This window comes from Undibacterium sp. GrIS 1.2 (assembly GCF_040544435.1).
GTDB lineage: Bacteria > Pseudomonadota > Gammaproteobacteria > Burkholderiales > Burkholderiaceae_D > Undibacterium.
Window position 1 is genome coordinate 57,672 of sequence record NZ_JBEONP010000013.1, and the last position, 52,621, is coordinate 110,292.

Sequence of the window (52,621 nt, forward strand, 5' to 3'; positions counted from 1 at the left end):
TTGGGGATTATGCATGATCGATTGAGAAGCTAAGTTGTCCTGAATCTGCACGTCGCAGATTGACGGATGAAGAGGGTTCAAATTCAGCAGTGTGGGCCACGAAATCAGCGGCGATCGGTAGTTCGCGGCCACCGCGATCCAGTAAAGCAGCCAGCATGATTTTTGCAGGGCGACCGTAATCAAAAAGTTCGTTAATCGCTGCCCGCGTGGTGCGACCGGTATAGAGCACATCATCGACCAGGATAATGCTGGCACCGTTCACATCAAACGGAATTTGGGTCGGCTTGACCTCGGCGTGCAGACCTTTTTCGGCATAATCATCGCGATAAAACGAGACGTCGATAAATCCAGGTTTTATCTGCAGCCCTAAATCAGCGGTTAGTCGCTCGGCAAGCCACGCACCACCGGAATAAATACCAACAATCGCTAGATGATCATCGTTGGCAACACGCGCCTTAATTTGTGCCAGCAATTGCTGGTAGAGCGTCTCTGCGTCTGGTAACTGCTTCGTAGTGGTCATAGCAAGCTTCATTGATGGAATCAGTTATTAGGAAGTTAATGAATAAATTACTAGAGTCAATTCGTGGCATCAAAATATTGTTGCAATATGAGTGCCGCAGCTTGTGCATCAATACGCTCACCACGTTTAGCATGGATGACGGCGGAAGAATAGCGTTCATCAACCAACTCCACCTGCACGGAAAACCGGCCATGCAGTTGATTAGCAAACCGCCGGCAGCGCTGCGTCATTTCATGTTCGGCACCGTCGGGATGCATGGGTAAACCAATCACACATAAAATAGGTTGCCAGGATTTGATCAGCACAGCAATTTCATCAAACTTAGCATCATTGGTAGCAGCGCTGATGATAGAGAGCGCCTGCGACTGTCTGAGCACGGTATTACCAACAGCAACACCGATACGCTTCAAACCAAAATCAAATGCCAATATCGTGCCTGTAAGAGGAATAGAACCAGGAACAATAGCGGGGGCGGAAATGGGGGAAGTATTCGGTTCTGGAGCAGACATAGCGAGACTTGTCATCAGGCGTGTCCTGCCTCGGAGGCGAGCATCAGCGGATCAATGCCGAGTAATTTTATTGCTGCCAGAAATCGATCTTCTATCGGCAGGTCGAACAAAATTTTGGCATCTGCTGCTACCGTCAACCAGCCGTTGGCTAAAATTTCTTGTTCAAGCTGACCCGCACTCCATCCGGCATAACCAATACTGACCATGACTTGTTCCGGCCCATCGCCAGAAGCTACGGCTTCCAGCACATCGCGCGATGTGGTGAAAGCAATTTCGTCGGTTACTTTAAGTGAAGAGGAAAATTTACCAACTGGAGCATGCAATACAAAGCCCCTATCATCCTGCACGGGGCCGCCGAACATCACAGGCTTCTCACGCATAGGATGGGAATTAGGGATAATTTCTAACTTAAGATCAATCCGGTCAAACAGGCCTGCTACTGTCAAATCAGTCGGCTTGTTAATCACCAAACCCATCGCGCCGCGCTGATTATGTTCGCACAGGTAAATCACGGTTCTACCAAAAATCGGATCGAGCATGGATGGCATGGCGATCAAAAAATGATTGGTCAGATTTAATTCTGATGCAGATGGTGCTTGCGGTTGGTGTTGCGCTTCAGAGGAGTTTGGAGCAGATACGCCAGAAGACGCAGGAGACACTTGATCAGGCGCAATAGTAGCCTCGGGCTCTTGTTGCACTGGATTGTCAGACTTCGGGGGTTTAATTTGCTTCGCCATTTCGACATTTTAGCATTTTTGGCGTGCTTTTTCGATGTGTGCTAAGGTGCGCAAACGCTGGCATTACCACCTGAAAATCATGTCAATTAACTCATAAAATGATCTCTTCTTCCCTGACAACCCATCCTGCCTCCACCAATATTTTGCCCGTTTCTTTAGTCTGGTTCAGACGTGATTTACGTAGCTTTGACCATGCTGCCTTATATGCCGCGCTGAAACACAGCGCAGCGGTATATTGTGTTTTTATATTTGATGCCACGATTTTGCAAGGACTGCCTGCCAACGACAGACGCGTCTGGTTTATCTACGAAAGCATCAAAGAATTAGCGCAAGAGCTGAAAAAAATGGGCGGGAGTCTGATAGTCCTGCATGGCGATCCTGAAGATGAAATTCCCAGACTGGCAGCGGAGTTGCATGCCTCTGCAGTGTTCGTTAATCATGATTACGAACCACAGGCAATTGCACGGGACAACATTGTTAAAACTCGGCTCGCCAGTTTTAACTGTGCACTTCATACCCGTAAGGATCAGGTGATTTTTGAGAAAGACGAGGTCTTGTCCTTGGCTGGCACAACTTTTTCAGTATTTACGCCTTATAAAAACGCGTGGCTAAAAAAATTCTATGCAGAAGGCAGCGACTTTTATAGCAAACCTTATCCGGTTGAAACCTATGCTGATCGCTTAAGAGCGTTTCCGGATGAAAGCATACCAAGCTTGCAGGCAATGGGGTTCAGCGACACAAGCGACTCCCATATGAATATACCGGCAGGCATGTCCGGCGGAGCCAAATTGCTTGAGGATTTTTTACATCGAATTCATCGATATGATGTGGCGCGGGATTATCCAGCAGTTAAAGGTCCCTCGTATCTATCGGTACATTTACGGTTTGGGACTGTCTCAGTGCGCCATTTGGTCAGAGAGGCGATGGCTTGCGTGCGCACAGTGGCAGACCAATCGGGCGCACAAACCTGGTTGAATGAACTGATCTGGCGGGATTTTTATTTCATGATCCTGAATCACCATCCGCGCGTAGTTGGTCATGCTTTTAAACCTGATTATGACGCCATCCAGTGGGAAAGTGGCGCTCAAGCAGAATCCTTATTCGCGGCCTGGTGTGAGGGACGTACTGGCTATCCATTAGTCGACGCTGCCATGCTGCAACTGAATCAGACTGGCTATATGCACAACCGTTTACGGATGGTGACGGCCTGTTTTCTGATCAAAGACCTTGGGATAGACTGGCGCTGGGGTGAGCGTTATTTTGCGCAGCATTTAAATGATTTTGATTTGTCGGCAAATAATGGTGGCTGGCAGTGGGCGGCCTCTTCTGGCTGTGATGCGCAACCCTATTTCCGCATCTTTAATCCTGTAACACAATCAGAGAAATTTGATGCAGAAGCTAAGTTCATTCGCAAGTATTTACCCCAATTAAGCAAGCTCAGTAACAAGCAAATTCACGCGCCCTGGGCACAGACAACTGAGGTCTTGGAACTCGCAGGTGTCCGCTTAGGTAAGGATTATCCTGCGCCGGTGATTGCCCATGATCAGGCGCGTAAGGCGACACTGGCACGCTATGCCGTTGTGAAAAAACCGGACGAAAAAAATGCACCTGATTAAGGTGCATTTTTAAGACCCGTCAGAACATTTTTACTGAGAAGTTTAATCAAGAAGCTGATCTAAAATTAAACTTGTCAGGTGGAAAAAATTAAATGACAACGGCTTCTTTACCTACGAAGCGCACAATCGCTCCCAATAAATCGTCCTCGCGGTACGGCTTACCAAAATATTCATTTACACCTAATTCCTGCGCGTAATTGCGATGCTTATCCGCAGTACGTGAGGTAATCATGATGATAGGAATATGACTGGTACGTGCATCACTGCGTACGTTGCGCGTCAAATCGAAGCCATCCATGCGTGGCATTTCAATATCTACCAGCATGACATCGGGAGTAACCGACTGCAATTGTTCCAGCGCATCAATTCCATCTTTTGCCAACACAACCTGGTAGCCTTCACGCGTCAACAAGCGTTGTGTCACCCGGCGTACAGTCAACGAATCATCCACCACCATAATGGTGTGCTGAGTCCGCAAACCTTGTACTGGAACCGATTGGACTTTACTTGGCTCGGTATTGAGATTAGCGACGGCACCCATTTCTGGATTTTCTGGCGTTGGTGTTGCACTAGGATGGCGAGCATGTTCGTGCTCCATTCTATATGCCAAAGGCACAGGATTAAGGATTAAAACAATTTCGCCTGAACCCAACACCGTTGCGCCAGCAATACCTGCCATACGCGCTAATTGTGGTCCAATATTTTTAACCACAACCTCGCGGTTACCGACGATATCGTCAACATGAATTGCGACGCGCTCAGCACCACTCTTCATAATCAATAAAGGAGTGTATTGTTGAGAAGTCGGTGCAACTTCATTCTCACCAAGCAAGGTAGACAAATAATGCATGGCAACGCGATTGCCTTGCCACATGATTGCGCCGTCGTTATAGGCATTAGCTAATACAGCCGATTTCAGTTGCTGTACTTGCTCTACCAAGACGGACGGCACTGCAAATGTTTTTCCACCTGACTTCAAAATAACCACTTGAGTCACAGCCAAAGTGAGTGGTAAGTGAATAGTAAAGTGCGCACCTTTACCCTCGACAGAAGTTACCTCAACCCGACCGCCTAAGGATGCCGCTTCGGAGCGAACTACGTCCATGCCAACACCACGCCCGGCCAACTCAGTTACTTCGTTGGCAGTTGAGAAGCCAGGCTCAAAAATCATGTTGACGGCTTCAGCATCACTAGCGCTTTCGTCATAGCCAAGCAATCCTAACGTTTTGGCTTTTTCGCGGATACGTGCCAGATTCAAACCTTGGCCATCATCAGTAAAGTGGATCACCACTTCGTTACCTTCCTGACGAATTTCAACTAGCAACTCACCTGTTTCTTCTTTTCCATTTTGACGACGTGATTCGCGTGACTCAATGCCATGGACAATAGCGTTACGTAACAAATGTTCGAAAGGTCCAACCATTTTTTCCAACACGCTACGATCGATCTCAACTGAAGTGCCACGAATATCTAAATTGACGCGCTTATCAACCTCTTTTGAAGTCTGACGTGTCACACGATATAAACGCTCGGAGATACTAGCAAAAGGAATCATACGAACACGCATCAGATCCTGCTGCAAATCACGCGTCAGGCGCGCTTGCACATGCAAGTCATTGGATGCATTGTCAATCGTACGAGTCAAGTTATTTTGCACAGTAGATACGTCGCTGACGCTCTCTGCCATCATCCGTGTCAGTTCTTGCAAACGGGTAAACCGGTCGAATTCTAATGGATCAAATTCACGATCACCGGACATCGCCATACGCGATGTAATTTGCGTTTCTGCCTGAATTTCTACTTCACGCAATTGATCGCGCAAGCGATTTACGTTATCGGTCAATTCAGTTAACGAAGTACGTAAGGTGCTTACTTCATTTTCTAGTTTGGAGCGAGAGATAGAAACTTCACCGGCCTGATTGACCAGACGATCCAGAATATCTGCCCGTACCCGCACCAACGGCACCGGTGCTGCGGGTGTTGTAGCCGCTGGCACAGTGGTACGAGGCGTGGAACTGACCGCTTTATTAAATGACGGACTGGAAGACTGCAGCGGTAAAATCGAGGTCAGGCTTACCAATTCTCTTGGTGTTTGCACTACTTCAGCAACTGGCGGACTCAAAGTCTCTTGGAACTGATCTAGCTCTTGCGCTGCTGTAAGTGGTACTGCTGGCGCTTGTACTTCGACCGCATTTGGATTTTGCAAACGGTCAAACAATTGCATGCTGTAATCGTGTCGCATCAGCAGATCATCCATCAAGGATAATCGCGCCACCCCGCCAGCACCTGCGTGCATCAGGTTTTCAAGGCGAGTTTCCATGTCATGAGTATGCTGACCCAATTCCATCGCACCAGCCATCCGAGCACTACCCTTGATTGTATGCATCAAACGCAGAATAGATTGTGGTACAGCGATCTCTTCTGGTTGCTGCTTCCAAGTACGCAATAGCTGCCCAACCATAGGCAACAAATCGTGACCCTCTTCGATAAATACTGGCAGCAAATCAAGATCGAGATCATCTTTAATGCGTAGATCAGGATCTGAGCTCAATACCGCAGGTTCGTATGCGCTGGCAACGGTAGCGTCTGCCAATAAATCTGCAGGCGCTGGGGTCTCCAGCGGCTGCGCTATAACTTCTATGATTTGAACTTCCGGCTCTGGGTCTGGCTCGCTCAACTCTAGAACTGGAGGTGAAGCTAAGGTAGCTTGATGAGTATCCTCAACTACCGGCATCTCATCAACTTCTAACACGGGGTGCTCAGTAGCAACTAAGTCTTGATTGCCTAAAGATGCAGTTAATTCAGGGACATCATGCAGCGAAATATCAACAAGAGAAGTATCTGCATTTTCTCCATGTACTTCAGAGGCTTCAAATTCAGTGGTTTCAGCAGAAACATCCTCTGCAGTATCGATTGAATTTTCTACGAAAGAATCGGACTGAGCAGCTAAATCCTTAGTCTCAACAATATCAGGTGATTCGCTAAGATCGTTTAAATCAAGTTTTTCATTTGTGGATGTAATGAACTCATCATCGGCACCAGCATCTGACCGCCCGATAATTGCTTGCAGTAATTTCTCTAATTGGCGCACTTCAGTTGGGGCATGTTCAGCCATTTCTGATAAGGCAAACTTTTGCAGCATAGATTTAACCGCATCGACGCTGTGATCTACTACGTCATATTCAGCATTATCTAAAGTGACAGGGTGGCGTTCCAAGCGCTGCAAAACCATTTCTAAACCATGCGCTAATTCTTGCACCGCTTTCAATCCGACAGTAGCAGAACTACCGGCCAAAGAATGTGCTGCATGAACTGCGTGCTTAGATACTGCGCGATGTGGCTCGTGTCGCCATTCTGCAAAGTCCTGCGCCAAGAAACGAACAATTTCATCCGTCTCTGCCATGTAAATCGTGTGCAATGGCAAACTAATTTCGATATCGCCAATACGTTTAACATTATCATCTTGCGTTGATAAAGGCTTGGACAAATCAGGGAATTCAATAATTTGAGCACTGCTAGTGCTGATCAAATTATCAGTCAATGCAGTGGCATGAGCTGTATCTGCAGATTCGCTAACTTGATTAGTATCTAGAGTATCGGCGACCTGATCAGGAGCATCTAAATTCGTTACGTCTAGGTTGGCAGAATTTAAGCTTCTCAAATCTAACTTACTGTCGTCCAAGTGTGCGGCTAGTGGCAAAACAGGCAAAACATCGTCAACATTTAAATCAGGAAGATTGTCCGCATTCGGGGACGCAACCAGCAAATCATGTGAAGGCTCGTCTAATATTGGACTCTCCTGCTCTTGCAACTCAACATGTGCAGGTATTTCTGCCACAAAAGCGGCCAGATCAGCATGCTCAGTAAATGCCTCACTATGTAAATAGTCCGCCTCATCCTCGAGTGCGATCGCTTGGATTACTTCCTCTACTGACTCGTGTTCAGTCGCAGATATATTTTCCTCTGCAACCTGAGTAGCTACTATCTCAGAAACTTCAGGCTCAGCATCGATACTTGCGTGTAACACTGGCGTGCCAACTACTTCATTTGCTATTTCACTTAATGGCGTAGCTTGCTGCTCTTCTATATATAAATAATCTTGTCCCGCCTTCATCCTCTCAGCAGCGGCAATAACAGCATGGCCATTTCTCGTTGAGTAGCCAGATTGCTTTAAATCTTCTACCCATACAGTTAATTCATTCGCAGCTTTATCAAGCAATGCATATAAATTTTCATTACCGTTGCGCGACTCAGATAGCCACAGATTCATCACCTGTTCTATGCTCCAGGCGGCCTCACCAAAGACAGTCAGACCAACCATCCGCCCACTTCCTTTTAGAGTATGGAAAGAGCGACGCAAGCTAGTCAGGTCTTCTTGATTATTTGAATTGAGTCTGGAATGAGGCACAGTCTTGCGGACAAACTCTAATACTTCATCCGCTTCTGTCAGGAAAATTTCCAATAACTCGGCATCAATTGCCTCATCACCTTCAGGCAATTCAGGTACATAAGTTGGCGTAGATTCAGTGACTGTATGCGTCGTCGCTGCAACGATGTCGTTCAAAGAATCTTGCGACATCGTCGCATCTGCCTTGTCTAACAAATCTATCGCTGCTTTGGCCCTAGTATTGGCCTCTGCATCGTCTAGCAAAGTAGCAACTGAACGCTCTGACTCGAGCGAGTCTTTTAGTTGTGCTTGCAGTTCAGAATTACCCGGCTGCTCCACTAATGAAGCGACCAGCATATCGGATTGATGCTGCTGATTTAACAGCTCTTGTTCAGCGGTCACCACGGTATCAGTTGTATGACTTGCCGCATGACCAATATCGTTAGTGATATTGATGTCTGAATATGATGAAGACGCATTTAGCGAAGTCGGCAATAATTCTTTGTCTGAATTTTTGTCTAACAGCTTCGTACGAAGTAAGCCTGCCTCTGCATCAAAACTGAATTTTTTCTTTGCGGTATCTGGTTGCGATTGCAATATTTCGATAAAAAATGATAGCGCACCAATATTTTGCGCTACATTTTGGTACGAATTTTCGGCATGCTCAGTACCAGCAATGCTGGCGAACTGGCCTATCACTTTACGCGTATGCTCTACTGAAAGCATCACATCATCTTGATCTAAAATAGCTAGCGCACCGCCAATTTGATGCAGAATTGGATCGACCGGCGTCAGGACATCTAAACTATTAGGATCTCGGAAATATTCGTCCAAGATTTTTTCAACCTGGCGCAAACTTGACTGCATCTCTGCAACCAGAACCGACATCGTCTGTCTTTGCTGAGCTTCTCTGGAAATTTCCCCCATCCACGCAGCCTGATTCGGCGGTTCGTCACCAGACACTAGCGACAATAAGCGTGTTGTGATTTCATCAGCACGCTCAGAGAAATGTGCTGGCAGACGTGCAATTTGGTCTAGTGCATTCTCAACGAATAACAAACTAGTGGCCAACTCCATGCCAATCTTACTGTTATCCGAAGTATGTGCCGCGTGGCGCGAAATCCCACTCAATTCGCGCAGCAATTTGGACAGAGCCGGAGAGTTCAATTGAGAACCGCTCTCTGCCAGATCTTTCATTTTTTGCGAAAAACGATCCGCAACACTCATATCGCCGTTCGCAATCCTGCCCCACAAATTTTTTAAATTTGCGACTTGCTCTTTGGCAGTTACCAGAATATTAGCGGGAATTTTTCCATAATTCTTTTGATCATAATCGAGCGGAACTTGATTATCTAATTGGTAGGCACGACGAATTTGTGCAACAAATTCAGAAGGCTGATCAACCTGTGCAATGAAAAATAATGCATCGCGTAATAAGCGTTCCGGAATACTAGAGACACCATCAACCAGGCGACGTATCTGTAAATTAATGCGTCCAAAAATCTGCTTTACATACTGTTCATTTTTGATCGAACCTTTGGATACTGCTTCTGCAAAGCCACGCATCACTAACCAAAAGGCTTTTGTCTGCGCAGTAGTTTGTACCTGCTCGATCTCAGCGATTAAATCATGCATAGTCTGTACAGCTTGCAATTGCTGGGCATGATCTTTATTGGTCAATACCACCAGCAGAAGTTTCTCAAACCGCTGTCTGATATGAGTGTAATCAACCTTAACGATCTTAGAACTTAGTGTCAGTTCAGGAATATGTTCTTGAACCGACAGTGAAGGGAAAAACAAATCAGCAGGATGAATTCTTTCCGCGCCTTTAAGTTGCAATAAAGCACGATAATAAGGAAATAAACGGACAGGTTGATGCGCACTGCCAGACAATAAATCTTCCAGATAACGCAAAATGGCATGGAAAGCATCGTTGATCACGTCAACATGCAATTGGGACATTTCCAACTGTCCGGTTTGCAAGCGCTCGACCAGATCTTCAATTGTTTCTGTGACGATAGAGACGCCGTCAATATCAACAATCTGTAAAGCACCATGTGCTTGATGCAAATAGCTTTTTGAATGAAGCAACATAGTAGATTTGCTGTCGTCGTCTTGGGAAACTGCATCCGACAACAATTTTCCGGCACTGGTTATGGCTTCGCGAACTTCGCCCATGACCCAGGAGAGTGGGCCAATATCAAACTGCTCTTGGGAAGTTTCTTGCGAATTTGAAAAATCAGATGTCATGCGTACCCCGCAAACTCAAAGGGCGATAAACCTTCGCTTATCGCCGTGCATTTATGATTTGACTGCATATGCACATATACGCACATATTTATAAAACAGCCAGTAGCTGGATAATTTAGCTAACTAAATTAGCAAACTAAATTAGTTGCGTAACTAAGCAGCAACTCGGAAGCGAGATACCGAGTTTCTAAGTTCTTCAGCCAACATCGACAATTCACTAATGGAATGCGCAGTTTGTTGAGTACCGTTCTGAGTTTGTTCGGTGATCGTCAAAATATGCTGAATATTTTGTGCAACGCCGTTCGCAGAAGTCGCTTGCTGCTCCGTCGCCAAGGAAATACCTTGAATCAATTCCGCCAAACGATTAGAAACACTACGAATCTCAGACAACGCAGTACCAGCAGCATCGGACAGCTTTGCACCCTCAACCACACCCTGTGTTGATTTTTCCATCGCGGCAACCGCATCATGGGTATCTGTTTGAATCGTACGAACCAAGGCGCCAATCTGCTTGGTCGCTTCAGCCGAACGTTCCGCCAGTCGCTGAACCTCTTCCGCAACCACCGAGAAGCCTCGGCCTGCCTCACCCGCTGACGCCGCCTGAATCGCCGCATTCAACGCCAAAACGTTGGTTTGTTCGGTAATATCGGAAATCAGTTCCGTGATCTCACCAATTTCTTGTGAGGATTCACCCAGTCGTTTAATCCGTTTAGATGTTTCCTGAATTTGCTCGCGAATCTCGTTCATACCTTTGATCGCATTTTCCACCGCGTGAGAACCTTGCTCTGCCGCAGCAACTGATTGACGCGCAACTTCGGCGGACTCATTGGCTGAACGTGATACGTCAGTAATATCCTGCGCCATGGTCACAACGATTTGACCCGCATCAGAAATCTCACGTGATTGTTGCTGTGATGCTTCCAACAAATCGTTTGAAATGCCCTGCGCATGATTTGATGCTGAAGTAACTTGCGCAGCTGTTGACGTTACGCGACCAACCAGTCCACGCAACTCTTCCACCGTGTAGTTAACCGAGTCAGCGATCGCTCCAGTGATATCTTCGGATACCGTTGCTTGAATCGTTAAGTCACCATCCGCAACTTCTTGCAATTCATTCATCAGTCGCAAAATCGCAGCCTGATTTTGATCGTTTGCTGCTTTCGCTTCTTCCTCTTGCTTTTGCGCTTGTAACATTTGTGCGCCAGCCTCAACCCGTCGTTCATTCGCTTCTTTTGTACGGTTACGGCTATCTTGCAACAGTACTAACGCAATACCAGCGGCAGATAACAATGCGAATACGGCACTGATCAACATCAACAAGAAATAGATACTGGTTGAATCTTGCTGTGAAGTGTAAGTTTTTTGCAGCTTAGTCAGTTTTTGTTTTAAATCTTCGTTCTCATTAAACAGTAACTGCTCTGACTGTTTAGCAGCAATAAAATTTTGTAGGTTGCCGAGAATACTAGAAACCGATGCCTGATACTCTGCAAATGATTTTTGCAACTCTGTTAGCTTTTCACGAGTATCTGCATCTTTTGTGGCTGTTAGGCGTAAAACTTCACTACCGTTCAAGAAGCCATCTACAAGATCGCGGAAGGTATTGGTATCTTTACCCAACAAAAATGCTGTTTCAGGATTTACACCCTCTGAGGTCAAGAATTCATTCGCACTACGAGCCAGACGTTGCGTCAACATAACTAGCTGACCAGAAGCAGAAATTTCACGAGAAGTACCACCGCCCTGTACTTTTAATGTCGAAATTTGCTCAGTCAATTCCAGCAATCCACCAGACAAACCATTCAGTTTTTGTAGCGTCTGACCGAAACCAGTTAATTCTTTGCGCAGCTTCAAAATCGTATCTGCAGCTTTGTCAGAGTTCTTCCACGCTTTTTGCGTATCTTTCAATACTGGCTCAAGAGTTGAATCAGGCCTGCTCACGTCACGCCCCTGGTAAGAACCGCCATTCAACAGAATATTTAAGTCGTTATTCAGCTCCCTGCGGCTTTCATCCAGCTGTTTAAACGCAGCTGGATTACCTTGGATCGAGTTCGGTGCAGCTTTACCAATACGCTGGGAGTGCATTAGCGCCTCACCCGCAATTTGCGCCTGAGTAGAAATTAAGGTTGATTGTGTCGAATTTAAATACACGAAAAGCGCAACCGCTAGTAGGGATGCGATCATTAAAATCAACAGAACACGAATCTGACGTTGCAGAGGCAAACTACCGATTATAGGCAGTCTGATATCCCCACCTTTTTCAATAACGTCACCGATAAAAGTCGCATCTGCGTGTGCTACTGCTGGTCGCTCAACCGGTGCTTTAACAGGCTGCTCTACCTGCAGATTTTCAGACGAAGCTTCTGACGCTTCTGGTGAGAGCATTTTCACATTACTTGCCTCTTCAATCGAATCGGCAGCATCATTGAACTCCCGAACGCCTGATTCAGCTAAGTCAAGCTCATGGTCTTGTTTTTTCTTGGACAAGAACGGTAGTTTAAATGCCATTACTAGGTCTCCTAAACGATTGAGAAGCTGCCAGCTATATTATTTTGGATAGCTGACGAATTACAAAATTACGAACTTACGCGATTACAAACCTTAAAGACCAACTTGCAAAAAGTCTTGGTCTTGAATTAAAGCAGCGAGGCTTAATTCAACCCAGATATTTGCATCCCGATCACGATATTTTTTTATCATCCAAGGCTTGTAGCTATGCTCGTCAGTATTATCTGATACCAATTGCTCTTCCATATCAGCAGCGTTGCGCAAGCCCAACACTTGTGACACCAACAAACCACTATTGAAAGACAAGCTAGGTGCAAAAGCGACTACGCGGCAACTATTATCTACATTTGTGACATCACGACCTTCAAAACGCGCCAGATCGACAACACTAGTCAAGCTACCGCGTATGTTTGACAAACCAAGATACCAGTCTTTAGTCAGCGGCACCTTGGTCATCGATCCGGCGGACACGATTTCACCCGCCTCTCGCAGATCTAACAAATAACGCACTTGGCCTATCATCACACCGAGCTGACTAGCACTGAGGCGAGTACCAGTCTGCGCCGCTTGCATGCGCTCGACTAGCTGTGCCTGAAACTCCCGCAAACGGGTACGGCGTAAGGCCTTATCGGGTCTTACACCATCTAAGCGTGTCACCGCTGCAGGCGGGTCTATGTCGCGAGGAGTTTGATCCATAAATTTCTGAAGTGATTATCGGAAAAGTTCAATAACGTGAACGATTAACCAAGAGCGGCGATTTTCGCCAATAACTCTTGTGGGTCGATAGGTTTTACCAAATAGTCACGCGCGCCTTGGCGCAAACCCCAAATGCGATCGGTTTCTTGATTTTTACTAGTGCAAATGATTACAGGGACGTCTTGTGTCTCAGGATCGCGGGCAATTGCACGCGTGATCTGAAAACCATTTTGACCTGGCATCACTACATCCATCAAAATCAGTTGTGGCTTGTCTGCCTTGATTTTTGTCAGCGCTTCTTCGCCGTTTTCTGCGGTAGAAACTGAGAAGCCATTTTTGACCAGAATATCAGTCAAGAAATAACGCTCAGTTGGAGAATCGTCCACTACCAGAATTTTTTGTATAGCCATTTTATTTCTACCTCAATATTCTTACTTTGAAATCATTTGGATGGCGTGCCGGATGTGTAATTACGAACGGTCTTGAGCAAACTGTCTTTAGTAAACGGTTTGGTAAGATATTCATCCGACCCCACCATAGCGCCGCGCGCCCGATCAAACAAACCGTCTTTAGAAGACAGCATGATAACGGGCGTGTCGCGGAATCTGGCACTTTTTTTGATCAATGCGCAAGTCTGATAACCATCCAGTCTTGGCATTAAAATGTCGCAAAAAATTAAATCAGGGTGTGAATCATTAATTTTAGCCAGCGCATCAAAGCCGTCTTCCGCTAAAACCACTTTATAACCCACTTGCCCCAAAAAAATCTCTGCCGACCGACGAATCGTGCTGCTATCGTCGATCACCATAATTTTCAAGCTTTCATTACCTGTCAAGGTTGACATAAGATTATCTCTAATAAACTGCGTTAAAAATCATCTAACACTGTAACAAAAAATAAGAAACTTGCGACACTTTTTCCATGAATAAACATTCAACTGCAACAACCGGCGTCAAATGGTTCAGAAATTTATCTTTTAAGCAATAAAATTAAATTTTAACTATCTTACATCGCCACCATTTCGAAATCTTCTTTACGGGCGCCACATTCAGGGCAAGTCCAGTTCATCGGCACATCGTCCCAACGTGTTCCAGGCGCTATGCCCTCGTCGGGCAAACCGGCTTCTTCGTCATACACCCAACCACAAATCAGGCACATCCAAGTCTTAAATTCTGTAGTTGCTGTTTGTTTATCGCTCACGACCAAAACCCTTCAATCAAGTAAAATACGGAGACTGTCGTACGAATTTTTTGCTACTAAAGCACGTCAAATACGCGCCACGAGTACAGAATATCGTGCAATCATCTCCACAAAGTCGCCTATATTAATCTACCCACCGTGCAAAACCAAATTTCTCCTCTCATTCTTACGTTTGGTGCTTCGGATCCCGTATCTGGTATCGGCATACAAGCAGATTTAGCCTCATTCGCTGCAATGGGCTGCCACGGCTTGCCTGTGATCACTGCGATTCTGGTAGGAGATACCTCTCAAATTGACGATGTTCACCCGATGGAAGTCGATCTGGTTGTTGACCAGGCTCGGACTATTTTGGAAGACATGCCAGTTGTCGCGTTTAAAGTTGGCCAAATCGCCAGCGTAGAAAATGTCACCGTCATTGCGGAGATCGTGTCTGATTATCCCGCTTTGCCATTGGTACTTGATCCGTTTAATTCTGGCATGCCAGACGACCCGGAAGCTGAGGATCTGTTATTAGCAATCCGTGAATTGTTGATACCTCAAGCGACCGTACTAGTGCTTTCCGCAGTAGAGCTATCTCGTTTAGCAGAAACCTGGCGCGAGCCAAATGAAGTAAGCGAATCCGATGAATCCGATGAATCCGGTAATTTGAATACCGAAACTAACATCGACGACGAGATGCTGGCCGATGTCATGACCTTGATCGAATCCGGTTGTGAATATGTGTTTGTCACCGGCACACCGACCACCACCAATGAAGTAGCCAATATTTTGTTTAACGAAGCAGGCGTCGTCCGTAATGACCATTGGCAGAGAATCACTGGCTCACACGTTGGCGCAGGCACAACTTTGTCTGCCAGTATTGCCGCATTATTGGCAAACGGACTTGAAATCCCCGAGGCAGTTTTAGAAGCGCAAGAATTTACGCTAGCGGCTATTAGTCACGCCCAACGGCTGGGTATGGGCAGATTAATTCCAGATCGTTATTTTTGGGCAAAAGAGCCTGAATAATCTGGGGTCTTGCTATAACTTTCTAGCGTCTGGATTTTACTGGCTCACCAATTTTTTTTAATTGCTGGACGCTTACCTCACATTAAATATTTTTTAAAGTAATCGCCGCTAACCTCATTACACCCCATTCATCTTTTTACGCAACTATGACAAATACCAACGACAGTCTTTTTTTACGCGCACAAAAAACCACTCCTGGCGGCGTTAACTCACCGGTGCGTGCGTTCAAATCCGTAGGTGGTACACCGCGCTTTATCAAACGTGCAGAGGGTCCCTATTTTTGGGATGCAGAAGATCAGCGCTATATCGACTACATCGGTTCCTGGGGGCCCGCCATCCTTGGTCACGCACACCCGGCTGTCGTCAAAGCGGTACAAGAAGCTGCCACACGCGGCCTCAGCTTTGGTGCGCCGACCGAAGGCGAAATCGAGATGGCAGAAGAAATCTGTCGCCTCGTGCCCTCAATAGAACAAGTGCGACTGGTATCCAGCGGCACCGAGGCAACGATGAGCGCATTGCGTCTGGCTCGTGGTGCGACCAAGCGCGATAAGATTATTAAGTTTGAAGGCTGCTATCACGGTCATGCCGATTCACTTTTGGTAAAAGCTGGCAGCGGCCTGCTCACCTTCGGCAATCCGACTTCTGCCGGTGTGCCAGAGGATTTCACCAAGCATACCTTGGTGCTCGACTACAACAATCCGCAACAACTGGAAGACGCCTTCAAAGTCTACGGCAAAGACATCGCCTGTGTGATCGTTGAACCGATTGCAGGCAACATGAATCTGATCAAAGCCACGCCGGCATTTTTACAAACCATGCGTCGCCTGTGCACTGAATATGGCAGCGTATTGATTTTTGATGAGGTCATGTGCGGCTTCCGTGTTGGCTTGGGCGGCGCACAAGCGCTGTACGGCATTAACGCAGACATCACGGCCTTAGGCAAAGTCATTGGCGGCGGATTACCTGTGGCGGCGTTTGGTGGACGTGCGGATTTAATGCAACACATGGCACCGATTGGCGGCGTTTATCAGGCGGGGACTTTGTCTGGCAATCCGGTTGCTGTAGCTGCTGGCATGACTACACTCAAACTGGTACAAGAGCCTGGCTTCTATGAAAATCTGACCGCGCAAACCCGCAAATTAGTGGAAGGTTTAAGCGCTGCGGCTAAAGAAGCAGACATCCCATTTTGCGCAGATTCAGAGGGCGGCATGTTCGGCCTTTACTTCGCTGCCGAGGTTCCAGCGACTTATGCTGCCATGATGTCCAGCGATAAAGACCGCTTCAACCGCTTCTTCCATCTGATGTTAGACGCCGGCGTCTACCTGGCACCGTCAGCATTTGAAGCAGGCTTTGTGTCAGCACAACATGACGATGCGGTCATCGCTGAGACGATCGCTGCGGCGAAAAAAGCGTTTGCGGAACTAGCGAAGTAATGGCCTCCGAGGTTACAGCCTTTGTTTAGCAAACTGAATAAAGTTAATATAAAACAGAACACTAAAGTAAAAAGAGGACTAGGTTCATGCAGCATCCTGAAGACCTAAAAATCCAGGAACAAATACGCCAAAAGCGTATTGTCTATGTCATTACAGGCTTGTTCGCGGCTGTAATGCTGGGTTTAGGTTTACTGGCGATTTTTTCTGGTCATTTTGCGGGTACTACTAAACGCGGCCAACTCTTTAGCGCGGATGGATTGACTGCCCAATGGATGGGCGGTGTGCAGATATCCTTGGGCATGATGATATTAACAATTGTTATGCCGAATAAAACCGCAGCATTGCGCTGGGGAGTTATTTGGGCAATATTATTTTTTGGCTGTTTATTTGCCGCGATCTATAGCAAATGACATCCAGACAGCAATGAAGTAGTAGTTTATTTTGTCTACAAAAATGCTAGTAATTCGATGTGGATATGTAGGTGAGGTTTTAACCACACGCGTTACGCTGATAAAAGGAAATTTGAGTTAAACCGAGATTTCCCTTTTGTGTCGACAAAAAAATTAAGTCTCGCGTTGATCTGCATTACATAAAAGATTAAATATATACTCCCAGTATGTATTTATTATTTGTCCATATAATTACTGGACAATAAGGCGTTTTAGAAAAAATAATGGGGAGTATATTTAAATGACACTAGATAGGTTCTTCGCATTTCGTACAAAATTCTTCAGTGTTTGATACAGAAAACCTCATCTACACCTCTCAGCCTTGGGCCAACCATTTGTCTCTACGCAGCACGTTCCCACATACCCTCTGCAAACTAGCATTGCTGTTGCTTGCTTGCAGTGTGTTGCTGACGGTGAGTGCCCTTGATTTTCCGCGACTGCAATCTACGCTACGCGCCATGGGTGGCAACCAACAACTGCTGCTGGAATGGCGCAACCTGATTCAGACAAACATGGCGCTTACGACTAGCGCCAAATTAGAAAAAGTGAATGATTTTTTTAATCAAAAAATCACTTATACCGAGGATCAGGAAGTCTGGGGCGTTGAGGATTATTGGGCGACGCCGATGGAACTTTTATCGAAAGAAAAAGGCGATTGTGAGGACTATGTCATCGCCAAGTACTTCACCCTGCTGAACATGAACGTACCCGAAAATCAATTACGCCTGATTTACGTCAAAGCAAAAATCACCAATGCCGATGGCACTAGCGCACAACAGGCGCACATGATCCTCGCTTACTACCCATCAAGTAGCGCCGAGCCATTGATCCTGGATAGTCTGGTCAACGATATTCGTCCGGCTTCACGCCGGCCAGACTTAATCCCGATCTTCAGCTTTAACAGTCAAGGCATTTACTCGGGCGTCGCAGGTAATACCAAACCTGGTGCCGGCGGCACTAGCCGGCTATCGCGCTGGCAAGATCTGTTAGAACGTGCCAAACGAGAAGGTTTTTAAAGGAAAATTTATGTCCATGTATCGTCAACTCTGGCTCGCCATTATCCTCAGTACCGTGCTGGCATCGGTAGGAAGTTTGCTTGCCTCCACACTGAGTTCACGGGCCTATCTGAATGAACAGCTACGCATGAAAAATGCCGATAACGCCAGCGTCTTAGCCTTATCACTGAATCAAAAAAACATCGATGCCGTCGAGCTGGAACTGATCGTCACAGCTTTATTTGATCGCGGCTATTACGAAAATATCAGCATCATTAATCCAGAAGGAAAAAAACTGGTTGAACGCGTTGCAGAACCCGAGCGAGCGAGTGTTCCGAAATGGTTTATCCAGCTATTCCCGATCAGCTCCTTCCCCGGTCAGGCACAAATCAGCAATGGCTGGAAACAAGTCGGCACCATTTCTATCGTGACGCAAAGTGGTTTTGCTTATCAAGCGCTATGGGATTCTTCCTGCAAAATGCTGGCAGCGATTGGGCTAGCTGGTTTGATTTCTGGCTACCTCGGCACCCGCATTTTACGCCGCTTGAAGCGGCCTTTAGATACCGTGATTGAACAAGCTAATGCATTATCTGAAAGACGCTTTGTCACCACGCCAGAATCCGATGTGCCAGAACTTCGCAAGCTCACAGTAGCGATGAATGCCTCCGTCAATTTACTCAAATCCATGTTCGCAGAAGAAGCGTCCCGACTGGATGCATTGCAACGCGAAGCCAATACCGACGCCATCACAAACTTGGCCAATCGTTCCCATTTTATGGCGCGCCTGCAAGTCATGATAGAAGAGGAACATACCGCAACTGGTAGTCTGATACTGATGCGACTGGCGAATTTTTCACAACTCAATCAACAACTGGGACGCGAGAAGACTGATTCCTTGTTAAGAACAATCGGTGGACAATTGACGGATAGCTTATCGGGATTACAGGAAGGATTTGCTGCCCGCTTAAACGGCTCGGACTTTGCAATACTGTGCAGGGAAAGTAATGCCGAGCCGCTGGCAACGGCCCTACTGAAACGGATACAAGATACGGTCAACGCAGTCGCCAAAAACTCCTTCACAATCTGCGTCGGCTATGGTGAGTTTAATTTTGGTATCAGCTCTGGCAAACTCTTATCCCAAGTCGACAGCGCCGTCGCCAGCGTAGAAAGCACAGGTATCAGCGGCACCTATCGTGCGCTACCTTTAGACATCACGCAGGCACCGAAAACTAAAGAAGAATGGACTAACTTAATCCAGCAAGCCTTACAGCAAGATAAAGTCAAGCTCGCGCTATTTCCTGTAGTGGATTTCCAGCAAAACATCGTCCATCAGGAATCAGCTTTACGCTTGATGTTTGATGATATCTGGTTTGCAGCGGGACGCTTTTTGCCCGTTGCAGAACGCTTGGGTTTGAGCACACAGTTAGACCTCGCGGCGATGAATCTGGGCTTAAACGAGTTAAGAAAAAATCCAAGTTTGGCGGGTGTTGCCGTCAATTTATCCGCATTATCAATCCGGGATACGACATTCCGTGCAGCAGTACAAACGCTGTTGAAAACCAATCCAGAACTATGCAAGCGCTTATGGCTGGAGATTCCAGAAAATGGTGTGTTCAACCATCTGGATGCCTTTAGAATTTTTGAACAAATCGTCCATCCTTATGGTTGCAAAATCGGCTTCAAACACGCCGGTCATCAACTAAGCCGTATGAATTTAATCCACGACATCAAACTGGATTACCTGAAAATTGATGCCAGCTTTATCCGTAACATTGATGCCAATGCCAGTAACCAGGCATTTATCAAAGGCATGGCAAATATCTTGAATCGTATCGATATCCAGGTATTCGCTGAAGGTGTTAGATCTGCTGAGGAGATGGCGGCTCTGACTAATTTAGGAATTGCCGGAGCGACGGGAGTTGGGGTTGTAGCGAGATAACACCTAAATCAGACTGAATTGATCGCTCATTAAATAATGAATGATGAGTGATGAGTGATGAGTGATCAAGCTTCAGTAAATTATTTTTAAATCAAGGCCTCAGATTGTCAACTAACCCTATTTAGAACCAAGCTGACTCAGTTCAGGCCAGACATAACGCAAGGTCGGCACTTTGCCGCCACCTGGTGGCTCCCATAATTCGGTATCTGCCGCCACACCGCCCATGCGCTGATAAAAGCGTATGGCGGCATGATTGGCTTCCAGCACCCACAAATACAAACCTTGGCTTGCATTTTGACTGCGGCACCAGACGGCAACATCGGCCATTAATTTTCCACCGAGATTTTGCCCTTTACTATCGGCTGCGACATGCAGATTATCGAGGTAATGCCCCCATTGCGGATCTTCGTTTGCGAATGCGCAAGCGAAGCCACAAAGAACACCGTTCTCTTCTGCAACGACGATATATTGATTTGCTGTGGGCTGGTGAAAACGCTCTTCCCACGACGCTAAGCGCTCAGCATGAATCTCATGATCAAGGTAAGCATCTTGCAGCAAACCCCGATACGCAAGTCTCCAGTTTTCAGCATGAAGATGGGCGATTGCTTTAGCGTCGGATAAGGTGGCAGTGCGTAGTTGCATGAAATTTATTTATGCCCTGTCAGATTAAAAATGAATATACGGAGATTATTTACGTAGTTTATTTGCTAGATTGCTTAGACAGAATTGCCATGCTATTCCAAGCAAGTTCTACAATTTACTTCAGCATTTTGCTCAAAATTTTCTCACGCAAATCTTGTCCAGCCAGATCATTGCTATCTACTGCGGATGCGGGCGCTTTCGGCGCGTCGGACTTATTGTCGTGCAGCTTGAGCGTTTTAGTCGTGGGATTATTATCGAGGCACAAAGTATCGGAATAAACCGTCTTGCCGTTAACGGTGCAACGACGCACACCAGCATCTATAGTTACAGCTTGCTGTATATTGGCATTTGGCGTGCTGCTTGTATCTTGTGAGCTAACGGACGATTGCATGCCGCTGGCATTTTTTAATTCAGTTGAAATCACATTCGCTGATTTACTCCATCTGGCTCGAGCCTGTGGAAAAGGCAATTCACCATAACGCGCCATATATAAAACACTCAAGCCTACTGCAGTTAATAACATCATCAAGAAGGAAATGGTCCATAAGCTCATAGAGCCAGATTGTTTTTGATTGATCATGGTAGTTCGGCAGAATTCATTCGTCTCAAGATCAGTTCGCTACGCCTTTGCAGGTAGCCGGATCCAGTATTTTTATCAAAGTATCTAGGCTTGGGTAACATGACGGCCAGCCTTGCCGCCTGGGTTGGACTGAGTGCCGCCGCCGTCACGCCGTAATAATGCTGGGATGCTGCCTCTGCACCGAATACGCCGACGCCCCACTCCACTACGTTTAAATAAATTTCTAAGATACGTTCTTTATCCATGCAGAGTTCTAGCATGTAGGTAATGATCAATTCTTGCCCTTTGCGCAAGTAGCTGCGCTGGCCGGATAAGAATAAATTTTTAGCCAATTGCTGGGTGATGGTGGAGCCACCAGAAACGACCTTGCCCTTCTTCTGATTTTTCTCATAAGCCTTTTGCAAGGCTTCCCAATCGACTCCTTCATGATCGACAAAAGTATCGTCCTCTGAGGCAATCACGGCACGCTTTAGGTTATTAGAAATCTTAGCGTACGGCACCCACTTCTGTTGAAGTTTGGCGTCGGGATTTTTCTCTTGCAACAGATCTAATTGATGTCGCATGAAACTGGTAGATGAGGGATTGAAATGTACCCACCAGCAAATTTGCAATAAGAAATACGCCTGCAACAACACAAATAATAATAGTGGCAACAGGATCAGCCATAAAAGGACGCGCTTCATGTTGGCTCCGGTGCTGTTGTCGATACAGGTGCAGGTGCAGATACAGCTAAAGCCATGCGTAAATCAGCTAATATTTTTTGCGTCTCTGGTTGCACGCCGCGCCACAACTGGAACGCAGCGGCGGCTTGTTCCACCAGCATACCCAAGCCATCTCTGGTCTGCGTACCTTGCCCGGCGGCATAGCGCAGAAACGTCGTTGGCTGAGCGCCGTACATCATGTCATAGGCCAAGGTATGGGACGCAAATACGCCGGCAGGAACAGGCGGCAGATCGTCCTGCAAACTGGCTGAGGTGGCGTTGATGATGACGTCAAAGATGCCCGCTGCGTCAGCAAATGGCACTGCCTGAACTCTGCTATTGCTCGCCGCATCGGGATTGTACTGATGTGCCAGTGCGACTAACTCTTGTGCGCGTACCAAGCTACGATTAGCGATGATGAGTTCTGCCGGATGTTGTTCTAATAAGGGAAGAATTGCACCGCGCGCTGCTCCGCCTGCGCCCAGTAACAAAATACGTTTCGCTTTTAATACTATGCCTGCGTTTTGCACAATATCAGCGACCAGACCTTGTCCATCGGTGTTATCGCCGATGATCTCCTCACCATCAAACTTGAGCGTATTTACCGCACCGGCGGCTAGTGCGCGCGGTGTCAGTTGGGTGGCTAATGCAAATGCTTCCAGCTTAAAAGGCACGGTGACGTTGGCACCTTTACCGCCCGCAGAACGGAATGCCTGCACACAGTCCGCAAAACCATCTAGCGGTGCCAGCAAACGCTGATAGTCGATATGTTGCACAGTCTGCATCGCAAAGCTGGCATGAATAGACGGCGATTTGCTATGCGCAATCGGATTGCCGATCACCACATAACGATCGGGCTCTGAAGAAGCAATCAATTGCCACCTCCGCGCAACTCGGTTTCTAACTGCTGGTCACGGGTAAATTTAAAACGGGTGATCACTATCCACAAATCGTCTTTATCATTCGAGCGCATATTGGGTGGGAATTTACCAAACGGCGCTGCACGTCTGACGATACGTAAAGCTGCGGCATCTAATGCGGGATTACCTGATGACTTCTCGACTTTTGGACCGCCATCTTTTTCATAAATAGTACCGTCCTGAAAAATCGGAATGTACACAATCAACTCACCATATAATTTTTTGCCGTTTTTTTGCGGAAAATCCAAGGTGCCAATATCTTCCACCCGTTTTTGCAAAGTCTTGTAATACACCGCGTAACCAACTGCCTGGGTGCTGGGTGTAATAAAAGTTTTACGCGGGCGCTTATTCTGGTCTTCTATACTTTGCGAAATTTCAGCCGCCATGCGTGCCAGTGCCTGCGTGCTGTCGACATGATCTTGTCCATTGCTGGTCGGTTTAGCGTCGTTTGGCTTGTTGTCGGTTGGGGGCGGTGTGTTGACGCGTGTTTTTAAATTGACTTGATCCATCAATTTTTTTTGCTGCTCTTCTAATTCCTCTACTTTGCGCTTGGCGACCATGATGCTGTCGCCGTTTTCAGTTTTACGCATATCTGGCAAAGGTGATTTAGCACGCCCACTGTCATTAGCGCCACCACCATCCAGATCGGCTTGCGCCAATGCTTCTGCTTTGAGTGGCTTTTTATCGTGTTTGGCGTTGACCAAGATGACTTCTAAACCAGGGTCAGCGGCCACGACTTCTGCCGGATGCGGCGCGACAAAATGCAGTAGCAATATCGTCCCATGCAATACCAACGAGACCATGATAGCGATGGAGAGAATCAGATTGTCTAAGATGGATTTCACAAATAATATCGTCATTTTGAAAGAGCTTTGTTATACGTTAGTCAGAACTATGAGCTATCCAGGCTCTGACTAATTTTTTATTAATTATCTGCTACCAAGTCTGAATCAGATTTTACATCGCCCGTTGCCGTATCGGCTTCAAGTTTCTGATCTTCTGAGGTATCAGCGTTGTTATCGATGCTGCCAGACTGATCCGGTGATTCGTTTTCTGGCGCAGTCTGAGTTTCAGTATCAGCATCAACCTCAGTATCAACCGCAGCGGCAGTATCGTCATCACTCTCATCCATCTCACCCAAACCTTCATCGGTGACGCTGGAGAGCATTTCGAGGATCCGCGCCTCGACGCTGAGATCAACTTCATCCCAGCGCAGAATATCCAGTTTAACTTGCGCACCGCGCGCCATTTGCGGCATACCCGGCAAGCGGATAATCAATGGAATATCGACCAGACGCAGCACTTCATCCTTCAAGACGACTGCCTCAACCTGACGCGCGTTCTCTTGCCCTAACCAACGCAAGCACCAATATCTTTCCATATTATTTTGGAAATCGGCATAGGCGGCATAGGCGGCATCAAAACCGGACACAATCGCAAACAGGTCGGCATCTTTTGGCTTGAACGGCGCAACCAGCGGTGCAGTGACGCCATGCTGTACGCAGGCAATGATCTGCCATTGATTGACCAGATCGGTGTAACGACGCAGTGGTGAAGTGCTCCAGGCATATTGATCCACGCCCAAGCCCTGATGCGGCGCAGCATGCGTGACCATGCGCACTTGCATCTTGGCCGCCCAACCACCGGAGCCACCACCCTGCGCTCGGTAAATACCGGGGATACCATGATCCGCCATGAATTTACCCCAGGTACTATTGGCAAAAATCATCAGCTCAGCAACCATCTTATCCAGCGGCGCGCCACGCTTGCGGCGGACGATGGAGACGACATCATCTTCTACATAAAAATTGAAATCGACGCGATTGGTTTGTTCTGGCTTTAAACCAAAACCTTCGCGCTTGGCCATGCGACCTTTTTCCAATACTTGCGCCCATTGCCAGATCTGCGCGATCTCGGCTTTATGCGGATACTCACCGGCATCATTGGCGAGATTTTCTTCGGTGACTAAGGCGTCCAGATCATTGTGGCGCAAGTTGGACGCCATCGGGATGGCTTCCAACTTGGTTTCTGTGGAGATCACACTCCAGTCGCTAGTATTGAGCGTCACGTATAAGGACAGCGCCGGACGAGTCTGCCCCTCGCCCAAGGTATAAGTCTCTACCAAGGCATCAGGCAACATGGTGATCTTATCGCCGGGCATGTACACGGTCGACATGCGCGAGCGTGCAATCATGTCGAGTGCATCATTGCGTTGTATGCCCAGCGCCGGTGCCGCGATGTGGATACCGATGCGTATCTGGTCATTACCCAGCATGACGACGGAAAACGCATCGTCAATTTCTGTCGTGGTCACGTCATCAATCGAAAACGCTTGCACATCTGCCTCGGGCAAATCAGCCGGCAAGGACGGAATAGGCGCCGGCGGGAAGCCAATACCTTTCGGGAAATTCTCAAATAAAAATTTAGAGAAATGTAAATCTTTAGCACTCTTCACGCCACCGCAAGCCAGCATCAAGCGTTGTGGCGACATTTGCAGTGCATCGCAGGCTTCGGCAAAGGCTTTGTATTCGATGCCATTTTTTTCTGGCTTAAACAGCAGTTGCAAGGCCAGTGATTTGAACGCATCCGGCAAGCGATGCTGCTTTAACTCTTCTACATAGCCTGCCTGGATAATCGCTTGCTGCTTTTTCTTCTCTATCCCAGCCAATGCGGCTTTGAGCGACGCTTCTGGCGCCGCCTTATAACGACCGCGACCTTTTTTGTAGAAATAAACCGGTGCACCATGCAAGGCCAAAATCAGACCTGCGGCTTCTTCCGGTTTGGGTGCATGCCCAAAATATTCGGTACCAAGTTCTGCAAACCCAAACTCCTCCTCGCCTGCGACTTCCCACAAAAATTCCAGATCAATTTCAGCGGCTAGCGTTTTTGCCTGCACGAGCAAGCTGCTGGCATCGGGTGAAGCAAATTGCAGTAGCACGTCTTTAACGCGCACTTTGCTGCGCTTGCCGCTGGCGAGTTCTACCTGATATGCCTCGCCGGTTTGGGACATCACACTACCCGCTTTAAAGTCACCGGATTCTTCAAAAAATAAATTCATGCAATACTTCTTTTCTCTACAAAATAATCATTTTCATGGGAGTATCTGCAAAAATACCGCTTAATGTCCAATGATTCTCTGGACGATTAAAAATACACCCTACTAGTATTTATTCATCAAGCTAGCAATCGCAGGCAAAAATACCTCGGTCACCAATAAACAAGCGCCTTTGCGCCGGAACACCGAACGGCGCGCTAACAGACTGAGACTGGCGGATTGCTCCAAATCTATTCCATCTACGGCAGCGATTCTGCGCATCAGCGGATGCGCTCTCCGCAAACGCGCATACGTCAAATCACCACGCTGCACCAAAGGATCATTAAACAAAGTTGAGCCCAAAGAGCGTTCACCAAGCGAACTAAATAATGGCCACTGACTGGCAGTTGCGGTCAACGGTAGCACAGTGTGTGCGTACACCACCGCCTCGCCATCACAGCGCAACAATACTTCCCGCTCATATACTTTGGCGCGGCGCGGCAAACCAATCTGCATCGCCTCATCTGACAGACAAATTGCCTGACGCTGATGCAAACGCTGTACTCTAAACTGATCTGAACAGGCCACTAGTCTGGCCGTCAGCGAGGAGCGATTGGTCAGCCAATCAACCATTTTTGCGGAAGCCTGAACACCATTGACATGCGTAAGCCAATGGGCAAAAGCAGGCGAATGACTACGCAAAATGGTAGCGCTCAAAGTAGCACTGCTCACGCGGCCGTCACTCATATCGTTGATCGCAAACACAGCAAACCAAGATCAGATTCCCGCGTCACAAAACAATAAAACCTGATCCAGATAATCGACAAAATCCGCCATGCCATGATCACTTCCTTCGATCACAATTTGTTTGGCAGCCGGATAATGCGCTGTCATTTCGCGCCAATCCAACACTTCGTCACCGGTCGCAGCCAGCAAAAAATAACGCTCGGCTTGTGTGATTGCCGCGACTTCGTATGCGCGCAATTGCGGCACGTATTCCGCTTTAAACTCAAACACCTCGTCGCTGTGATAAGCGGTCGTGACACCCACATACTTTTCCAGATCACGTGGCGGCTTGACGGCTGGGTTGAGCAAGATCGCCTTGCAGCCATATTTTTCTGCCAGCCAGGTCGCGTAAAAACCACCAAGCGACGAGCCAATCACGGTGATATCTTCTGGAGCATAAGCTGACATCAGTTGCTCTGCCTGCTGAATCGCCAGCAAAGGCGATGCCGACAATTGAGGACAAACATATTCGTCTGCACGCCCCAGACTGCGCATGTATTCCGCCATTTTTCGCGCTTTAAATGATTGCGGTGAGGAGCGAAAGCCATGCAGATATAAAATCATGCGGCGACCGTTTTGCTCGCCAGCGCATCCAACAATTTTTGATGAATTCCACCAAAACCGCCGTTGCTCATCACCAGAATGTGGTCACCCGTTTGCGCTTGCTGCACGATAGCACTGACTAACTTATCCATATCATTAAAGGCCGATGCTTTGGCGCCCAGCGGGCTCAATGTTTCTGCCAGATCCCATCCTATCACCGGCTTGCCTCCTGCAAAAGCAGTTGGAGCTGCGTAGGCAAACACCAAGTCAGCCTGCTCCAGACTACCGGGCAAGGCTTGCTTCATACTACCCAACTTCATGGTGTTGGAACGCGGCTCCAGTACGGCCAAAATGCGCCCGGCGCCGACCTTGCGACGCAAACCCGCAACCGTTGTCGTGATTGCCGTAGGATGGTGTGCAAAATCATCGACGACGGTGACTCCACCCTCAACCCCACGCACTTCCATACGGCGCTTGACGTTGACAAACTGCGCCAGCGCTTCAATCGCAATCGCAGGAGTGACGCCGACATGGCGTGCAGCAGCAATCGCTGCTAAAGCATTCAGACGATTGTGAGCACCGTTCAGTTGCCACTGCACGATACCTTGAGATTGTCCGTTGAAAAACACTTCAAAATCTTCGCCCTCTTGCAGCGACAAGGACCAGCCTTGCTGGCCTGCAGACGCATCGGTAGTGAAGAATTCTTTCTCACTCCAGCAACCGCGTTGCAGCACGTTTTGTAAAGTGGCTTCCTGCCCGTTCACAATCAAGCGACCGACGCCGGGCACGGTGCGCACCAAATGATGGAACTGGGTTTCTATCGCCGCCACGTCCGGAAAAATATCTGCGTGATCGTATTCCAGATTATTTAAAATCGCGGTCTTAGCATGGTAATGGACAAACTTACTGCGCTTATCAAAAAACGCCGTGTCGTACTCGTCCGCCTCAATGACAAAAAAGTCCGAGGCTTGCGAACCAGACAATCGGGCGGAAATACCAAAATTGAGCGGCACTCCCCCGATTAAAAAGCCTGGCGCATAACCAGCAGACTCCAGTATCCATGCCAGCATCGCCGACGTTGTGGTCTTGCCATGTGTACCTGCTACCGCCAGCACCCACTTGTCGCGCAAGATATGCTCGCCCATCCATTGCGGACCAGAGATATAGGGCAAACCGCGGTTTAAAATTTCTTCCATCAGCGGATTGCCGCGTGTGACTACATTTCCAATCACAAACAAATCCGGCTCCAGCGCGATTTGATCTGCGGTAAAACCTTCGGTCAGCTCAATCCCTTGCGCCTGCAACTGAGTACTCATCGGCGGATAGACATTGGCGTCGCAGCCAGTGACTTGATGTCCGGCCTCCTTCGCCAAGACCGCCAGACCGCCCATAAATGTGCCGCAGATACCTAATATATGAATATGCATGGTTTTTATCGCGCTATCGAAGCGCCTAAGCGAATAAGTGCAATACAGGAATTAGCGAGACCGTGAGAATAATTCCGTGTGATCAAAACGATCAAACAGACTAAAACGATTTGGCACAAATCCTGCAAATTTTAGAATCCCGCAATTCTACCTGACAGACGACCGCCTCAAGACATCCGCCAAGAGATTCCGTACGACTGGAAACATCGCAAAGTATTTTGGTTTATGATGCCGCAATGATGATGAGCAGCCTAAACGAATCCGACTCCCTGCGCGCAGAAATCGCTGCGCTGGCAGCCCGTATGATCGCTGAGGATGGTGCGGACTATGGATCTGCCAAGCGACGCGCGGCCAAACAGTTGCTGGGCAACCAAAAAATTCGTGGCGATGTGATGCCAGACAATCAAGAAATTGAGCAGGAAGTCCGTGAATACAATGCGATTTTCTTTGGTGACACACAGCCGCAACGTTTGCTGGAATTACGAAAAATTGCTGTTGAGGTCATGCAAGAGCTGGAGAAGTTTAATCCCTACCTGGTCGGTGCCGCCCTAAATGGCACCGCCGGCGAGCATTCTGATATTCATTTGCATTTATTTACCGACAATAGCAAGGACGTCACGATTTTTTTGCTAAACAAAGATATCCGCTTTGAAGTATCCGAAAATAGTGCGGGGAATCGTGCCCATAAACGTAATGAACAAGTTGAAACACTCAGCTTCATGTACAAACAGGAAGGTGTTCATCTGGCTTTATACAACCAGGACGACATCAAACATGGCGGACGCAATGAGCGCGCTTCTATCGCCGCAGTCAAAGCATTGATTATAGAAAGTCAGGAATGAATAAACGTTTTCTTATCGCAGCAGTACTGATCGCTATTGCCTCAGCAACTGTAGGCGTAGTCGCCGCCAATAAGCAATTAGCGCCCATAGCACCTAAAAATACCAGTGTGGCGCAATTGATGGGGCTCACACTATCTGACAGCAAAGGCCAGGCTCAGAAACTGGCGCAATGGCAGGGTAAGTTTTTAGTCGTTAATTTCTGGGCGACCTGGTGCGGTCCTTGCGTACAAGAAATGCCTGAGTTATCTGCGCTACAAAAGGAACTATCTGGAAAGAATGTTCAATTACTAGGCTTAGGCATCGATAGTCCGGCCAATATTGCTGAGTTTGCCAAAAAATATCAGATTACTTATCCAGTATTTTCGGCTGGGATGGAAGGCACAGAATTATCGCGCCAGCTAGGCAATCAAGGCGGTGGATTGCCATTTACAGTACTGATTGCGGCGGATGGCAGTATTGCAAAACAGTATCTGGGACGCTTAAAAATGGAGGAATTGCGCGCTGATATTGCAAAACTATCTAACGTAGCAAAATAGTTTTCCTTGCCAATACCAAGTAAATAGCGGCAAAATGCGTTATCTTCGTGAAATAGAATTGATAATATGGCAAGCAAACTGCTGTTGCTGAATGGTCCGAATTTAAATTTGCTCGGGACTCGTGAGCCGCATATTTACGGTTCAGTTACCTTGGCAGACCTAGAAAGTGCAGCAAAATTGCAAGCCGCGCAAGCTGGGGCGGAACTGCAAAGTTTTCAAAGTAATCATGAAGGCGCTTTAATTGACCGCATCCATGCAGCAAGATTAGAGCAAGTTAACGCGATCATTATTAATCCCGGCGCACTCACACATACCAGCATCGCTTTGCGCGATGCTTTGGTTGGTGTGGCAATTCCGTTTATTGAGGTGCATATTTCCAATGTGCACCAAAGAGAAAACTTCCGGCACCATTCCTATCTGTCCGACGTCGCCACAGGCGTGATCCTCGGACTTGGCACTGAAGGCTATCGATTAGCGATTGACTTTAGCCTAAAAAATCTTTAAATTCTTGCATCTTCACGCAATTTACCCATATTATCTTTGATATGACATATAATTATGTCCATTCAATGCTTGTTTTCTGAGCTGGTTATTGCGCTGATGCGCTTGTTCTAATCACGTTTTCTGAGCCATTTTGCTCGCTCAGAAACATCTTCACTAGGGGATTTCACATGGATTTAAGAAAACTCAAGACCTTGATCGATCTCGTCGCCGAGTCAGATATTGCAGAACTCGAAGTCACTGAAGGCGAAGGTAAAGTCCGCATCGTTAAATCTTCTGCAATGCCGCAAAATCAAGTTGTGATGATGCAGCCGCAACATATGCAGCAAATGCCTCAACAAATGGCAGCAGCGCCAGTAGCAGCAAGCGCACCTGCAGCACCAGTAGTTCCCGATGGTCATGTAGTCAAATCCCCTATGGTTGGTACTTTTTACCGCTCCTCTGCGCCTGGTAATGCCGCGTTTGTAGAAATCGGAAAAAGCGTTAAAGAAGGCGAAACCCTTTGCATCATCGAAGCGATGAAACTGTTGAATGAAATCGAAAGCGATTTTACTGGCACGATCAAACAGATTTTGGTGGAAAACGGCCAACCTGTTGAATACGGTCAGCCCTTGTTTATCGTAGGATAGTTGTAAGATCGCCGCAAGATCACTCTCGGCGAACACTACGATTACTCCTGGCTAAATTTACAGCTAAAGTCTCACAGCTAAAGCCACAGCTAAACCCAGTTTTTTTATATGATCTCATTAAAGAAATCAGTGCTTTATAAAAATACTGCCTGCAACGCTGCAAGCACTGCCACCGTAAAATTCATATCATGTTTGAAAAAATTCTAATTGCCAACCGGGGTGAAATCGCGCTACGTATCCAGCGCGCCTGCCGCGAAATGGGTATCAAAACCGTCGTCGTTCATTCCGAAGCCGACCGTGAAGCCAAATACGTCAAACTAGCCGATGAGTCCGTCTGTATCGGGCCAGCGCCATCCAATCTGAGCTATCTCAGCATGCCAGCGATCATCAGCGCAGCAGAAGTGACCGATGCGCAAGCGATTCACCCTGGCTACGGCTTCTTATCTGAAAATGCAGATTTCGCTGAGCGGGTTGAGCAATCCGGCTTTGTCTTTATTGGACCGCGTGCGGAATCCATTCGCTTGATGGGCGATAAAGTCTCTGCCAAGCAAGCTATGATCAAAACTGGCGTGCCTTGCGTACCAGGCTCTGAAGGCGCTTTGCCGGATGATCCAAAAGTAATTGTACAAACTGCCCGTAAAGTCGGCTATCCGGTCATCATCAAAGCTGCTGGCGGCGGCGGCGGGCGCGGTATGCGCGTGGTACACACCGAAGCTGCTTTGCTGAATGCGGTCACGATGACCAAAGCAGAAGCAGGCGCGGCTTTCGGCAATCCAGAAGTGTATATGGAAAAATTTCTGGAAAATCCACGCCATGTGGAAATACAGATTCTGGCAGATCAGCACGGCAATGCGATCTGGTTAGGCGAGCGCGATTGCTCCATGCAACGTCGCCACCAAAAAGTGATTGAAGAAGCACCAGCACCGGGCATTCCTCGCAAGACCATAGAGAAAATTGGCGAACGTTGCGCCGCTGCATGCCGCAAAATTGGCTATCGTGGCGCTGGTACGTTTGAGTTTTTGTATGAAAACGGTGAGTTCTATTTCATCGAAATGAATACTCGCGTGCAAGTAGAACACCCGGTGACAGAAATGATCACCGGCGTCGATATCGTGCAAGAGCAGATTCATATCGCTTTCGGCGAAAAATTGCGTTTCCGCCAGGCCGACATCGAGTTTAAAGGCCATGCAGTTGAGTGTCGTATCAATGCAGAAGACCCGTTTAAGTTTGTCCCGTCACCAGGTCGCATTACGTCCTGGCATACACCAGGCGGCCCTGGGATTCGGGTAGATTCACATGCCTACGCGGGCTACTTTGTACCACCAAATTATGATTCCATGATCGGCAAAGTAATTGCTTACGGCACAACGCGTGAGCAAGCCATCCGCCGCATGCAAATCGCCTTATCCGAAATGGTAGTAGAGGGCATACAAACCAATATCCCTTTGCATCGTGAATTAATGGTGGATGCCCGCTTTATTGAAGGCGGCACCAACATCCATTATCTGGAACATAAGCTGGCAGAAATGCCGGACCTGTCCAAAAAAACGAAGTAAATTAGTAAGCAGAAAGATTCAAACATGGCCTGGATAGAAATTCTCATCGAAGTAGCGCGTGAACACGCTGAAAACCTGTCAGATGCCTTGATGGAAGCGGGTGCTTTATCGGTGTCGGTAGAAGATGCGGATGAAGGTACTGATGCTGAAAAACCGTTATTCGGCGAGCCAGGTATGGAGCCAGAAGAGGCGGCTTGGGATCGTAGCCGCGTAGTGGCATTAATTGCTGCCGACGCCGATGCTGCCGCAATTTTGGCAGAAGCATCAGCGGCGATTGCATTGACAACAACTCCAGCCTACACGACTCGCCATGTGGAAGATCAGGATTGGGTTAGATTGACCCAATCGCAGTTTGAGCCTATCCACATCGGCAAAAATATTTGGGTAGTACCGAGCTGGCACGAGATTCCCGACCCTGCAGCTTTGGTACTGGAGCTGGATCCCGGTCTGGCATTTGGCACCGGTAGTCACCCGACTACTCGCCTCTGCATGGAATGGCTAGAGGCGCACGCGCCAAAAGAGTTATCTGTATTGGATTACGGTTGCGGTTCTGGCATTTTAGCGATGGTGGCAAAAAAACTGGGTGCGCAAGCCGTTGTCGGCGTGGATATTGACCCTCAAGCGATCGAGTCAGCCAACTTTAATGCTGAACGCAATCATTGCGATATTACTTACACGCTGCCTGAGCAATTCTCTGCATCCCATCCGGTTGGAACGCAGTTTGATGTCGTGGTCGCGAATATTTTATCCAGCCCATTAAAGGTCATGGCACCGATGTTATCTGGTCGGGTTGCGGCTGGTGGATTTTTAATTTTATCCGGTGTTTTAGCCCGTCAGGCAGAAGAAGTTGCCGCCGCTTATGCGCCGTTTATTGCACTCACAGTCTGGGCAGAACATGAGGGCTGGGTAGCGCTCTCCGGAAAAAAACCTAGCTAAGCCCCATAAAGCAATTTAAATAAGCAAAAACTAAGCATCGACATCACATGGCACTCGCCACCCAATGCCCCCACTGCCAAACGACTTTCCGAGTCGCCAATGATCAGTTAAAACTGCATGGCGGTCTGGTGCGCTGCGGCTCTTGCCAGCAGACGTTTAACGGGATCGAGCATCTGCTCGGGCCGACGGTGCAAACAGCGCCAACGGTAGCACTCGAGGTGCAAGTTGCGCCGGTAGTGCCTATCAATGTTGATGGTGATTTAAATAACGACGTCGATTCTCATATCGACGAGCATCACGAAATCACTACAACAGAGAGAAAAGCAGAATCTAGCCTGCTCCAAACTGCTGAATTGAATACAGCAGTTTCTGTAGCAGATTCGTCGTCTGGCATCGATCAAACACCGCCCCAGACACCAATCAGCGAGGTAGTCAGTACCGCATTCACTACAGCAGCCAACACCGCGCTGGTGACTGACTCTCCAGCAGCAGAAATTAGCGCTGACTCCTTAGATTTTGATCTCGGGATGGATGAGGACATCAGCTCACCCGCCAAGCACGATAAGACCACACTCTCTAACGACAGCAATTTAGATGATGAAGCAATCGGGCAAGTAGAACTACAAACCCGCATTGCCTTGATGGATGAACCAGGATGGTCTGCGACAGAGGCGGAAGAGGATACTGGCGCCGCAGACCACAAGCAAGAACCTTATTTGCATGAGCCAGCAAGCGCAGACATTACCGTCAACGCAGATAAGCCTGGAAACTCAAACCCCGAAGCTGATGATTATGCTGGTGAGCCAGAGGCTTATTTGCATGACGGCCTGGCTTTTGATACGACTGGTAAAGCAGATTCCATCACTGACGATTTATCAGAAGGTACATCACCAGTAACGGATGCCAACCTAGAGACTGATCTCGATACACCGGGCTTTATTTTAGCGGCGGAAAAACGTAAAGGACGTAGCAAAATCCTGCGCGGCTTGATGATTACTTTGTCGTTAGTCCTGTTTGTCGGGCTGCTGGGACAAGGCGTATTTATTGCACGCAATCACATCGCGGCCTGGGTGCCACAAACTAAACCGATGCTGGCCGATGCCTGTAAGTTACTGCATTGCCAAATTAGCTTGCTCGCCCAAATCGATCAAATCTCGCTGGAATCAAATGAGTTGCAAGCCTTGTCGACGGATAAGAATGTCTTTTCGCTAGTAATACAGTTGCAAAATAAAAGCGCCACCGCACAAGCATGGCCAATGGTGGAGCTGATTTTAAATGACGCTAAAGATAAGCCTGTCTTGCGTAAAGTATTTAAGCCAGAAGAATACTTGAGTGACAAAAACAATAGGCCCGACACTAAGTCAGATAGTAATAAATTAGACTCCAAGCTCGACAACAAAACTGATTTAGCAAACCAGTTGAGTAAAGGCTTTAGCGCCGCCAGCGACCAGCAAATCAAACTGTATTTCGAGTTATCTCAGACCAAAGCATCTGGTTATCACCTCAGCATCTTCTATCCCTAATTGTATTTTTTAGCGTTGAATGCGGTGTTGCGACACAACGCCGGGCTAGCAATATTCCCGCTCAATCAAAAACAATACCCCCATTAGTATGTCTAAAGCGTCCATATAATCATTGGACACTAAGGCATTTTTTATAAAAATAATGGGGAGTATATTGAATTACCATAATCGTAGCCTGCAAAGTTCTTGCTAAAAATCGACTTCAACTTGCGTCAAAGTATCAGCGCAATGCAGCTGATCAAACATTTTTCAAAGCCAAAGCCAACGCTGCACCGACAATCGCATTGTTTTTTACCAGCGCGATATTCGTCACCAAACTGCGGCCGTCTGTCAGTTGTTTGATTCTATTTAATAAAAACGGCGTCACTGCTTTGCCGTTAATACCTTGCGCGTCCGCCTCTTGCAAAGCCTGCTCCGTGATGCTGTCTATCTCTGCTTTTGGCATGGCGTAAGCTTCTGGAACAGGATTGGCAATCACCACACCGCCACGCAAACCCAGCGCCCATTTGCAACGGATAAAGTCGGCTTGCCCGGTTGCTGTATCCAACTGAAAATCGGCTTTAAAGCCGCTGCCGCGAGTAAAAAATGCGGGGAATTCAGCTTGGCCTACGCTCACCACCGGCACGCCATGGGTCTCTAAATATTCCAAGGTCAGACCCAAATCCAAAATCGATTTTGCGCCGGCACAGACAACTGCGACCGAGGTTTGCGCAAGCTCTTGCAAGTCAGCAGAAATATCAAAACTGGTTTCTGCACCGCGATGCACACCACCAATGCCGCCGGTGACAAACACGGCAATTCCTGCCAACTCCGCACAAATCATCGTTGCGGCAACGGTTGTTGCGCCCAGTTTACCCGTCGATAAAACATAGGGTAAATCACGACGACTGACTTTCATTACCTCGGGTGCACTGGCTAATTGCTCTAGTTCTGCGTCAGATAAACCTACACAGATTTTGCCGCCAATAATCGCAATCGTCGCGGGTACTGCGCCGTTATCACGAATCAATTGCTCAACCTCGCATGCGGTCTGGACGTTTTGCGGATAAGGCATGCCGTGCGAAATAATGGTGGATTCCAAGGCCACAATAGCTTTGCCATCCGCTTTGGCTTGGGCGACTTCTTTTGAAAATACGAGGTAGTTTTGCATTAGACTTCCCGAATGATGGTGTAATTTCTATTAGGTTAAATTCGACAACGAGTTAAGTGAGTGCCATCAGCGTATCCGGCGTCAGATCGGGGCAAACCGTGCCTGCACTTTGCAAAGTCAAGGCCGCCAGATGCAAGCCGCGCTGTGCTGCTAATAACAGATCTGCATTGTTGTGATACAAGGACCAGCACACTGCTGCCGCAAAGGCGTCGCCCGCACCCGTCACATCCACAACATCGGATGCCACTAGCAACGGCGCTGGCAAACGGTGCCAGTCCGTACCGCTGGTCAGCATCACGCCAGCATCGCCCAAGGTGACAATCACATCCTGCGCGCCTTGCTGTTGTAGCTGGCGACAGGCACGCTGTATTTTGTCCTCGTTGATTTTTTCCTCACCATCAGTGCTCAGACGAGAGCCGACGCGAGTCTCCAATTCACCCAAGTTGAGTATCAGCAAACGCACGCCTTCTAATACCTCCGGCAGACGCGCCATTTTGGGTTGAGATACAGCGACCAGTATCAGCGGACTGGCATGTTGATTGGCTTGCGTTATCAGGTATTGAATACTGCTTTGCGGTAAATTTAAGTCCGCCACCGTCATCAGCGCAGTATTTAATTGCACCTGGCGGCTTGCTAAAAAAGTGGCATCTAGAGACTCGCACAAAGTCATATGCGACAACGCCAATAACATCTCGCCATCCGCATCTAACACGGCGGTATAACTGCCGCTGCCCTGCCCTGGCAATTGCAAACTGGCACTAGTGTCGATGCCCAACGCCTGCGCTTGTGCCAGCAAATCAGCGCCTACGGCATCATCTCCGGTCGCGCAAAGTAAGGCAGTCGCGCAACCCAAACGCGCCAGATTTTCAGTGATGTTGCGTGCCACTCCGCCAAAGCTTTCATGTTGGCTGACAGGATTTGAGGTACCCATTTGTAAGGTCGCTAAGGTGCGCACCTTACGATCAATATTGGCACCACCGATGCATAAGACTGGCCGGCGCTCGGGCAATACGTAGGCACGACCCAGCAAGCGTTTTTCACGGATCAGACTGGCGATATGTCCTGCCACCGCCGACCGTGATAACTGAAGGCGCTGCGCCAGCTCTTGCTGCGACACAAAGGGATGGGCGCGGATGATGTCAAACAACTGATCTTTTTTCGAAATTTCTGACATGGGCTGTAGGCTGAGGTATTGATAGACAGAATGAAATCAGAAACAAAGGTGGTCGTAATTTAGGGAATTCAAAAATAGTGGGAGACTTAAAATGAAACTTCGCTCACGATTAAATCCATATACTCCCCAGCTCTTTTAAGAAAATTAAGATGAAGGTCAATAAACGTATAGACAATAAATAATACTCACCATGAGTATTATTTAATATTAATTTATTACCTTACTAAGCTTCATTCAAAAGAAGGTTTTGTCGGATAGATGTAGGAGCCAAACAACGAACAAAAAACAACAGCATGGGATGCCCAAAGCCAATCTCATTAATCCCAGCCAAAACGCTTAAATTCAAATCAAAACAAAACAAAACAAAACAAAACAAAACAAAACAAAACAAAACAAAACAAAACAAAACAAACATATGTTTTAAATTATAAACATATGTCTTATCACAATCAAGAAACTATCGAAAAATACGGATTATTTTTGCAATTAAGCTTTCTTCTTATTCACAAAGTCGCTCTAATTTGCTCAAATTAGTTCATATAAGACAATTGCCTTGATTGGCATTTGACAACAAAAAAGATAGCGTCCAAAATTTGCCACCATTTTTAAAAAATCAAAATATCATTGCTTTGCAGATTAGTTCTTGACTTGCATAAGCGCACCATAGTTAAATAGGAAATCGGTTGCGCAAACGATTGCGCGACCATTTTTTTACCAAGAGATTGTCAAAATGAAGCCACGCATTACCGTTGTTGGTAGCGTCAATATGGACCTCGTGTTCCGCACACCGCGCATGCCTGCAATCGGTGAAACGATGCATGGTCATGAATTCCGTCAAATTCCCGGTGGCAAAGGTGCCAACCAGGCCGTCGCCGCTGCACGGCAAGGTGCCGATGTCAGTTTTGTCGGCGCTGTTGGCAATGATGGCTTTGGCGATTTCTCAAAACAATGTCTCGCGACTGAAGGCATAGAGCTAGCCAATCTGGCGACCGTACAAGGCATCGCCACCGGCGTTGCAGGCATTTTGGTCGACGACAGCGGGCACAACAGCATCGTATTGGCCGCAGGTGCCAACGCTAGCGTCTCAGTTACCCAAGTAGAAGCCGCGACCGCCAGCATCGCCACAGCAAAACTCTTGTTGTGCCAGTTAGAAACCCCCTTAGATAGTGTCACACGCGCCATCCAGATTGCACATCAGCACAAGGTCGGTGTAATCCTCAATCCTGCGCCTGCGCAAGATTTAAGCGATGAGTTATTGGGATTGGTCGACTATCTGATTGTGAATGAAACCGAAGCGTCGCAATTGAGCGGCACTACGGTCATCGACCAGGCCAGCGCTAAATTGGCATCGCAACAGTTATTAAAACGCGGCGTCGGCACAGTGCTACTGACCATGGGTGAGCACGGTGTCATGATTACGACTAAAGATTCGAGCAACTTTCTGCCTGCGATTAAGGTCGAGGTGGTTGACACTACGGCGGCAGGCGATACTTTCGTAGGAGCGCTGGCAGTCGGCTTGGCTAACGGATTAAATATCGTAGACGCAAGCAGCGAAGCGCAATACACAGCGGCTTTAACGGTGACTAAACTGGGCGCTCAAACATCGATTCCGCACCGGCATGAAGTGCTGGAATTTATGCATAAACAGAAGGCCGCCTGAAGGTTCAGGGCAAGCTAAAATTCGATAAAATTTTTTTTAGTAAACTACTGAAATAGTTAGACCATGTTAGGCTTGCTGGCCTTTTATCCTTTATTTATATCAATGGTGCTCAGCAGACGTTATTCAAAGCAACGGGCAATACCGAACCTTGAATAGCTGGGCCGAAAAGCACTAACTAATGAGCTGATACTTTCAATATTTTCGACACTTCCGACACAATTGCGACCGACAAGGAATCACCATGAAACTCAAGCGTCTCTGCCTTACTGTAATGAGCTTGTTTGCTGTTGTCAGCGCTGCCAGCGCTGTTGCAGCCGATCCTAAGTTAGCCGTCATTTATGATGCAGGCGGCAAGTTTGATAAATCCTTCAATCAATCCGCATCAGAAGGTGCAGAGCGCTTTAAAAAAGAGACCAAAATCTCTTTCCTGGAAGTCCAGGTCGCCAGCGATACACAAACAGAGCAAGTGTTACGTAATCTGGCACGCAAAAAAATCGATCTGATCGCAGCAATTGGTTTTGCCCAAAGTCAGGCAGTGCAAAATATCGCCAAAGAATTCCCTAATACTAAATTCGTCGTGATTGATGGCGTTGCCACAGGCAATAATGTCAGCTCAGTTCTGTTCAAGGAACAAGAGGGTTCTTATCTGGTTGGTGTTGCTGCGGCAATGGCTAGCAAGTCTAAAAAAATCGGTTTTGTCGGCGGTATGGATATTCCTCTGATACGCACTTTCTCTTGCGGTTACGCGCAAGGTGCCAAAGCAGTTGATGCCAAAGTTGAGATCACCAGCAATATGGTTGGCACCACCACTTCTGCCTGGAACGATCCGGCCAAAGGTGGCGAGTTAGCGCGCGCGCAATTCGAACGCGGTGTTGATGTCGTTTTCGCAGCAGCAGGCGGCAGCGGCATGGGTACGTTGCAGACAGCCAAAGAAAAAGGCAAGCTCGCCATCGGTGTTGATTCCAATCAAAATTATTTGTATCCGGGCACAATGCTGACCTCGATGGTTAAGCGTGTAGACCAAGCGATTTACGATAGCTTTATGCAAATCAAAAACGGTGACTGGAAGCCGGGTATCATCAACAAAGGCCTGAAAGAGGGTGGCGTTGATTGGGTTGTTGATAAAGATAATCGCGCCCTGATCACCCCAGAAATTGAAAAGCGTGTCAACGCAGCAAAACAAGACATCATCAGCGGTAAAGTTAAAGTGATTGACTCGCGCGACGGAAGTAAATGCCCGGTTTAGTGTCTTATCTTGTCTTGTTTCAGTTTGGTTTTGCGCTCATGCTCTATTAAATTTTATTCTCGACGTTTTTAAGCTAAGCGCAAAACCAAATGATGTAAGCAGACCTTAGCGCAATCAATCGTCGCGTTAGGTCTCTATCATCTAGCAATTTCAGTAAGTTCAGTAAGTTCAGTAAGTTCACTGAGTTCGTTAAGTTCATTAACATCGCCGATCAAACCCTAGCTAATTTTTATCCCTCCTCCGTATGCAGCCAGCCGTAGAATTCCAACAAATCTCCAAACGCTTTGGCGCCGTACACGCCAACCGCGATGTGAATTTTTCTATAGCGCCCGGTAGCATCCACGGCGTTATCGGAGAAAACGGCGCAGGCAAATCAACCTTGATGAGCATCCTGTACGGCTACTACCGTGCGGATAGCGGCAAGCTCTTGATCAACGGTCAGCCACAACATATTCGCAATAGTCAGGAAGCGATCAAACTGGGTATCGGGATGGTGCATCAGCATTTTATGCTGGTAGAAAATATGACGGTTCTTGATAACGTCATGTTGGGCGCAGAAGGTGGGCTCAGACTCGCCGCTCATCGCACCGATATTGAGAAAAAGCTGCGTGAAATTTGTCAGCGCTATTCTTTAGATGTTGATCCGCTGAGCAAAATCCAAGACTTGTCGGTTGGTTTGCAACAGCGGGTAGAAATCCTCAAACAAATCTACCGTAGCGCCAACATTCTGATACTGGACGAGCCAACCGCGGTGCTGACCGTGCAAGAAACGGCGTCGCTATTTGAAGTCTTGCGACTGTTCAAAGAGCAAGGCAAGACCATCATCCTGATTACCCACAAGCTGCAAGAAATTCTCGACATCACCGACCAGGTGACGGTAATGCGCGCAGGCACGGTGGTCGGCTCCGTTGCTACCGCTGGTACCAGCAAAGAAGAACTAGCCAATCTGATGGTAGGTCGCCCGATACAAACGCAATTGCCACGGGCTGCCTATGCTCCGGGCGCGTCTGTGCTTGAGGTAAAAGGATTGAATTTGCGTAGCAAGCAAGCGGTCGATCTACTGAAAGATATCAACTTCAACATACGCGCTGGTGAAATCGTCGCCATCGCTGGTGTCTCTGGCAATGGTCAAAGCGAGCTGCTGGAAATTTTATCCGGCATGCGCTTGCCAAGCAGCGGCGAGATACAAATGCAAGGTCGATTGCTACCCATCGCCAAACGCAAAGATGCCGATGGTTTGCCTGCCATTTTCCGTAAGCTTGGTATTGGTCACGTACCAGAAGATCGACTGCGTGATGCCGTAGTTAAAAACTTTTCGGTCATGATGAATAGTTTTTTCGGTTATCAGCAACAGACTAAAAAACGCTTTGGTTTACTCGACTTCGCCAGCATTCTCAGCAAATGCACCGAGCTATTAAAAAAGTTCGATGTACGTCCGTCCGATCCACATTTACGAATCGCCCTGCTGTCCGGTGGCAATCAGCAAAAAGTCGTGATCGCTCGAGAAATTGCTGCCGCGCCTAAACTGATGTTAGTCGGCCAGCCTACCCGTGGTGTTGATATCGGCACGATAGAAAGCATCCATGCCCAACTACTCGCGATGCGCGATGCTGGCGTTGCCATTCTGCTGGTGTCGGTAGAACTGGAAGAAGTACGTGCATTGGCAGATAGAATTCTGGTCATGTCTAGCGGCTGTATCACGGGCGAATTGATGGCAGAAGAGTTTGATGCCACGCGTATAGGTTTGCTCATGGGTGGACTACATAAATCATAAGTATGACTAATTCAGAACTTCCACGCTGGGCAACTGCCATAGCGCTTCCCTTACTCAATTTGCTGTCGGCACTGTTGGTTGCTGCGCTGGTGATTTATTTGTTGGGCGAGAGTCCAATAGAATCGCTGGGCATTCTGGTCAACTCCGCCGTGTTAAACCCTGAAGGATTGGGCTACACATTATTTTATGCAGCGACCTTTATTTTTACTGGTTTGTCGGTCTCCATTGCGATGCAGGCAGGTTTGTTCAATATCGGTAGCGAAGGACAAATGTATGTCGGTGGCCTTGGGTTAACACTAGTTTTATTGTTGCTCGATTCCAGTCTGCCTGGCTGGTTGTTAATTCCACTAGCGATTATTGGCAGCGCTATATTTGGTGCGGCCTGGGCTTACTTGCCAGGTTATCTGCAAGCTAAACGCGGTAGTCACATCGTCGTCACGACGATTATGTTTAACTTCATTGCTGCCAGTTTAATGAACTTTTTGATTGTGACTTATCTGATCCCGACCGGCCAGCAAAATCCCGCCAGCCGCGTATTTGCAGAGGCGTCTTGGTTACCGACACTGAATAAAATATTCCCGATTCTCGGTGAGACGCCGTTGAATATCAGTTTTATTCTGGCGCTAATCGCGCTGGCGATTTATGGTATTGCAGTATGGCGTTCGGCCTGGGGTTATCAGTTGCGCGCTACGGGTTTAAATCAGCATGCGGCACACTACGCAGGTATTTCCATCACTAAAACGATCATCGTTGCAATGTTGATTTCTGGTGCACTGGCTGGATTGGCATCGGTCAATTCCTTGATGGGATCGACACATTATCTAAATTTGAATTTCCCGGCGGGTGCTGGGTTTATCGGGATTGCGATTGCGTTAATGGGGCGCCAGCATCCGGTCGGCATTTTGCTATCATCCATTTTGTTTGGCGCGTTGATTCAGGGCGGCTTTGATTTGTCGCTGGAAAAACCGAATATCCCGACTGAAACTTTTATCTTCATCCAAGGCCTGATTATCTTGTTTTGCGGTGCCATGGAAAATCTATATGCGCCAGCCTTAGCGCGTCTGCTGAAACGAAACTAAATCGGAGTTAATGATGTTTGATGATTTTCATTTCGCCAGCATACTGGTTTCCACTATCCGCAATGCGCCGGTATTGATTTTTGCCGCGATGGCGGGATTGTTTGCGGAACGCAGCGGTGTAGTCGATCTGGCCTTGGAAGGCAAAATGCTGGCGTCGGCCTTCGTCTCCGCTGCGGTCGCATTCACTACGCAAAATCCATGGCTTGGCATTTTGGCTGGTGTGGGCGTATCTGTTGCTATCGCATTGCTGCAAGGCTTTGTCAGTATTACGCAAAAAGGAAATCAATTAGTCGCAGGGATTGCAATCAATATTGCCATGAGCGGCCTAACATTTGTCTTGGCGCAGTTTTTCTTTTCTCAGGGTGGGCGTACGCCAGATCTTGGCCAGGCTCGCTTGTTTGATATCGTCTTGCCAGGTACAGCTGCGGTAGAAAGTATTCCATTTGTGGGCTGGTTCTACGGCAAATTAATCGGCGGCCACAGCGCACTGGTCTATCTGGCGTTTACACTTATACCTGTCGTGCATTGGGTGATTTATCACAGTCGTTTTGGTTTGCGATTACGGGCCGTGGGCGAAAATCCCCATGCTGCCGATGCCGCCGGTATCAACGTTGAACGTACCCGTTTTCTAGCGATGTTATGCGCTGGCGTATTGTGTTCATTTTCCGGCGCTTATCTGTCTATTGTGCAAAGCGGTTTCTTCTTGCGTGATATGTCGGCAGGTAACGGTTACCTGGCATTAACCGCGCTGGTATTCGGCAACTGGCGTCCGCTCTACACGGCGATGGGTTGCCTGATGTTTGGCTTCTTTGCAGCGCTGCAAGTGCAGATCGAAGGTATCGTCTTCCCGGTGATCGGCAAAGTGCCAGGCTCATTGATACAGATGATTCCCTATGTTGTGACTGTCATTGTATTGGCGGGTTTAATGGCAAAATCAGTCGCACCAAAAGCGATTGGCGTGCCTTTTGTTAAGTCTCGCTAAGTGATCAAAATACGTCGCAAAAATAAGAGATCAAAATAAGACATTAAGATTCGGCCTCCTTGAACCGGGCCAACCGCAATAAGTCACTTCGCCTGGGTTCTGTTAATGGCCAGGCGAAGTAATTTTGGAGAACCTCCATGACCACCAACTCTATCTCGGCAAAACATAAAGTCATTTTTGATACCGACCCTGGCGTCGATGATGCAATGGCGCTGTACTTCGCACTCGCCCATCCGGATATCGATGTAATCGGTATTACTACTACGTTTGGCAATGTCACCGTCGAACAGGCCACTGCCAATGCACTCTACTTAACCCGTATCGCTGGTCGCAGTATTCCGGTAGCTCAAGGCGTACCGGTGCCTCTGGCAAAAGACCCTGGTACACCGCCTGCGTTTATTCATGGTGCAGATGGCTTGGGCAATTTAACTAGCCGGGTAGAAGCCGGTGGAACAGCGGAAGTTGAAAGTGCGGCAGAATTTATCGTCAAAATGGCACGTCAGCATCCAGGCGAAATCACGCTGGTTGCGGTAGGTCCGTTTGGTAATCTAGGACTGGCATTAAAGCTAGAACCACAATTGCCCAAGCTCTTAAAGCAAGTCGTCTTGATGGCTGGTACCGTAGATGAACCGGGTAACGTCTCACCAGTGGCAGAGGCCAATGTCTGGAATGATCCAGACGCGGCTGATCTGGTCTTCACTGCGGGCTGGGATTTGACAATGGTTGGTCTGGATGTAACGCATCGCGTGGTTTTGCCATCGACTTTCTTCACAGGTCTGGCGAAACAACATCAACATATCGCAACAGATACCTTAAGTCATGCAGTCAATTTTTACGCTAATTTCTACCAAAGTATTCGCCCTGATCTGGGCCATGCTTGTTATGGACATGATGTCCTGGCGTTTGTCTGGCTGGTCGCTCCAGAATTATTTAAAACCCAATCCGGTCGCGTACGCGTTGCCAAAGAGGGTATCGCCAATGGTCAGACCATGATGGCAAAACTGGCGATTCCGTATCCACAATCTGGATGGGAGGCAGATAAACCAGAGACCCGTGTTTGCATGGAAGTCGATGCCAAGGCATGCGCCAGTCTGATTGATACGATATTAAGCAGCGACTGGTTGTTGCCAGCCTTGCGTTAATTCATCGCGCCCATTGAGGAGATATTATGTTTATCGAACCAGTTGATTATCGCAGCCCGGACGCTGCACAAAAATTTACCGAGAGTCTGCATCGTACTGGCTTTGGCGTGTTGACTAATCATCCTTTATCGCAACCTTTGCTGGAGACCATTTATAAAGAATGGTACGAGTTCTTCCAGACTGATGCGAAGAATCAATACAATTTTGATGCAGTCAAAATGGATGGTTATTTCTCACCGAAAGTATCAGAAACCGCCAAGGGTAATACCAAGCGGGATCTGAAAGAGTTTTATCATATCTATCCGGGTGGCCGTTATCCCGCTGAAGTATCTGATGCAGCAAGCCAGTATTACGAGCAAGGTAATAAGCTCGCTACGGAATTACTGCAATGGGTAGAGGATCACACACCAGCCGACATCAAAGCCAAGTATTCCATGCCCTTGTCGGACATGATACCGGGTAGCGATCACACCTTACTGCGCGTCTTGCACTACCCGCCATTGCGTGGTGATGAGGAGCCGGATGCAGTGCGTGCAGCAGCCCATGGCGACATCAATTTGCTGACCTTGTTACCGGCCGCAACGCAAGCCGGTTTGCAAGTCAAAGGTAAGGATGATGAATGGCATAACGTCCCTTGTGACTTCGGTATGTTGATCGTAAATATCGGCGACATGCTGGATGAAGCATCGGAAGGTTACTACCCATCCACTATTCACCGCGTGCTAAACCCAACAGGCGAGGAAGCGAAAAAATCACGCATCTCGCTACCGCTGTTTTTACACCCAAGACCAGAAGTCGTCTTATCAGCGCGCCACACAGCGGGTAGTTATTTGAGTGAACGACTAATCGAATTAGGCGTGAAGAAATAAATCTTAAGAGGCATGTCCAATACTTCTGCGGCTTACAGGCTATTTTTGCTCTGTAAGCTGCAGAATATATGGGCATCCAATTTCAATAATATTGAATCATTCGTAGTTTTCTCTATCGGTTACTAGCAACCTACAACCCAATTACAAATACGTTGAGAATTTCCCATGACGACCCAAGACATCATCCCTAATCTGATTGCAGAAGCGCACAAAGCACGCGAGTTGGCTTATGCGCCCTACTCCAAATTTAAAGTCGGTGCAGCGGTACAAACTAAAGACGGTAAAATTTTCCATGGCTGCAATATTGAAAACGCTTCCTACGGTCTGTGCAATTGCGCAGAGCGTACCGCCTTGTTCAGCGCACTCGCTGCCGGATATCGTCCGGGTGATTTCGCCGCCATCGCCGTCACTGGCGACACCGACGCTCCGATCGCCCCTTGCGGTGCTTGCCGCCAGGTCATCATCGAATTGGGTGGCCCGCAATTAGCTGTTGTGCTGACCAATTTAAAAGGCGACATCAAACATACAACCGCTGGCGAACAATTGCCAGATGCGTTTTATCTGGTACCACAAGCTGATTAAACCTGGCTCATGCGCTGTTGGTGCATGACGCACTTATGACAACGGGGCAAGACGATGCTTACCCCGATCATTTAGATTTGCAATAATTTGGCTGCTATTCTGGGCACTGATCGGTTTCCCCTGCCATTCGCCTCGCACGCTCTCGCTAGCGCTGCCAATCACATCAAGTTTCGCCCTCCGAGCTATCTGGTAACTAGTTAGGTCTACAAAATTTATTTCACGCCCGCTAAATGGTGGAATATGCTGGTGTTAATTGGTGCTGCTACCTAAGTGCAAATCTCTTACACTTAGAACTTATTGCCGTTACATAAATTGGCTCCTAAACACGCTATTCGTCGCATTCGCAATATCGTCGCGACAACTTGCTGAAGTAGTTTTACATCGCCCTTCATTACAAAATTAATCGATTCCACACCATGTCAAAATCAGAGACCACGCCAGAACCCGATCCACGGAAAAACCGCATACTGGCGGCTCTTCCCAAATCTGAGTACGAAAGACTATTACCGGATCTTAAATATGTAGAAATGCCGCTAGGCTGGACCGTGTCTGAATCAGGCGATCATGTGGATTTTGTACATTTCCCTATCGGTGGCATTGTCTCTTTGATTTATGCCTTAGAAAATGGCTCTACAAGCGAAACCGCGCTGGTCGGTGACGAAGGTATGGTCGGGATCTCGATTTTTATGGGTGGTGAAAGTATGCCCACCAGTACAGAGGTGCAAAGCGCTGGCGCTGCGTTTAAATTGAGTCGCAAGGTCATGAAGCAAGAGTTTGAGTCGGCTGGCGAGCTACAACGACTTGCGCTTTTATATACCCAGGCGCTGATTAGCCAAACCTCACAAACTGCTGTGTGCAATCAACATCACTCACTAGATCAACAACTCTGCCGCTGGATATTAATGACCATCGACCGGCTGCATGATAATGAAATCATCATCACTCAAGAAATGGTGGCCAGTTTGTTAGGTGTCCGGCGTGAAAGCGTTACCGAAGCAGTTGGGCAATTACAAAAAGATGGCATGGTCGAACGTGCCCGCGGCCGTATCACCGTTACCAATAGAAAAAAATTAGAGCAGCGTGTGTGTGAATGTTATTCCGTCGTCAAAGAAGAGTACGAGCGGCTACTTCCCTCAGATAACTAATCTAAATAATACAACTTGCACAAAATCTTCCCAGTCACACCAACTGCACTGACTGCGCTCTAGCTTTAGTCGTGCTAAGCCCCAAATACCATATTTGATTTTGCGGTATGCTAATCGCTGTTTTTTCCACAACCACAATCATTCCATTTGGAGATACTCATGCAGAATCAACAGGATTTCGATAGTCTGGTAGGCAAGTCAAAATTAAGCGATGGGGTTGACCGTCGCACCTTTATTCAAACTGCGGTAGGCGTCGGTTTTGCCGCTGCAGCGATGCCTGTGATGGCACAAACTATGATCAAAACCGATACGGTCGGTTTAACTGCCGGGGTTGTGATGGTCGAAGTCAACGGACAAAAAGTCCCTGTCTATCGCGCCCAGCCAGAAGGCAAAACTAATCTGCCTGTCGTTTTGGTCATCTCAGAAATTTTTGGTGTACATGAGCATATCGCCGACGTCGCACGCCGCTTCGCCAAACTAGGTTATCTGGCGCTGGCACCAGAATTATTCGTACGCCAGGGCGATCCAAGCAAATATCCTAATATCGGCGAATTAATCAAAGAAGTCGTCTCCAAAGTACCCGATGCCCAAGTCATGTCTGATCTGGATGCGGTGGTTGCCTGGGCCAAAGCCAATGGCGGCAACACCAACAAATTAGCCATCACCGGCTTCTGCTGGGGTGGCCGCATCACCTGGATGTATTCCGCGCACAATCCTAATGTAAAAGCCGGCGCAGCCTGGTATGGCCGTCTGGTAGGTGACCCGACGCCGCTATCGCCAACTAATCCTGTCGACATCGCAGCGGGCTTAAAAACACCAATCCTCGGTCTATACGGTTTGAAAGATACCGGCATCAGCCAAGAATCTATCGCTCAAATGACGGCGGCCTTAAGCAAAGGTAGCAGCAAGTCCACATTCAAAGTCTATGCCGACTCAGGTCATGCGTTCCATGCGGATTACCGTCCAAGCTACGTAGAAGCAGATGCGAAAGATGGCTGGATGCGCTGTCTTGCCTGGTTTAAAGAGAATGGTGTGGTCTGATCCTGCGATAGTAAGTAGCTGAAACTCAATTGAGCAACATGGTTGGGCTGATGTAGTAACAGTCCAACCACCTCCTCTCACGCAAGCACCGCTGCAGTCATTGGCGATACCAAGGCCCAGCCTAATTTTTCATATAATGCGAGACCATCTTCGGTCGCTACTAAAACACCTGTTGTGGATGTTTGAGCTACCGACAAATTGCTCAGCGTAGCCATGATCACTCGTCCCAAGCCTTTTCTCTGGTGTCTAGGCTCGGTGACTATTTGATCAAACATCGCATAGCCGTTGATCTGTGCGACACACCCTCGCGCCGCCAATTGCCCATCTTTATCCATCAACATCGCAATCGTAACTGCATCAGTTGTCTCGATAGACAATTGGAAATCAGTATTAATCTCAATCTCAGCTTCTTTTAATTGCATCGCCATCAAATATTCTGGTGGCTGAACAATCCACACACCACTTAAACCAAGAGCTACTTGCTCTGTGTCTGCACAAACTTTTAACCAAGTTCCTGATCTTATAAGCGAGGTAGTAAGCGAGTATAAATTTTGCCTGTCATAGTCCTCCACCACATGGCGTATCAAATGATCAGGCTGGCCCAAGTCAATTGTGTATCCATACGATTGAATCTGTGGCGGTGGTTTATTTCTGGTAAGAACCCATCCATGCACCCAAGCGTGGATAAGCGGAATTTTGTCAAATTCATCTTGATTTGTTATAGATATCATTTTCTCGATAAGAGTTGATTGGGTAGCTAAAAATCGATGATGAGTGGTTGGACGGAAATCATATCCGCGCAACCATGTCAAATTCAAAGAGATGGCTCTTCAATTACGCCAATGATGGAAATGGAATCGATAGTCCGTCATCCATTCGCAAACAATCACCCGCCGATCGGTGAGCAAAGCTCAATTAATGATCCTTCCTGAGAGCGAACATACGCAACAGTTTGCCCCCACGGTTTTTGCATCGGCTCTTTAATTGCGACAGCACCGGCACTGATTGCTTTGACATAAGCAGCACTTACATCTTCCGTCACAAATGCCAGCTCGACGCCTACAGGCGATGCGGCAGGATCGGTTTTTTGATAACGCCCACCCAGGTTCATCTCGCCCATTGTGTGTGATGCAAAGGCGAGCACTGTTGCCCCAGTCTCCAATTCGCCATACTCACCTGATTCATGTAAATACCTTGTGTCAAAACCAAATGCCTTTTGATAAAAGTTAAGCGTATCAGGAACGGAATTAACGTAGACGATGGTGTAAGCAAATTTCATGGAACCTCTTCTGAAGTGCGTTGATATTTTGTCTGATCAGGTCAGATTTTATGGAAATCGCTTCACTATAGCAGGCAAAATTAGTGCGTTTCTATACAAATGACCTCTAACTACGTATGACATTAATAGTTAATCTAATTTTTTCCAAGTTACGGTTTGAGGCAACGTATGAACTAGGACGAAGAGACATAAAAAAATTTAGCTCCGACTCCATTTGCACAAATCCTCACGCTGTGTTCTAATTTGCAACCCAGTTGCACTTGTGCGCATTATTGTCTGATTCGAGGCTTAAAATTCATTCCACGTTGTTATCCATTCTCTTTGCCACCACGATTGCCGGTGTGCTGAGCATTACTGCTGCGGCGATTTTTTCGTTTTCGCTTTTATCTAAAATGGTTGAGCGTATGGTCAGTTTGTCGGTTGGCATTATGCTGTCGACCTCCTTTCTGCATGCATTGCCGGAGGCTTTTGAATCTGGTGCTGATCCGCGTACCTTATTTGGGTGCTTGCTGGGCGGCTTGCTGGCGTTTTTTTTGCTGGAAAAATTTGCAATTCTGCGGCACTCCCACCATCACGAAGGTGATGGGCATCATCACGAGCATGGACATGATGCGCACGAGGCTGGTAAGGCAGGCTGGATGATTTTGGTAGGCGATGGCTTACATAATTTTACAGATGGCATCCTGATCGCTGCTGCATTTTTAGCCGATCCTAAACTAGGTCTGGTCACTGGTCTGGCGATCATTGCGCATGAAATTCCGCAAGAGATTGGTGATTTTATTGTGTTGCTGAATGCCGGTTTTTCGCGCGCGCGAGCCTACATGTATAACCTGATATGCAGTCTGATGGCGGTGATTGGTGGCGTACTTGGCTTTTATACTTTAGGTAGTGCGAGCAACCTGATCCCCTACGTGCTGGTATTTGCATCATCTGGTTTTATTTATATTGCATTGAGTGATTTAATGCCACAGATGCAGCGTCGCGCGACCTTGCGTGAAACGATTCCGCAAATTATTCTGATCGCGTTAGGCGTAGTGCTGGTGCTGTTTGTGACACAACACCGGGCTTAATTTTTTCTATGTGCGGAGTATCGTTGTAGACTGATATCTCTGGCAATCATGATAGAGAAGAGGAATAACATGGTACAAAAAATTGCAGGCTATGGTTGGTTGCCTGACTTACCTGATCATCGTGATCATCGCTTTGATGTCCCGCCCAATTATCTGCCCCGGTTACCGAGCAAAATCGATCTGCGCCCACACTGCCCCAGTGTTTTTAATCAAGGTGATCGTATCGGTAGTTGTACCTCTAACGCTGTCTGCAATGCCTTCCGCTTTAATCTGATCAAACAAGGCATACAACGCCCGTTTATGCCATCGCGTTTATTCGTTCATTACAATGCTCGCGTGATGATAGGGACGCAGCGGCAAAACCATGGCGCACAAATCCGTGATGCAATTAAGAGTGTCGCTAAACAGGGTATTTGTCGTGAGAGCAGCTGGCCGTATATCGCAAAAAAATATGCTTTAAAACCGCCACGCGCCGCATATGCGGAGGCGCTGGAACATCAGGCGATCAGCTATCAGCGTCTGCAACAAACACTCGATCACCTGAAAGTATGTCTGGCAACAGGTCATCCATTTGTGTTCGGCATCACTCTATACGAGGGATTTGAATCGGAGAAAACGGCAGCGCACGGCGCGCTGGGAATGCCAAAAAAAGATGAGGGGCTAGTTGGCGGACATTCGGTATTGGCGGTCGGTTATGACGATAAAACAGAACGCTTCACGGTGATGAACTCGTGGGGTGCAGACTGGGGCAAGCAAGGATTTTTTACTGTGCCTTATGCATATTTGCTGGAGCACAATCTGGCGGCAGATTTTTGGACTATTCGGGCAGTAGAAGGCTGAGCGTGGATTATTCCAACACGATCAGCGTCCATATGAAAATATACTCCCATTAAGTATATTTAGACTGTCCATATAATCATTGGACAATAAGGCTGGCGGATTCAGCTACGAAGAGCAACGGGAGGTAAGTTTTAGTGGGAGTATATCCAAATTATAAAAAACCTCAAACGGCGTTCGATAGCCGAGGC

Annotated in this window: 48 protein-coding genes (1 of these 48 running past the window's edge); 25 read left to right on the forward strand and 23 right to left on the reverse strand. The window is 47.6% G+C overall.

The window, feature by feature from the left end; all coding sequences use genetic code 11:
• The 4 genes in view from AAKU61_RS07750 to AAKU61_RS07765 are tightly spaced (at most 56 nt apart) and all read right to left on the reverse strand, a layout consistent with a single transcriptional unit that may run on beyond the window.
• On the reverse strand, positions 1–15 hold the beginning of the coding sequence (locus AAKU61_RS07750; RefSeq protein ID WP_322121374.1) for an aspartate carbamoyltransferase catalytic subunit. Its footprint begins 945 nt before the window's first position; only the first 15 of its 960 coding nucleotides appear in the window; its start codon is at positions 13–15; the stop codon falls past the left edge of the window.
• The gene (pyrR, locus tag AAKU61_RS07755; RefSeq protein ID WP_354331074.1) at positions 8–520 is read right to left on the reverse strand and encodes a bifunctional pyr operon transcriptional regulator/uracil phosphoribosyltransferase PyrR; all 513 of its coding nucleotides are present in this window, start codon (positions 518–520) and stop codon (positions 8–10) included. The genes AAKU61_RS07750 and pyrR overlap by 8 nt, the downstream gene beginning before the upstream one ends.
• A 56-nt stretch (positions 521–576) precedes the next feature.
• Positions 577–1,044 carry a Holliday junction resolvase RuvX gene (gene ruvX, locus AAKU61_RS07760; protein ID WP_354331076.1) on the reverse strand — a complete coding sequence of 156 codons (468 nt, stop codon included), beginning with the start codon at positions 1,042–1,044 and terminating at the stop codon, positions 577–579.
• A complete protein-coding gene (locus AAKU61_RS07765) occupies positions 1,044–1,766 on the reverse strand; it encodes a YqgE/AlgH family protein (protein ID WP_354331078.1) in 723 nt (240 codons plus the stop codon). The genes ruvX and AAKU61_RS07765 overlap by 1 nt, the downstream gene beginning before the upstream one ends.
• A gap of 98 nt (positions 1,767–1,864) precedes the next feature.
• Here AAKU61_RS07765 and AAKU61_RS07770 point away from each other — a divergent pair, with 98 nt between their 5' ends.
• Complete coding sequence (locus AAKU61_RS07770) at positions 1,865–3,382, forward strand: cryptochrome/photolyase family protein (RefSeq protein ID WP_354331080.1); 1,518 nt, start codon at positions 1,865–1,867, stop codon at positions 3,380–3,382.
• A gap of 88 nt (positions 3,383–3,470) precedes the next feature.
• Here AAKU61_RS07770 and AAKU61_RS07775 read toward each other — a convergent pair whose 3' ends face one another.
• From AAKU61_RS07775 to AAKU61_RS07800, 6 genes are all read right to left on the reverse strand, one after another.
• Positions 3,471–10,019, reverse strand: coding sequence for a hybrid sensor histidine kinase/response regulator (locus tag AAKU61_RS07775; protein ID WP_354331082.1), 6,549 nt, complete (start codon positions 10,017–10,019; stop codon positions 3,471–3,473).
• Between the two features lie 153 nt (positions 10,020–10,172).
• Entirely contained in the window at positions 10,173–12,524 is a 2,352-nt protein-coding gene (locus AAKU61_RS07780; RefSeq protein WP_503012593.1) for a methyl-accepting chemotaxis protein, read from the reverse strand.
• Between the two features lie 93 nt (positions 12,525–12,617).
• Positions 12,618–13,220 carry a chemotaxis protein CheW gene (locus AAKU61_RS07785; protein ID WP_354331084.1) on the reverse strand — a complete coding sequence of 201 codons (603 nt, stop codon included), beginning with the start codon at positions 13,218–13,220 and terminating at the stop codon, positions 12,618–12,620.
• Between the two features lie 44 nt (positions 13,221–13,264).
• Complete coding sequence (locus AAKU61_RS07790) at positions 13,265–13,630, reverse strand: response regulator transcription factor (RefSeq protein ID WP_262837714.1); 366 nt, start codon at positions 13,628–13,630, stop codon at positions 13,265–13,267.
• A 32-nt stretch (positions 13,631–13,662) separates the two neighbouring features.
• The gene (locus AAKU61_RS07795; RefSeq protein ID WP_322121366.1) at positions 13,663–14,064 is read right to left on the reverse strand and encodes a response regulator; all 402 of its coding nucleotides are present in this window, start codon (positions 14,062–14,064) and stop codon (positions 13,663–13,665) included.
• Positions 14,065–14,225: 161 nt separating this feature from the next.
• Positions 14,226–14,378, reverse strand: a complete 153-nt coding sequence (locus tag AAKU61_RS07800; protein WP_322121697.1) for a rubredoxin — start codon at positions 14,376–14,378, stop codon at positions 14,226–14,228.
• A gap of 180 nt (positions 14,379–14,558) precedes the next feature.
• Between AAKU61_RS07800 and thiD the strand changes: the two genes are divergently transcribed.
• The 5 genes from thiD to AAKU61_RS07825 all read left to right on the forward strand — a co-directional run bounded on the left by thiD (position 14,559) and on the right by AAKU61_RS07825 (position 20,244).
• On the forward strand, positions 14,559–15,428 hold the full coding sequence (gene thiD, locus AAKU61_RS07805; RefSeq protein ID WP_354331087.1) for a bifunctional hydroxymethylpyrimidine kinase/phosphomethylpyrimidine kinase: 870 nt from the start codon (positions 14,559–14,561) through the stop codon (positions 15,426–15,428).
• 146 nt (positions 15,429–15,574) lie between these two features.
• Entirely contained in the window at positions 15,575–16,861 is a 1,287-nt protein-coding gene (gene hemL / locus AAKU61_RS07810; protein WP_354331089.1) for a glutamate-1-semialdehyde 2,1-aminomutase, read from the forward strand.
• A gap of 86 nt (positions 16,862–16,947) precedes the next feature.
• A complete protein-coding gene (locus AAKU61_RS07815) occupies positions 16,948–17,271 on the forward strand; it encodes a hypothetical protein (RefSeq protein WP_354331091.1) in 324 nt (107 codons plus the stop codon).
• 323 nt (positions 17,272–17,594) lie between these two features.
• Positions 17,595–18,326 (forward strand): transglutaminase-like cysteine peptidase, encoded by a 732-nt coding sequence (locus tag AAKU61_RS07820; RefSeq protein ID WP_354331092.1) that lies wholly within the window; start codon positions 17,595–17,597, stop codon positions 18,324–18,326.
• A gap of 10 nt (positions 18,327–18,336) precedes the next feature.
• Positions 18,337–20,244, forward strand: a complete 1,908-nt coding sequence (locus AAKU61_RS07825; protein ID WP_354331094.1) for a bifunctional diguanylate cyclase/phosphodiesterase — start codon at positions 18,337–18,339, stop codon at positions 20,242–20,244.
• A gap of 117 nt (positions 20,245–20,361) precedes the next feature.
• On the opposite strand, the gene AAKU61_RS07830 is transcribed toward AAKU61_RS07825, so the two are convergent.
• The 9 genes from AAKU61_RS07830 to mpl all read right to left on the reverse strand — a co-directional run bounded on the left by AAKU61_RS07830 (position 20,362) and on the right by mpl (position 28,877).
• Positions 20,362–20,886, reverse strand: a complete 525-nt coding sequence (locus AAKU61_RS07830; RefSeq protein WP_354331096.1) for a GNAT family N-acetyltransferase — start codon at positions 20,884–20,886, stop codon at positions 20,362–20,364.
• Positions 20,887–21,001: 115 nt separating this feature from the next.
• A complete protein-coding gene (locus tag AAKU61_RS07835; RefSeq protein WP_354331098.1) occupies positions 21,002–21,466 on the reverse strand; it encodes a hypothetical protein in 465 nt (154 codons plus the stop codon).
• Positions 21,463–22,149 (reverse strand): monofunctional biosynthetic peptidoglycan transglycosylase, encoded by a 687-nt coding sequence (gene mtgA, locus AAKU61_RS07840; RefSeq protein ID WP_322121354.1) that lies wholly within the window; start codon positions 22,147–22,149, stop codon positions 21,463–21,465. The genes AAKU61_RS07835 and mtgA overlap by 4 nt, the downstream gene beginning before the upstream one ends.
• Complete coding sequence (aroE, locus tag AAKU61_RS07845; protein WP_354331102.1) at positions 22,146–23,042, reverse strand: shikimate dehydrogenase; 897 nt, start codon at positions 23,040–23,042, stop codon at positions 22,146–22,148. Before aroE ends, mtgA begins: the two co-directional genes overlap by 4 nt.
• Entirely contained in the window at positions 23,039–23,947 is a 909-nt protein-coding gene (locus AAKU61_RS07850) for a TonB family protein (RefSeq protein WP_354331104.1), read from the reverse strand. The genes aroE and AAKU61_RS07850 overlap by 4 nt, the downstream gene beginning before the upstream one ends.
• Positions 23,948–24,012: 65 nt before the next feature.
• Positions 24,013–26,145: a ribonuclease catalytic domain-containing protein gene (locus AAKU61_RS07855; protein ID WP_354331106.1), complete on the reverse strand. Its 2,133-nt coding sequence runs from the start codon at positions 26,143–26,145 to the stop codon at positions 24,013–24,015.
• A 102-nt stretch (positions 26,146–26,247) separates the two neighbouring features.
• Complete coding sequence (locus AAKU61_RS07860) at positions 26,248–26,838, reverse strand: chorismate--pyruvate lyase family protein (protein WP_354331108.1); 591 nt, start codon at positions 26,836–26,838, stop codon at positions 26,248–26,250.
• Positions 26,839–26,898: 60 nt separating this feature from the next.
• Positions 26,899–27,471 (reverse strand): YqiA/YcfP family alpha/beta fold hydrolase, encoded by a 573-nt coding sequence (locus AAKU61_RS07865; RefSeq protein ID WP_354331109.1) that lies wholly within the window; start codon positions 27,469–27,471, stop codon positions 26,899–26,901.
• Positions 27,468–28,877, reverse strand: coding sequence for a UDP-N-acetylmuramate:L-alanyl-gamma-D-glutamyl-meso-diaminopimelate ligase (gene mpl / locus AAKU61_RS07870; RefSeq protein WP_354331111.1), 1,410 nt, complete (start codon positions 28,875–28,877; stop codon positions 27,468–27,470). The genes AAKU61_RS07865 and mpl overlap by 4 nt, the downstream gene beginning before the upstream one ends.
• Positions 28,878–29,113: 236 nt before the next feature.
• On the opposite strand from mpl, the gene AAKU61_RS07875 reads away from it, so the two are divergent.
• From AAKU61_RS07875 to AAKU61_RS07905, 7 genes are all read left to right on the forward strand, one after another.
• Entirely contained in the window at positions 29,114–29,719 is a 606-nt protein-coding gene (locus AAKU61_RS07875) for a hypothetical protein (RefSeq protein ID WP_503012594.1), read from the forward strand.
• Positions 29,716–30,255 carry a TlpA family protein disulfide reductase gene (locus AAKU61_RS07880; RefSeq protein ID WP_354331115.1) on the forward strand — a complete coding sequence of 180 codons (540 nt, stop codon included), beginning with the start codon at positions 29,716–29,718 and terminating at the stop codon, positions 30,253–30,255. Before AAKU61_RS07875 ends, AAKU61_RS07880 begins: the two co-directional genes overlap by 4 nt.
• A 66-nt stretch (positions 30,256–30,321) precedes the next feature.
• Positions 30,322–30,759, forward strand: coding sequence for a type II 3-dehydroquinate dehydratase (gene aroQ, locus AAKU61_RS07885; RefSeq protein ID WP_354331117.1), 438 nt, complete (start codon positions 30,322–30,324; stop codon positions 30,757–30,759).
• A gap of 167 nt (positions 30,760–30,926) precedes the next feature.
• Complete coding sequence (gene accB / locus AAKU61_RS07890) at positions 30,927–31,385, forward strand: acetyl-CoA carboxylase biotin carboxyl carrier protein (RefSeq protein ID WP_322121345.1); 459 nt, start codon at positions 30,927–30,929, stop codon at positions 31,383–31,385.
• A 188-nt stretch (positions 31,386–31,573) separates the two neighbouring features.
• Positions 31,574–32,941: an acetyl-CoA carboxylase biotin carboxylase subunit gene (gene accC, locus AAKU61_RS07895; protein WP_354331118.1), complete on the forward strand. Its 1,368-nt coding sequence runs from the start codon at positions 31,574–31,576 to the stop codon at positions 32,939–32,941.
• 24 nt (positions 32,942–32,965) lie between these two features.
• Entirely contained in the window at positions 32,966–33,877 is a 912-nt protein-coding gene (prmA, locus tag AAKU61_RS07900) for a 50S ribosomal protein L11 methyltransferase (RefSeq protein ID WP_354331120.1), read from the forward strand.
• Positions 33,878–33,924: 47 nt separating this feature from the next.
• Positions 33,925–35,400 carry a DUF3426 domain-containing protein gene (locus tag AAKU61_RS07905; RefSeq protein ID WP_354331122.1) on the forward strand — a complete coding sequence of 492 codons (1,476 nt, stop codon included), beginning with the start codon at positions 33,925–33,927 and terminating at the stop codon, positions 35,398–35,400.
• Between the two features lie 238 nt (positions 35,401–35,638).
• Here the strand turns inward: AAKU61_RS07905 and AAKU61_RS07910 are convergent, their stop codons facing one another.
• The gene (locus AAKU61_RS07910; protein WP_354331124.1) at positions 35,639–36,550 is read right to left on the reverse strand and encodes a pseudouridine-5'-phosphate glycosidase; all 912 of its coding nucleotides are present in this window, start codon (positions 36,548–36,550) and stop codon (positions 35,639–35,641) included.
• Between the two features lie 52 nt (positions 36,551–36,602).
• Positions 36,603–37,724: a carbohydrate kinase family protein gene (locus AAKU61_RS07915; RefSeq protein ID WP_354331126.1), complete on the reverse strand. Its 1,122-nt coding sequence runs from the start codon at positions 37,722–37,724 to the stop codon at positions 36,603–36,605.
• 730 nt (positions 37,725–38,454) lie between these two features.
• Between AAKU61_RS07915 and rbsK the strand changes: the two genes are divergently transcribed.
• The 10 genes from rbsK to AAKU61_RS07965 all read left to right on the forward strand — a co-directional run bounded on the left by rbsK (position 38,455) and on the right by AAKU61_RS07965 (position 49,244).
• Positions 38,455–39,384, forward strand: coding sequence for a ribokinase (gene rbsK / locus AAKU61_RS07920; protein WP_354331128.1), 930 nt, complete (start codon positions 38,455–38,457; stop codon positions 39,382–39,384).
• Between the two features lie 241 nt (positions 39,385–39,625).
• Positions 39,626–40,630, forward strand: a complete 1,005-nt coding sequence (locus AAKU61_RS07925; protein ID WP_354331130.1) for a BMP family lipoprotein — start codon at positions 39,626–39,628, stop codon at positions 40,628–40,630.
• A 244-nt stretch (positions 40,631–40,874) separates the two neighbouring features.
• On the forward strand, positions 40,875–42,404 hold the full coding sequence (locus AAKU61_RS07930) for an ABC transporter ATP-binding protein (RefSeq protein ID WP_354331132.1): 1,530 nt from the start codon (positions 40,875–40,877) through the stop codon (positions 42,402–42,404).
• 2 nt (positions 42,405–42,406) lie between these two features.
• Positions 42,407–43,483 carry an ABC transporter permease gene (locus AAKU61_RS07935; RefSeq protein ID WP_354331134.1) on the forward strand — a complete coding sequence of 359 codons (1,077 nt, stop codon included), beginning with the start codon at positions 42,407–42,409 and terminating at the stop codon, positions 43,481–43,483.
• A 10-nt stretch (positions 43,484–43,493) separates the two neighbouring features.
• Positions 43,494–44,465 carry an ABC transporter permease gene (locus AAKU61_RS07940; protein ID WP_354331136.1) on the forward strand — a complete coding sequence of 324 codons (972 nt, stop codon included), beginning with the start codon at positions 43,494–43,496 and terminating at the stop codon, positions 44,463–44,465.
• 137 nt (positions 44,466–44,602) lie between these two features.
• Positions 44,603–45,607, forward strand: a complete 1,005-nt coding sequence (locus tag AAKU61_RS07945) for a nucleoside hydrolase (RefSeq protein WP_354331138.1) — start codon at positions 44,603–44,605, stop codon at positions 45,605–45,607.
• 26 nt (positions 45,608–45,633) lie between these two features.
• Positions 45,634–46,476 carry a 2OG-Fe(II) oxygenase family protein gene (locus AAKU61_RS07950; protein ID WP_323492034.1) on the forward strand — a complete coding sequence of 281 codons (843 nt, stop codon included), beginning with the start codon at positions 45,634–45,636 and terminating at the stop codon, positions 46,474–46,476.
• A 165-nt stretch (positions 46,477–46,641) separates the two neighbouring features.
• Positions 46,642–47,058, forward strand: coding sequence for a cytidine deaminase (locus AAKU61_RS07955; RefSeq protein WP_354331140.1), 417 nt, complete (start codon positions 46,642–46,644; stop codon positions 47,056–47,058).
• Positions 47,059–47,474: 416 nt separating this feature from the next.
• On the forward strand, positions 47,475–48,203 hold the full coding sequence (locus tag AAKU61_RS07960; RefSeq protein WP_354331142.1) for a Crp/Fnr family transcriptional regulator: 729 nt from the start codon (positions 47,475–47,477) through the stop codon (positions 48,201–48,203).
• A 159-nt stretch (positions 48,204–48,362) separates the two neighbouring features.
• Entirely contained in the window at positions 48,363–49,244 is an 882-nt protein-coding gene (locus AAKU61_RS07965; protein WP_354331144.1) for a dienelactone hydrolase family protein, read from the forward strand.
• Positions 49,245–49,321: 77 nt separating this feature from the next.
• Here the strand turns inward: AAKU61_RS07965 and AAKU61_RS07970 are convergent, their stop codons facing one another.
• Both AAKU61_RS07970 and AAKU61_RS07975 read right to left on the reverse strand, forming a co-directional pair.
• On the reverse strand, positions 49,322–50,062 hold the full coding sequence (locus AAKU61_RS07970; RefSeq protein WP_354331146.1) for a GNAT family N-acetyltransferase: 741 nt from the start codon (positions 50,060–50,062) through the stop codon (positions 49,322–49,324).
• 68 nt (positions 50,063–50,130) lie between these two features.
• On the reverse strand, positions 50,131–50,523 hold the full coding sequence (locus AAKU61_RS07975) for a VOC family protein (protein ID WP_354331148.1): 393 nt from the start codon (positions 50,521–50,523) through the stop codon (positions 50,131–50,133).
• Positions 50,524–50,828: 305 nt separating this feature from the next.
• Between AAKU61_RS07975 and AAKU61_RS07980 the strand changes: the two genes are divergently transcribed.
• Positions 50,829–51,593, forward strand: a complete 765-nt coding sequence (locus AAKU61_RS07980) for a ZIP family metal transporter (protein ID WP_354331150.1) — start codon at positions 50,829–50,831, stop codon at positions 51,591–51,593.
• Positions 51,594–51,662: 69 nt separating this feature from the next.
• On the forward strand, positions 51,663–52,433 hold the full coding sequence (locus AAKU61_RS07985; RefSeq protein WP_354331152.1) for a C1 family peptidase: 771 nt from the start codon (positions 51,663–51,665) through the stop codon (positions 52,431–52,433).
• Positions 52,434–52,621: the final 188 nt, after the last annotated feature.

Bases quoted from the DNA above. Each gene is read 5' to 3' on its own strand.
- pyrR (WP_354331074.1), bottom strand. From the start codon at position 520: ATGACCACTACGAAGCAGTTACCAGACGCAGAGACGCTCTACCAGCAA.
- ruvX (WP_354331076.1), bottom strand. From the start codon at position 1,044: ATGACAAGTCTCGCTATGTCTGCTCCAGAACCGAATACTTCCCCCATT.
- AAKU61_RS07765 (WP_354331078.1), bottom strand. From the start codon at position 1,766: ATGGCGAAGCAAATTAAACCCCCGAAGTCTGACAATCCAGTGCAACAA.
- AAKU61_RS07770 (WP_354331080.1), top strand. From the start codon at position 1,865: ATGATCTCTTCTTCCCTGACAACCCATCCTGCCTCCACCAATATTTTG.
- AAKU61_RS07775 (WP_354331082.1), bottom strand. From the start codon at position 10,019: ATGACATCTGATTTTTCAAATTCGCAAGAAACTTCCCAAGAGCAGTTT.
- AAKU61_RS07780 (WP_503012593.1), bottom strand. From the start codon at position 12,524: ATGGCATTTAAACTACCGTTCTTGTCCAAGAAAAAACAAGACCATGAG.
- AAKU61_RS07785 (WP_354331084.1), bottom strand. From the start codon at position 13,220: ATGGATCAAACTCCTCGCGACATAGACCCGCCTGCAGCGGTGACACGC.
- AAKU61_RS07790 (WP_262837714.1), bottom strand. From the start codon at position 13,630: ATGGCTATACAAAAAATTCTGGTAGTGGACGATTCTCCAACTGAGCGT.
- AAKU61_RS07795 (WP_322121366.1), bottom strand. From the start codon at position 14,064: ATGTCAACCTTGACAGGTAATGAAAGCTTGAAAATTATGGTGATCGAC.
- AAKU61_RS07800 (WP_322121697.1), bottom strand. From the start codon at position 14,378: ATGTGCCTGATTTGTGGTTGGGTGTATGACGAAGAAGCCGGTTTGCCC.
- hemL (WP_354331089.1), top strand. From the start codon at position 15,575: ATGACAAATACCAACGACAGTCTTTTTTTACGCGCACAAAAAACCACT.
- AAKU61_RS07815 (WP_354331091.1), top strand. From the start codon at position 16,948: ATGCAGCATCCTGAAGACCTAAAAATCCAGGAACAAATACGCCAAAAG.
- AAKU61_RS07825 (WP_354331094.1), top strand. From the start codon at position 18,337: ATGTCCATGTATCGTCAACTCTGGCTCGCCATTATCCTCAGTACCGTG.
- AAKU61_RS07830 (WP_354331096.1), bottom strand. From the start codon at position 20,886: ATGCAACTACGCACTGCCACCTTATCCGACGCTAAAGCAATCGCCCAT.
- AAKU61_RS07835 (WP_354331098.1), bottom strand. From the start codon at position 21,466: ATGATCAATCAAAAACAATCTGGCTCTATGAGCTTATGGACCATTTCC.
- mtgA (WP_322121354.1), bottom strand. From the start codon at position 22,149: ATGAAGCGCGTCCTTTTATGGCTGATCCTGTTGCCACTATTATTATTT.
- AAKU61_RS07850 (WP_354331104.1), bottom strand. From the start codon at position 23,947: ATGACGATATTATTTGTGAAATCCATCTTAGACAATCTGATTCTCTCC.
- AAKU61_RS07855 (WP_354331106.1), bottom strand. From the start codon at position 26,145: ATGAATTTATTTTTTGAAGAATCCGGTGACTTTAAAGCGGGTAGTGTG.
- AAKU61_RS07865 (WP_354331109.1), bottom strand. From the start codon at position 27,471: ATGATTTTATATCTGCATGGCTTTCGCTCCTCACCGCAATCATTTAAA.
- mpl (WP_354331111.1), bottom strand. From the start codon at position 28,877: ATGCATATTCATATATTAGGTATCTGCGGCACATTTATGGGCGGTCTG.
- AAKU61_RS07875 (WP_503012594.1), top strand. From the start codon at position 29,114: ATGATGATGAGCAGCCTAAACGAATCCGACTCCCTGCGCGCAGAAATC.
- AAKU61_RS07880 (WP_354331115.1), top strand. From the start codon at position 29,716: ATGAATAAACGTTTTCTTATCGCAGCAGTACTGATCGCTATTGCCTCA.
- aroQ (WP_354331117.1), top strand. From the start codon at position 30,322: ATGGCAAGCAAACTGCTGTTGCTGAATGGTCCGAATTTAAATTTGCTC.
- accB (WP_322121345.1), top strand. From the start codon at position 30,927: ATGGATTTAAGAAAACTCAAGACCTTGATCGATCTCGTCGCCGAGTCA.
- accC (WP_354331118.1), top strand. From the start codon at position 31,574: ATGTTTGAAAAAATTCTAATTGCCAACCGGGGTGAAATCGCGCTACGT.
- prmA (WP_354331120.1), top strand. From the start codon at position 32,966: ATGGCCTGGATAGAAATTCTCATCGAAGTAGCGCGTGAACACGCTGAA.
- AAKU61_RS07905 (WP_354331122.1), top strand. From the start codon at position 33,925: ATGGCACTCGCCACCCAATGCCCCCACTGCCAAACGACTTTCCGAGTC.
- AAKU61_RS07910 (WP_354331124.1), bottom strand. From the start codon at position 36,550: ATGCAAAACTACCTCGTATTTTCAAAAGAAGTCGCCCAAGCCAAAGCG.
- AAKU61_RS07915 (WP_354331126.1), bottom strand. From the start codon at position 37,724: ATGTCAGAAATTTCGAAAAAAGATCAGTTGTTTGACATCATCCGCGCC.
- rbsK (WP_354331128.1), top strand. From the start codon at position 38,455: ATGAAGCCACGCATTACCGTTGTTGGTAGCGTCAATATGGACCTCGTG.
- AAKU61_RS07925 (WP_354331130.1), top strand. From the start codon at position 39,626: ATGAAACTCAAGCGTCTCTGCCTTACTGTAATGAGCTTGTTTGCTGTT.
- AAKU61_RS07930 (WP_354331132.1), top strand. From the start codon at position 40,875: ATGCAGCCAGCCGTAGAATTCCAACAAATCTCCAAACGCTTTGGCGCC.
- AAKU61_RS07935 (WP_354331134.1), top strand. From the start codon at position 42,407: ATGACTAATTCAGAACTTCCACGCTGGGCAACTGCCATAGCGCTTCCC.
- AAKU61_RS07940 (WP_354331136.1), top strand. From the start codon at position 43,494: ATGATGTTTGATGATTTTCATTTCGCCAGCATACTGGTTTCCACTATC.
- AAKU61_RS07945 (WP_354331138.1), top strand. From the start codon at position 44,603: ATGACCACCAACTCTATCTCGGCAAAACATAAAGTCATTTTTGATACC.
- AAKU61_RS07950 (WP_323492034.1), top strand. From the start codon at position 45,634: ATGTTTATCGAACCAGTTGATTATCGCAGCCCGGACGCTGCACAAAAA.
- AAKU61_RS07955 (WP_354331140.1), top strand. From the start codon at position 46,642: ATGACGACCCAAGACATCATCCCTAATCTGATTGCAGAAGCGCACAAA.
- AAKU61_RS07960 (WP_354331142.1), top strand. From the start codon at position 47,475: ATGTCAAAATCAGAGACCACGCCAGAACCCGATCCACGGAAAAACCGC.
- AAKU61_RS07965 (WP_354331144.1), top strand. From the start codon at position 48,363: ATGCAGAATCAACAGGATTTCGATAGTCTGGTAGGCAAGTCAAAATTA.
- AAKU61_RS07975 (WP_354331148.1), bottom strand. From the start codon at position 50,523: ATGAAATTTGCTTACACCATCGTCTACGTTAATTCCGTTCCTGATACG.
- AAKU61_RS07985 (WP_354331152.1), top strand. From the start codon at position 51,663: ATGGTACAAAAAATTGCAGGCTATGGTTGGTTGCCTGACTTACCTGAT.